The organism is Pseudomonas sp. DR 5-09 (assembly GCF_001655595.1).
Taxonomy (GTDB): Bacteria; Pseudomonadota; Gammaproteobacteria; order Pseudomonadales; family Pseudomonadaceae; genus Aquipseudomonas; species Aquipseudomonas pharyngis.
Map to the genome: position 1 here is coordinate 6,172,955 of NZ_CP011566.1, position 56,070 is coordinate 6,229,024.

The 56,070-nt window shown below is 61.1% G+C and carries 57 protein-coding genes and 2 pseudogenes (1 of these 59 running past the window's edge); 30 read left to right on the plus strand and 29 right to left on the minus strand.

The genetic code is table 11. The annotated features are described in order from the left end of the window. Window positions 1-392 carry the 3' portion of a class I adenylate cyclase gene (locus PDR5_RS27865; protein ID WP_064600341.1) on the plus strand. It extends 2,452 nt beyond the left edge of the window, so only the last 392 of its 2,844 coding nucleotides appear in the window; its start codon lies off the left edge, out of view; it ends in the stop codon at window positions 390-392. 6 nt (window positions 393-398) lie between these two features. Here the strand turns inward: PDR5_RS27865 and rnk are convergent, their stop codons facing one another. The 3 genes from rnk to cyaY form a co-directional block, all read right to left on the minus strand. Then, the gene (gene rnk / locus PDR5_RS27870; protein WP_064379882.1) at window positions 399-809 is read right to left on the minus strand and encodes a nucleoside diphosphate kinase regulator; all 411 of its coding nucleotides are present in this window, start codon (window positions 807-809) and stop codon (window positions 399-401) included. A 128-nt stretch (window positions 810-937) separates the two neighbouring features. Beyond that, entirely contained in the window at window positions 938-1,162 is a 225-nt protein-coding gene (locus PDR5_RS27875) for a DUF1289 domain-containing protein (RefSeq protein WP_064600343.1), read from the minus strand. A gap of 4 nt (window positions 1,163-1,166) precedes the next feature. After that, window positions 1,167-1,499 (minus strand): iron donor protein CyaY, encoded by a 333-nt coding sequence (gene cyaY / locus PDR5_RS27880; protein WP_007951887.1) that lies wholly within the window; start codon window positions 1,497-1,499, stop codon window positions 1,167-1,169. A gap of 319 nt (window positions 1,500-1,818) precedes the next feature. On the opposite strand from cyaY, the gene lptM reads away from it, so the two are divergent. The 6 genes from lptM to PDR5_RS27905 are packed head-to-tail and all read left to right on the plus strand — an operon-like array spanning window position 1,819 to window position 6,426. Continuing rightward, entirely contained in the window at window positions 1,819-1,992 is a 174-nt protein-coding gene (gene lptM / locus PDR5_RS29555; protein ID WP_082934452.1) for an LPS translocon maturation chaperone LptM, read from the plus strand. Between the two features lie 9 nt (window positions 1,993-2,001). Beyond that, a complete protein-coding gene (gene lysA / locus PDR5_RS27885; RefSeq protein ID WP_064600345.1) occupies window positions 2,002-3,249 on the plus strand; it encodes a diaminopimelate decarboxylase in 1,248 nt (415 codons plus the stop codon). A 4-nt stretch (window positions 3,250-3,253) separates the two neighbouring features. Continuing rightward, entirely contained in the window at window positions 3,254-4,084 is an 831-nt protein-coding gene (gene dapF, locus PDR5_RS27890; RefSeq protein ID WP_064600347.1) for a diaminopimelate epimerase, read from the plus strand. 13 nt (window positions 4,085-4,097) lie between these two features. After that, window positions 4,098-4,823, plus strand: a complete 726-nt coding sequence (locus PDR5_RS27895; RefSeq protein ID WP_007951894.1) for a DUF484 family protein — start codon at window positions 4,098-4,100, stop codon at window positions 4,821-4,823. A 2-nt stretch (window positions 4,824-4,825) separates the two neighbouring features. Then, window positions 4,826-5,725 carry a tyrosine recombinase XerC gene (gene xerC, locus PDR5_RS27900; protein ID WP_007951897.1) on the plus strand — a complete coding sequence of 300 codons (900 nt, stop codon included), beginning with the start codon at window positions 4,826-4,828 and terminating at the stop codon, window positions 5,723-5,725. Next, window positions 5,722-6,426 (plus strand): HAD family hydrolase, encoded by a 705-nt coding sequence (locus tag PDR5_RS27905; RefSeq protein WP_064600349.1) that lies wholly within the window; start codon window positions 5,722-5,724, stop codon window positions 6,424-6,426. Before xerC ends, PDR5_RS27905 begins: the two co-directional genes overlap by 4 nt. Window positions 6,427-6,491: 65 nt before the next feature. Here PDR5_RS27905 and sutA read toward each other — a convergent pair whose 3' ends face one another. The 4 genes from sutA to glnK form a co-directional block, all read right to left on the minus strand. Continuing rightward, a complete protein-coding gene (gene sutA, locus PDR5_RS27910; RefSeq protein WP_007964546.1) occupies window positions 6,492-6,818 on the minus strand; it encodes a transcriptional regulator SutA in 327 nt (108 codons plus the stop codon). A gap of 102 nt (window positions 6,819-6,920) precedes the next feature. After that, window positions 6,921-7,346, minus strand: coding sequence for a secondary thiamine-phosphate synthase enzyme YjbQ (locus PDR5_RS27915; protein ID WP_064600351.1), 426 nt, complete (start codon window positions 7,344-7,346; stop codon window positions 6,921-6,923). 215 nt (window positions 7,347-7,561) lie between these two features. Next, window positions 7,562-8,899, minus strand: coding sequence for an ammonium transporter (locus PDR5_RS27920; protein ID WP_007951904.1), 1,338 nt, complete (start codon window positions 8,897-8,899; stop codon window positions 7,562-7,564). A 37-nt stretch (window positions 8,900-8,936) separates the two neighbouring features. Further along, on the minus strand, window positions 8,937-9,275 hold the full coding sequence (gene glnK, locus PDR5_RS27925) for a P-II family nitrogen regulator (protein WP_002555808.1): 339 nt from the start codon (window positions 9,273-9,275) through the stop codon (window positions 8,937-8,939). A 398-nt stretch (window positions 9,276-9,673) separates the two neighbouring features. Between glnK and PDR5_RS27930 the strand changes: the two genes are divergently transcribed. After that, window positions 9,674-9,934 carry an accessory factor UbiK family protein gene (locus tag PDR5_RS27930; protein ID WP_007920416.1) on the plus strand — a complete coding sequence of 87 codons (261 nt, stop codon included), beginning with the start codon at window positions 9,674-9,676 and terminating at the stop codon, window positions 9,932-9,934. Between the two features lie 303 nt (window positions 9,935-10,237). Here PDR5_RS27930 and PDR5_RS27935 read toward each other — a convergent pair whose 3' ends face one another. Beyond that, window positions 10,238-10,420, minus strand: coding sequence for a HigA family addiction module antitoxin (locus PDR5_RS27935; protein ID WP_064600353.1), 183 nt, complete (start codon window positions 10,418-10,420; stop codon window positions 10,238-10,240). A gap of 201 nt (window positions 10,421-10,621) precedes the next feature. On the opposite strand from PDR5_RS27935, the gene PDR5_RS27940 reads away from it, so the two are divergent. From PDR5_RS27940 to PDR5_RS27970, 7 genes are all read left to right on the plus strand, one after another. Further along, window positions 10,622-12,115, plus strand: a complete 1,494-nt coding sequence (locus PDR5_RS27940; RefSeq protein WP_064600355.1) for a YifB family Mg chelatase-like AAA ATPase — start codon at window positions 10,622-10,624, stop codon at window positions 12,113-12,115. 368 nt (window positions 12,116-12,483) lie between these two features. After that, window positions 12,484-13,650: a hypothetical protein gene (locus tag PDR5_RS27945; RefSeq protein ID WP_064600357.1), complete on the plus strand. Its 1,167-nt coding sequence runs from the start codon at window positions 12,484-12,486 to the stop codon at window positions 13,648-13,650. A gap of 73 nt (window positions 13,651-13,723) precedes the next feature. Beyond that, window positions 13,724-14,272, plus strand: a complete 549-nt coding sequence (locus PDR5_RS27950; protein WP_064600359.1) for an adenylyl-sulfate kinase — start codon at window positions 13,724-13,726, stop codon at window positions 14,270-14,272. After that, window positions 14,269-15,018 carry a class I SAM-dependent methyltransferase gene (locus tag PDR5_RS27955; protein ID WP_064600361.1) on the plus strand — a complete coding sequence of 250 codons (750 nt, stop codon included), beginning with the start codon at window positions 14,269-14,271 and terminating at the stop codon, window positions 15,016-15,018. Before PDR5_RS27950 ends, PDR5_RS27955 begins: the two co-directional genes overlap by 4 nt. 6 nt (window positions 15,019-15,024) lie before the next feature. Continuing rightward, entirely contained in the window at window positions 15,025-17,340 is a 2,316-nt protein-coding gene (locus PDR5_RS27960) for a PEP-utilizing enzyme (protein ID WP_064600363.1), read from the plus strand. Continuing rightward, window positions 17,337-17,933, plus strand: coding sequence for a gamma-glutamyl-gamma-aminobutyrate hydrolase family protein (locus tag PDR5_RS27965; RefSeq protein ID WP_064600365.1), 597 nt, complete (start codon window positions 17,337-17,339; stop codon window positions 17,931-17,933). Before PDR5_RS27960 ends, PDR5_RS27965 begins: the two co-directional genes overlap by 4 nt. Window positions 17,934-17,952: 19 nt before the next feature. Beyond that, complete coding sequence (locus PDR5_RS27970; protein ID WP_064600367.1) at window positions 17,953-18,666, plus strand: phosphocholine cytidylyltransferase family protein; 714 nt, start codon at window positions 17,953-17,955, stop codon at window positions 18,664-18,666. Between the two features lie 14 nt (window positions 18,667-18,680). Here PDR5_RS27970 and PDR5_RS30620 read toward each other — a convergent pair whose 3' ends face one another. The 3 genes and pseudogenes from PDR5_RS30620 to PDR5_RS27980 form a co-directional block, all read right to left on the minus strand. Next, window positions 18,681-19,541 carry a methyl-accepting chemotaxis protein gene (locus PDR5_RS30620; RefSeq protein ID WP_371855392.1) on the minus strand — a complete coding sequence of 287 codons (861 nt, stop codon included), beginning with the start codon at window positions 19,539-19,541 and terminating at the stop codon, window positions 18,681-18,683. After that, window positions 19,536-20,657: pseudogene (locus PDR5_RS30625) on the minus strand (Cache 3/Cache 2 fusion domain-containing protein); the annotation flags it as partial. The pseudogene PDR5_RS30625 and the gene PDR5_RS30620, both read right to left, overlap by 6 nt. A gap of 180 nt (window positions 20,658-20,837) precedes the next feature. Continuing rightward, on the minus strand, window positions 20,838-21,758 hold the full coding sequence (locus PDR5_RS27980) for a LysR substrate-binding domain-containing protein (protein ID WP_064600372.1): 921 nt from the start codon (window positions 21,756-21,758) through the stop codon (window positions 20,838-20,840). Between the two features lie 158 nt (window positions 21,759-21,916). On the opposite strand from PDR5_RS27980, the gene PDR5_RS27985 reads away from it, so the two are divergent. Continuing rightward, complete coding sequence (locus PDR5_RS27985) at window positions 21,917-23,311, plus strand: NorM family multidrug efflux MATE transporter (protein ID WP_064600374.1); 1,395 nt, start codon at window positions 21,917-21,919, stop codon at window positions 23,309-23,311. A gap of 42 nt (window positions 23,312-23,353) precedes the next feature. Here PDR5_RS27985 and PDR5_RS27990 read toward each other — a convergent pair whose 3' ends face one another. After that, window positions 23,354-25,024 (minus strand): putative bifunctional diguanylate cyclase/phosphodiesterase, encoded by a 1,671-nt coding sequence (locus PDR5_RS27990; protein WP_064600376.1) that lies wholly within the window; start codon window positions 25,022-25,024, stop codon window positions 23,354-23,356. A 264-nt stretch (window positions 25,025-25,288) separates the two neighbouring features. Between PDR5_RS27990 and rep the strand changes: the two genes are divergently transcribed. Together rep and PDR5_RS28000 are read left to right on the plus strand one after the other, a co-directional pair. Further along, complete coding sequence (gene rep / locus PDR5_RS27995) at window positions 25,289-27,298, plus strand: DNA helicase Rep (protein WP_039765244.1); 2,010 nt, start codon at window positions 25,289-25,291, stop codon at window positions 27,296-27,298. A gap of 57 nt (window positions 27,299-27,355) precedes the next feature. Further along, complete coding sequence (locus tag PDR5_RS28000; RefSeq protein WP_007954497.1) at window positions 27,356-27,928, plus strand: xanthine phosphoribosyltransferase; 573 nt, start codon at window positions 27,356-27,358, stop codon at window positions 27,926-27,928. A gap of 131 nt (window positions 27,929-28,059) precedes the next feature. On the opposite strand, the gene PDR5_RS28005 is transcribed toward PDR5_RS28000, so the two are convergent. The 6 genes from PDR5_RS28005 to dadA all read right to left on the minus strand — a co-directional run bounded on the left by PDR5_RS28005 (window position 28,060) and on the right by dadA (window position 34,149). Then, the gene (locus tag PDR5_RS28005) at window positions 28,060-29,982 is read right to left on the minus strand and encodes an acetyl-CoA hydrolase/transferase C-terminal domain-containing protein (protein ID WP_064600378.1); all 1,923 of its coding nucleotides are present in this window, start codon (window positions 29,980-29,982) and stop codon (window positions 28,060-28,062) included. A gap of 136 nt (window positions 29,983-30,118) precedes the next feature. Next, window positions 30,119-30,535, minus strand: a complete 417-nt coding sequence (locus PDR5_RS28010; protein ID WP_064600380.1) for a c-type cytochrome — start codon at window positions 30,533-30,535, stop codon at window positions 30,119-30,121. A gap of 181 nt (window positions 30,536-30,716) precedes the next feature. Further along, complete coding sequence (locus tag PDR5_RS28015; protein WP_003229444.1) at window positions 30,717-31,265, minus strand: cupin domain-containing protein; 549 nt, start codon at window positions 31,263-31,265, stop codon at window positions 30,717-30,719. Between the two features lie 88 nt (window positions 31,266-31,353). Continuing rightward, entirely contained in the window at window positions 31,354-32,424 is a 1,071-nt protein-coding gene (gene alr, locus PDR5_RS28020; RefSeq protein ID WP_064600385.1) for an alanine racemase, read from the minus strand. Between the two features lie 95 nt (window positions 32,425-32,519). Beyond that, the gene (locus tag PDR5_RS28025) at window positions 32,520-32,873 is read right to left on the minus strand and encodes a RidA family protein (RefSeq protein ID WP_039765240.1); all 354 of its coding nucleotides are present in this window, start codon (window positions 32,871-32,873) and stop codon (window positions 32,520-32,522) included. Further along, window positions 32,845-34,149, minus strand: a complete 1,305-nt coding sequence (gene dadA / locus PDR5_RS28030) for a D-amino acid dehydrogenase (protein WP_064600388.1) — start codon at window positions 34,147-34,149, stop codon at window positions 32,845-32,847. The genes PDR5_RS28025 and dadA overlap by 29 nt, the downstream gene beginning before the upstream one ends. Window positions 34,150-34,303: 154 nt before the next feature. Between dadA and PDR5_RS28035 the strand changes: the two genes are divergently transcribed. Beyond that, the gene (locus PDR5_RS28035) at window positions 34,304-34,792 is read left to right on the plus strand and encodes an Lrp/AsnC ligand binding domain-containing protein (protein WP_003177284.1); all 489 of its coding nucleotides are present in this window, start codon (window positions 34,304-34,306) and stop codon (window positions 34,790-34,792) included. Between the two features lie 4 nt (window positions 34,793-34,796). On the opposite strand, the gene PDR5_RS28040 is transcribed toward PDR5_RS28035, so the two are convergent. Then, window positions 34,797-35,150: a YkgJ family cysteine cluster protein gene (locus tag PDR5_RS28040; protein ID WP_064600390.1), complete on the minus strand. Its 354-nt coding sequence runs from the start codon at window positions 35,148-35,150 to the stop codon at window positions 34,797-34,799. Window positions 35,151-35,295: 145 nt separating this feature from the next. Here PDR5_RS28040 and PDR5_RS28045 point away from each other — a divergent pair, with 145 nt between their 5' ends. After that, a complete protein-coding gene (locus PDR5_RS28045; protein WP_064600392.1) occupies window positions 35,296-36,606 on the plus strand; it encodes an NAD(P)/FAD-dependent oxidoreductase in 1,311 nt (436 codons plus the stop codon). 114 nt (window positions 36,607-36,720) lie between these two features. Here the strand turns inward: PDR5_RS28045 and PDR5_RS28050 are convergent, their stop codons facing one another. Continuing rightward, entirely contained in the window at window positions 36,721-36,966 is a 246-nt protein-coding gene (locus tag PDR5_RS28050) for a DUF1127 domain-containing protein (RefSeq protein WP_064600393.1), read from the minus strand. 179 nt (window positions 36,967-37,145) lie between these two features. Here PDR5_RS28050 and PDR5_RS28055 point away from each other — a divergent pair, with 179 nt between their 5' ends. Then, complete coding sequence (locus PDR5_RS28055) at window positions 37,146-38,567, plus strand: aminotransferase-like domain-containing protein (protein ID WP_064600394.1); 1,422 nt, start codon at window positions 37,146-37,148, stop codon at window positions 38,565-38,567. A gap of 60 nt (window positions 38,568-38,627) precedes the next feature. Then, on the plus strand, window positions 38,628-40,196 hold the full coding sequence (locus tag PDR5_RS28060) for a phospholipase D family protein (RefSeq protein WP_064600395.1): 1,569 nt from the start codon (window positions 38,628-38,630) through the stop codon (window positions 40,194-40,196). A 21-nt stretch (window positions 40,197-40,217) separates the two neighbouring features. Here PDR5_RS28060 and PDR5_RS28065 read toward each other — a convergent pair whose 3' ends face one another. After that, window positions 40,218-41,363: an MFS transporter gene (locus tag PDR5_RS28065; protein WP_064600400.1), complete on the minus strand. Its 1,146-nt coding sequence runs from the start codon at window positions 41,361-41,363 to the stop codon at window positions 40,218-40,220. Between the two features lie 184 nt (window positions 41,364-41,547). Next, a complete protein-coding gene (locus tag PDR5_RS28070; protein WP_064600402.1) occupies window positions 41,548-43,041 on the minus strand; it encodes an aldehyde dehydrogenase in 1,494 nt (497 codons plus the stop codon). A 234-nt stretch (window positions 43,042-43,275) separates the two neighbouring features. Between PDR5_RS28070 and PDR5_RS28075 the strand changes: the two genes are divergently transcribed. Together PDR5_RS28075 and PDR5_RS28080 are read left to right on the plus strand one after the other, a co-directional pair. Continuing rightward, a complete protein-coding gene (locus tag PDR5_RS28075) occupies window positions 43,276-43,638 on the plus strand; it encodes a cupin domain-containing protein (protein ID WP_007954453.1) in 363 nt (120 codons plus the stop codon). Window positions 43,639-43,798: 160 nt separating this feature from the next. After that, a complete protein-coding gene (locus PDR5_RS28080) occupies window positions 43,799-44,008 on the plus strand; it encodes a peptidase inhibitor (protein WP_064600404.1) in 210 nt (69 codons plus the stop codon). 74 nt (window positions 44,009-44,082) lie between these two features. Here the strand turns inward: PDR5_RS28080 and rpmG are convergent, their stop codons facing one another. Then, window positions 44,083-44,238, minus strand: coding sequence for a 50S ribosomal protein L33 (gene rpmG / locus PDR5_RS28085; protein WP_003177274.1), 156 nt, complete (start codon window positions 44,236-44,238; stop codon window positions 44,083-44,085). An 11-nt stretch (window positions 44,239-44,249) separates the two neighbouring features. After that, complete coding sequence (rpmB, locus tag PDR5_RS28090) at window positions 44,250-44,483, minus strand: 50S ribosomal protein L28 (RefSeq protein ID WP_003177273.1); 234 nt, start codon at window positions 44,481-44,483, stop codon at window positions 44,250-44,252. Between the two features lie 446 nt (window positions 44,484-44,929). Here rpmB and PDR5_RS28095 point away from each other — a divergent pair, with 446 nt between their 5' ends. Next, complete coding sequence (locus PDR5_RS28095) at window positions 44,930-46,516, plus strand: ABC transporter substrate-binding protein (RefSeq protein ID WP_064600406.1); 1,587 nt, start codon at window positions 44,930-44,932, stop codon at window positions 46,514-46,516. 132 nt (window positions 46,517-46,648) lie between these two features. Here PDR5_RS28095 and radC read toward each other — a convergent pair whose 3' ends face one another. Then, window positions 46,649-47,323 (minus strand): RadC family protein, encoded by a 675-nt coding sequence (radC, locus tag PDR5_RS28100; protein ID WP_064600411.1) that lies wholly within the window; start codon window positions 47,321-47,323, stop codon window positions 46,649-46,651. A 135-nt stretch (window positions 47,324-47,458) separates the two neighbouring features. Between radC and coaBC the strand changes: the two genes are divergently transcribed. The 4 genes and pseudogenes from coaBC to argB all read left to right on the plus strand — a co-directional run bounded on the left by coaBC (window position 47,459) and on the right by argB (window position 51,691). Beyond that, a complete protein-coding gene (coaBC, locus tag PDR5_RS28105; RefSeq protein ID WP_064600412.1) occupies window positions 47,459-48,667 on the plus strand; it encodes a bifunctional phosphopantothenoylcysteine decarboxylase/phosphopantothenate--cysteine ligase CoaBC in 1,209 nt (402 codons plus the stop codon). Between the two features lie 5 nt (window positions 48,668-48,672). Next, entirely contained in the window at window positions 48,673-49,128 is a 456-nt protein-coding gene (gene dut, locus PDR5_RS28110; protein WP_007954445.1) for a dUTP diphosphatase, read from the plus strand. A 256-nt stretch (window positions 49,129-49,384) separates the two neighbouring features. Continuing rightward, window positions 49,385-50,761 (plus strand): annotated as a pseudogene (locus PDR5_RS28115) (phosphomannomutase/phosphoglucomutase); the annotation flags it as partial. A gap of 24 nt (window positions 50,762-50,785) precedes the next feature. Continuing rightward, complete coding sequence (argB, locus tag PDR5_RS28120; RefSeq protein ID WP_007954443.1) at window positions 50,786-51,691, plus strand: acetylglutamate kinase; 906 nt, start codon at window positions 50,786-50,788, stop codon at window positions 51,689-51,691. A gap of 69 nt (window positions 51,692-51,760) precedes the next feature. On the opposite strand, the gene pyrE is transcribed toward argB, so the two are convergent. Beyond that, on the minus strand, window positions 51,761-52,405 hold the full coding sequence (gene pyrE / locus PDR5_RS28125) for an orotate phosphoribosyltransferase (RefSeq protein ID WP_007954442.1): 645 nt from the start codon (window positions 52,403-52,405) through the stop codon (window positions 51,761-51,763). Window positions 52,406-52,487: 82 nt separating this feature from the next. On the opposite strand from pyrE, the gene PDR5_RS28130 reads away from it, so the two are divergent. Next, a complete protein-coding gene (locus PDR5_RS28130; protein ID WP_007920349.1) occupies window positions 52,488-53,267 on the plus strand; it encodes an exodeoxyribonuclease III in 780 nt (259 codons plus the stop codon). Between the two features lie 79 nt (window positions 53,268-53,346). On the opposite strand, the gene gltS is transcribed toward PDR5_RS28130, so the two are convergent. The 3 genes from gltS to rph form a co-directional block, all read right to left on the minus strand. Beyond that, entirely contained in the window at window positions 53,347-54,555 is a 1,209-nt protein-coding gene (gene gltS / locus PDR5_RS28135; RefSeq protein WP_064600414.1) for a sodium/glutamate symporter, read from the minus strand. 384 nt (window positions 54,556-54,939) lie between these two features. Further along, window positions 54,940-55,308, minus strand: coding sequence for a DUF4870 domain-containing protein (locus PDR5_RS28140; RefSeq protein WP_064600417.1), 369 nt, complete (start codon window positions 55,306-55,308; stop codon window positions 54,940-54,942). Between the two features lie 29 nt (window positions 55,309-55,337). After that, window positions 55,338-56,060 carry a ribonuclease PH gene (gene rph, locus PDR5_RS28145; protein ID WP_003229494.1) on the minus strand — a complete coding sequence of 241 codons (723 nt, stop codon included), beginning with the start codon at window positions 56,058-56,060 and terminating at the stop codon, window positions 55,338-55,340. Window positions 56,061-56,070: the final 10 nt, after the last annotated feature.

A 56,070-nucleotide genomic window follows, 5' to 3' on the forward strand; every position in this document is an offset into this window, starting at 1 on the left:
CCGCCAGTCTTGAAATCTTGTATTACCAGTTATTGCCATCAGGACCGGGACGCGCGCGACGGGTCGAAATGCGCCCGGCGCCGCAGACGCCGGTCAACAAACCGTTCTACGACGTGCAGGCGATCGTCGGCAAAGCCGCACCCGGCGAAGTGCAGGTCACGCTGTATTGCAATCAACGGGAATTCAGCGAGCTGGAACATGGCGACCAGCTTTTCAGCGTGGTCGCCCGGGAGATCGTCGGACAGCGTCGGGAAACCGAGCGCTACCGCTGCTACATCACCGACCTGGACCTGTCGGGTGTGATCGGTGACGGGCAGAGTTCAAGCAATCTGTATCTGCGTTACAAGGCCGACCTTGAACGCTCTCTGAACGAGGCGCTCGAGCAGGTCTGACGCGGGTTACTCCGGGAAATCACCGCCGTTGGCCGGCTGCGATTCGACTTCGAGCAAGGTCAGTTTCAGGGTCTTGCCACCCGGAGCCGGCCAGTCGATGTGCTGACCAACCTTCAGGCCCAGCAGCGCACTGCCGACCGGGGCCAGGATCGAGATTTTGCCTTCGTCGGCGTTGGCGTGCTTCGGATAGACCAGGGTGAGGTGGTAGTCCTTGCCACTGCTTTCTTCGCGGCAGTGCACACGGGAATTCATCGTCACGACATCGGCAGGCACTTCATCGTGACCGACCAGGGTATCGGCGCGGTCCAGTTCGGTTTGCAGCGCGATCACGCCCGGCAGCGTGTCATCCAGGCTGTCGATCAGGCGCTCCAGACGTTGCACGTCCAGACGGGTAAGGGTGATGGAAGGTGCGGTCATGATCCGGGCAGACTCCTTTCTTCTGCACACAAAAAAAGCAAAACCCCGCCAAAAAAGACGGGGTTTTCACCAGGCCTCGATGGGTTGAGGCGTTTCCGGACACTACCACAGCTCAAAAAATATACAAGCTACGCTCCGGTGAGCTGCCGGCGCTGAGCCGCTTGCGCACAAATCACCCGACGGCGCTCGTCATCGGCCGAACGCCACTCGCGAATATCTTCGACATGGCGCATGCAACCGAGGCAGACCTTCTGCTCATCCAGCCGGCACACGCCGGTGCACGGCGAAGGCACGGCCGGGCTGACGTTGCTGTAGAGCGGCTTCGGCGGACGGACGGGCGCAGTATCAGTCACGAAATCACAGGCCTTCGAAATCGAATTCGGTGCCAGCCTGCTGCTTGACGATGCGCTCGAGCATTTCGCCCAGCTGTTCTTCGCTCTTGTCGCACATCCAGCGTTCGCTTTCTTCGTCGTAGTCGAAGTGGAAACCGCCAGACACGGCGGCCAGCCACAGCTGACGCAACGGTTCCTGACGACTGAAGATCAGCTGGGTGCCGTTCTCGAACTTGACGGTCAGCACACCGGCCGAGTTCTCCATGTCGATGTCCAGGTCGCTGTCGTCGAAGATGTCTTCCAGTTTTTCCTGGGTTTCATCGACCAGATCGTGGAAACGGGCTTCGGACAAACTCATTGCGGCAACCTCAAAAAATGTCTGATCAGGCTCAAGCGCCGCAAGATACGGACGCCGCCGGCCGATTGCAAAGGATAACGACCAACAACCCTGCCTGCATTGTCTCCTGTGGGAGCGAGCCTGCTCGCGATTGCGGTGGATCAGACACCCGGATGTTGAAGGTGCCGACGCTATCGCGAGCAGGCTCGCTCCCACAAGGATTGCACTTGATCGACCCGCCTGCGGGCAAGCCCCGCCGGACGGGAGTTCCGTCGCATAGGCAAGCTGCCGGGTGGCCGGTATACTCCGGCGCAATTAACGCATTTTCAAGGATTTCGCCATGAAGCGCCTGATCTCTTCCCTTGCTGCGCTCGTCGCGGTTGCCTGCCTTGTTTCGGCTTGTGGTCAAAAAGGCCCGCTGTACCTGCCCGATGAAGATCAGGACCCGGCCGAGCAAGCCCAGTCTTCGCAAAAGCAGCCTGCCTCCAAGGCACACAAGCACGACGTTTACTAAGGGATCGCCATGGACGCTTTTAACTACCGTGGCGGGGAGCTGTTCGCGGAAGGTGTGGCGCTGTCCGCCATCGCCGATCGCTTCGGCACACCGACCTACGTCTACTCCCGCGCCCACATCGAGGCCCAGTACCTGGCCTATGCCGATGCGCTGGCCGGCATGCCGCACCTGGTGTGCTTCGCGGTCAAGGCCAACTCCAACCTCGGCGTCCTGAATGTCCTGGCCCGTATCGGCGCCGGTTTCGACATTGTCTCCCGTGGCGAGCTGGAACGTGTTCTGGCCGCCGGCGGCAGCCCGGACAAGATCGTGTTCTCCGGCGTCGGCAAGACCCGTGACGACATGCGCCGTGCGCTGGAAGTCGGCGTGCACTGCTTCAACGTCGAATCCACCGACGAGCTCGAGCGCCTGCAAGTGGTCGCCGCCGAGCTGGGCGTTCGCGCGCCGATCTCGCTGCGCGTGAACCCGGACGTCGATGCCGGCACCCACCCGTACATTTCCACCGGTCTCAAAGAGAACAAGTTCGGCATCGCCATCGCCGACGCCGAAGACGTGTACGTGCGTGCCGCGCACCTGCCGAACCTGGAAGTGGTCGGCGTCGACTGCCACATCGGTTCGCAACTGACCACTCTGCCGCCGTTCCTCGATGCCCTTGATCGCCTGCTGGATCTGGTCGATCGCCTTGGCGATTGCGGCATCCACCTGCGCCACATCGATCTCGGTGGCGGCCTGGGTGTGCGTTATCGCGACGAAGAGCCGCCATTGGCTGCCGATTACATCAAGGCTGTGCGCGAGCGCCTGGTCGGCCGTGATCTGGCGCTGGTGTTCGAACCGGGCCGCTTCATCGTCGCCAACGCCGGCGTGCTGCTGACCCAGGTCGAATACCTCAAGCACACCGAGCACAAAGACTTCGCCATCGTCGACGCGGCCATGAACGACCTGATCCGCCCGGCGCTGTACCAGGCCTGGATGGACGTGACCGCGGTCAAACCGCGCGACACCGCTGCACGCAAGTACGACGTGGTCGGCCCGATCTGCGAAACCGGCGACTTCCTCGCCAAGGAACGCGAACTGGCGCTGGAAGAAGGCGATCTGCTGGCCGTGCATTCGGCCGGTGCCTACGGTTTCGTGATGAGCTCCAACTACAACACTCGCGGCCGTGCCGCCGAAGTGCTGGTGGATGGTGATCAGGCCTTTGAAGTGCGTCGCCGCGAAACCGTGGCCGAGCTGTTTGCCGGCGAAAGCCTGCTGCCGGAGTAACCCCATGCTGCTGCGTTTTACCAAGATGCACGGCCTGGGCAACGACTTCATGGTCCTCGACCTGGTCAGCCAGCACGCGCATATTCAGCCCAAGCACGCAAAAATGTGGGGCGACCGGCACACCGGCATCGGTTTCGACCAGTTGCTGATCGTCGAAGCGCCGAGCAATCCGGATGTGGACTTCCGTTACCGGATCTTCAACTCCGACGGTTCCGAAGTGGAGCAGTGCGGCAATGGTGCGCGCTGCTTCGCCCGCTTCGTGCTCGACAAACGTCTGACCGCCAAACGGCAGATCCGCGTCGAGACCAAGGGCGGCATCATCGAACTGGACGTGCGTAACGACGGCCAGATCGGCGTGAACATGGGCGCCCCGCGCCTGGTGCCAGCGGACATTCCGTTCCAGGCGCCGGAGCAGGCCCTGAGTTATCAGGTCGATGTCGACGGTACGCCGGTCGATCTGGCGGCGGTGTCCATGGGCAACCCCCATGCGGTGCTGCGAGTCAGCGATATCAACACTGCACCGGTGCATGTACTGGGGCCGAAAATCGAACACCATCCGCGCTTTCCGGCGCGAGTCAACGTCGGTTTTCTCCAGGTCATCGACCGCCACCGCGCACAACTGCGCGTCTGGGAACGCGGCGCCGGGGAAACCCAGGCCTGCGGCACCGGTGCCTGCGCTGCTGCTGTAGCTGCGATCAGTCAGGGGTGGATGGATTCGCCACTGTTGATCGACCTGCCGGGCGGGCGCCTGTCCATTGAGTGGGCAGGCCCCGGCCAACCGGTGTTGATGACCGGCCCGGCAGTGCGCGTATACGAAGGACAAGTGCGTCTTTGAGTGAGCAGAAGCCATGACCGATAAGCCTCAGGTACCCGCCCGACAGTCCGGTGAATCAGCGTCCGAGAGCCTGGAGGCGGCAGCGGTTGCCGCGTACCTGGAGGCTCATCCGGACTTTTTCGTCGAGCATGAAGAACTGCTGCCGTCCCTGCGCATCCCCCATCAGCGCGGCGATACCGTTTCGCTGGTCGAGCGCCAGATGGCCATCCTGCGCGACCGCAACATCGAGATGCGTCACCGCCTCTCGCACTTGATGGACGTCGCCCGGGACAACGATCGCCTGTTCGACAAGACCCGTCGCCTGATCCTCGCCCTGATGGACGCTGCCACCCTGGAAGATGTGGTGATCAGCGTCGAAGACAGCCTGCGCCAGGATTTCCAGGTGCCCTTTGTCAGCCTGATTCTACTCGGCGACAACCCGGCCCCGGTCGGCCGCTGGGTGACCCACGCCGACGCGCAGACCGCCATCGGCGGCCTGCTCACCGAAGGCAAGAGCGTCAGCGGCAGCCTGCGTGAACACGAACTCGACTTCCTGTTCGGCGAAGAGCAACGCAAGCAGATCGGCTCCACCGCCGTGGTCGCCGTCAGCCACCAGGGCATCCACGGAATCCTGGCCATCGCCAGCCGTGATCCGCAGCACTACAAGAGCTCGGTCGGCACGCTGTTCCTCAGCTACATCGCCGAAGTCATGGGTCGCGTGCTGCCACGGGTCAACAGCTCCCTGCGCTCGGTACGCTGAGCATGGAACGACAACTGGACGCTTACTGCGAACACCTGCGCAGTGAGCGGCAGGTGTCGCCACACACGCTGTCGGCCTACCGCCGCGACCTCGACAAAGTCCTCGGCTGGTGCAACAAACAGAACATCGGCAGCTGGCAGGCGCTGGACATCCAGCGCCTGCGCAGCCTGATCGCCCGCCTGCATGCCCAGGGGCAGTCCTCGCGCAGTCTGGCTCGCCTGCTCTCGGCGGTGCGCGGGCTCTATCACTATCTGAATCGCGAAGGCCTCTGCGACCACGATCCGGCCACCGGCCTGGCACCGCCCAAAGGCGAGCGCCGGCTGCCGAAAACCCTCGACACCGACCGCGCCCTGCAACTGCTTGAAGGTGCGGTCGAGGACGATTTTCTCGCGCGGCGCGATCAGGCAATTCTGGAGTTGTTCTACTCTTCCGGCCTGCGCCTGTCGGAGCTGACCGGGCTCAATCTTGATCAGCTCGATCTGGCCGACGGCATGGTTCAGGTACTCGGCAAGGGCAGCAAGACGCGCCTGTTGCCGGTCGGCAAGAAGGCCCGGGAAGCGCTGGAACAATGGCTGCCACTGCGGGCTCTGACCAATCCGGCAGACGACGCCGTATTCGTCAGCCAGCAAGGCCGACGCCTTGGCCCGCGAGCGATTCAGGTGCGGGTCAAACTGGCCGGCGAGCGCGAACTGGGGCAGAACCTGCACCCGCACATGCTGCGGCACTCCTTCGCCAGCCATTTGCTCGAGTCCTCTCAGGATCTGCGCGCGGTGCAGGAATTGCTCGGCCACTCGGACATCAAGACCACCCAGATCTATACCCACCTGGACTTCCAGCACCTGGCGGCGGTCTACGACAGCGCCCATCCACGGGCCAAACGCATGAAAGGCGACGATTCATGAGCATCCAGTTGATCACCTTCGATCTCGACGACACCCTGTGGGACACCGCTCCGGTGATCGTCAGCGCCGAAGCGGTTTTGCGCGAATGGCTGGGCGAGCATGCGCCGAATCTGGGCGCGGTACCGGTGGAGCATCTGTGGTCGATCCGCGAACGGGTGCTGGCCAACGAGCCGGGACTCAAGCACCGCATCAGCGCGTTGCGCCGGCGGGTGCTGTTCCATGCGCTGGAGGAAGCCGGATACGCCCACAGCGAAGCGTCGGATCTGGCAGACAAGAGTTTTGAAGTGTTTCTGCATGCGCGGCATCAGATCGAGGTGTTCCCGGAGGTCGAGCCGATCCTGGAAACCCTCGCCAAACACTACGCTCTCGGGGTGGTCACCAACGGCAACGCCGATGTCCGTCGTCTCGGACTGGCGGACTACTTCAAGTTTGCGCTGTGCGCCGAAGACATCGGCATCGCCAAGCCGGATGCGCGCCTGTTCCATGAAGCGTTGCAGCGCGGTGGCGTGAGCGCCGAAGCGGCGGTGCATATCGGCGATCACCCGGGGGACGACATCGCCGGGGCGCAGCAGGCCGGTCTGCGAGCGATCTGGTTCAACCCCGCCGGCAAGGTCTGGGAAGCGGAGCGCCTGCCGGATGCCGAGATTCGCAGCCTGAACGATCTGCCCGCGGTGCTCGCCCGCTGGAACAGCCGCGGCTGATTTTCTTTCGCCCATGAAAAAGCCCGCAGCGACGGCGGGCTTTTTCAGCAAGCAAGCGCCACGCCTCAGATAGGGCGGCTGCCGTACTTGTTGTCCGGCTTCTTGGGCGGATCGGCGACCACGTTGGCCTCCACTTCCTGAACCTTGCCACCGCGCGCAAGGAACTCTTCCATGGCCTTGGCCAGGGCATCGCGCTCCTTGTTCTTGGCTTCGATGCTCGGCAACTCGTCGACCGACACCGCAGCCTTGGCCTTGCCTTTGGCAGCCGGGGCCGGCGTATCGTCACCGCCATCGTCGTCAGCAACGTCTTCCGCTGCTGCTTCCAGACCTTCCTCGGCCTCGTCTTCGTCGCCTACTTCGAGGTCGTCGTTTTCCAGATCATCGTCGCTCATGTTCTACCTCATGACTTGCGAAAAGCAGATTAGTTATAGACCAGCTTTGGCGACTGTCGAAAGTCGCCGGAAAAAAATCGGTAACCATTGGTGACCAACGGTTTATGCCCCTTCACCGTGCAAGGTGGCGAGGACTTTACGGGCACCGCCATGATCACGGTGCTCGCCCAGGTAAACGCCTTGCCAGGTGCCCAGTGCCAGTCGGCCCACCGTTACCGGCAAACTGATCTGACAGCCCAGCACGCTGGCCTTGAAGTGCGCCGGGAGGTCGTCCAGGCCTTCGTCGTTATGCTCATAGCCGTCTGTTCCTTGTGGGATCAGACGATTGAAAAATCGTTCGAAGTCGCGACGTACCGCCGGATCGGCGTTCTCGTTGATGGTCAACGACGCCGAGGTATGCTGCAGCCACAAATGCAACAGACCGACCCGGCATGCCTTGAGTTCAGGCAGACCGGCGAGCAACTCGTCCGTCACCAGATGAAAGCCCCGGGGCCGTGCCCGCAGGGTTATCAGAGTCTGTTGCCACATACAGTTCTCCGCACGTTCGGGGCGCATTCTAGCGCGCTCTGGAAAAAAACAAAGGCCCTAATATTCCTTCAATGATGTAAGCCTTTGGCCGCAGAAAAACACTCGTCGTAAACACGACCAAAGCAGTACGAAAAATCCTTTCAGCTGTATCAGGGAAGACAAATTCCAGATAAAAAAATGCCCGGCAAGCCGGGCAAGTTTTTTGCGGCGCGTGCTTACAGGTTGTAGCCGCGCTCGTTGTGTTGTGCCAGATCCAGGCCGACCGATTCTTCTTCCTCGGTCACACGCAGACCCATCACGGCATCCAGCACCTTGAGGATGATGAAAGTGACGATGGCGGTGTAGATCACGGTGAAGCCGACGCCTTTGCACTGAATCCAGACTTGTGCGGCGATGTCGGTGACGGTGCCGAAGCCACCCAGCGACGGTGCAGCGAACACACCGGTCAGGATCGCGCCGAGGATACCGCCGATACCGTGCACGCCGAAGGCGTCCAGGGAGTCGTCATAACCGAGTTTGCGTTTCAGGGTGGTGGCGCAGAAGAAGCACACCACGCCTGCTGCCAGACCGATCACCAGGGCGCCCATCGGGCCCACAGTGCCAGCGGCCGGAGTGATCGCGACCAGACCTGCAACGACGCCGGATGCGATACCCAGTGCGCTTGGTTTGCCGTGGGTGATCCACTCGGCGAACATCCAGCCCAATGCAGCAGCAGCGGTAGCGATCTGAGTGACCAGCATCGCCATGCCGGCGGTGCCGTTGGCGGCCGCAGCGGAACCGGCGTTGAAGCCGAACCAGCCGACCCACAGCATCGCCGCGCCCATCAGGGTGTAACCCAGATTGTGTGGCGCCATCGGAGTGGTCGGGAAGCCTTTGCGTTTACCCAGTACCAGGCAGGCGATCAGACCGGCCACACCGGCGTTGATGTGCACCACGGTGCCGCCGGCGAAGTCGAGCACGCCCCAGTCCCACATCAGGCCGCCGTTGCCGGACCAGACCATGTGCGCGATCGGTGCATAAACCAGGGTGAACCAGATGCCCATGAAGATCAGCATCGCGGAGAACTTCATCCGCTCGGCGAACGCACCGACGATCAGCGCCGGAGTGATGATCGCGAAGGTCATCTGGAAGGTGATGAAGACCGCCTCGGGGAACAGCGCCGCCGGGCCGGTCAGGCTCGCTGGCGTGACACCGGCCAGGAACGCCTTGCCGAAACCACCCACGAACGAGTTGAAGTTGACGACGCCCTGCTCCATGCCGGTGGTGTCGAACGCGATGCTGTAGCCATAAATGACCCACAGGACGCTGATCAGACCGGTAATGGCGAAGCACTGCATCATCACGGAAAGAATGTTTTTCGACCGAACCATGCCGCCGTAGAACAGCGCGAGGCCGGGAATGGTCATGAACAGCACGAGGGCTGTGGAGGTGAGCATCCAGGCAGTGTCGCCGGAATTCAGGACTGGGGCTGCCACTTCGTCTGCCGCCATGGCCAGGCCGGGCATTACGATAGACAACAGGGCTCCTAGCCCTGCGAATTTACGCAGAGTCATATTGTTTTCTCCTGGGGCGTTGGGTTTGTGGCGGCGTTTAGATCGCGTCGGTATCGGTTTCGCCGGTACGGATGCGGATCGCCTGTTCCAGATTGACCACGAAGATCTTGCCGTCACCGATCTTGCCGGTGTTGGCAGCCTTGGTTATCGCCTCGATAACCCGATCCAGATCCTTGTCGTCGATGGCAACGTCGATTTTCACCTTGGGCAGAAAATCGACCACATACTCCGCGCCGCGATACAGCTCGGTGTGACCCTTCTGCCGACCGAAGCCTTTGACTTCAGTAACGGTAATGCCCTGCACGCCGATTTCGGACAGCGACTCGCGCACGTCGTCCAACTTGAACGGCTTGATGATGGCAGTGACTAGCTTCATGAAACTCTCTCCCGAATTGGTGGACTTGCCCCAGGAAAACAAACCCGACTCAAGTCTAAGCGCAGTGCCTGGCTTTGTAACGCTTCGTTGTCGACGCCAGCTAACCGCTCCAGACGAAACTCCCCGCTCCGTCTGCCGCACTGCATTCGTCACAGCGACTGCATCAGTGCATGGGTCGAAGGTGACTAAGCAGAAAGCTTGCCATCTCGCCAAAAACCACTGATTTCAATCCCTTGGCCGCTGCCACAGATGCCATCACCCAAATGGCACTCCGGATACGCACAACAACGGTGCGTGGCCGTGCATCCCGTTGCGCGAAAAGCGTGCATCCGTGCCTGCGCCAATGACTATAGACACTGCGTGATACACTGCCGGCCATTGTTTCCAGGACATATCCCATGCTCGCGCCCAAAGACTTCCTCGACGCCCTGAGCGGCACCGCCTCCCGCCTGTTCAGCGGCGACACGCCCTTGCCAAAAGCCGAAATCGAAAGCCAGTTCAAGATGCTGCTGCAAAGTGCCTTCAGCAAACTCGACCTGGTGAGCCGTGAAGAGTTTGACAGTCAGATGGTGGTGCTGGCGCGCACTCGCGCCCGGCTCGAGAGCCTTGAGGCGAAGGTGGCTGAGATGGAAGCGAAGCTGACGCCGCCGGCTGAGTGAGTCTTCATCCCAGCCTGCCACTGGCTGGCGGAATTTCGTTGATGCTTGCGCCAGCGATCAAACATGCACAACCTCGGGATACGCGAGTGTGTCCACTAAGGATGCGCAGGCCTTGGCCTCACCGAAGCCTGCAACTGAAAACCGTCTCCTCAAGGCGGTTTTTTTTCGCCTCGAGATAGCTGCAACAATCGGTTTTCTGAGGAGTAGTCACAGCAACTGTTCAGCTCCCCGCCGTACGACCTTGAATTCAGATCAAGCGCAATGCGCCAGCCACTCCACTTGATCACGGACGGAAGCTCCTCTCTAAACTCCAGCTTTTCGCAAATCGTAAGTCGACTGAAGATTCATCCAGAACTCAGGCGTGGTGTTGAGGTGAATGGCCAGCCTGATTGCCAGATCGGCGCAGATCCTGAGCTGGCATTTCACAAGCTTCTCGATCTCGGTTTCAGGCCAGTTTGTGGGCATGGCCAAGTCCATGACAGTCATGCCCAACGGCTCCCAGTTGCCGTTACGTGCGGACCTGAGCTTGAGCCAAGTGGTCTGTTAGCAGGCAGAAGATGAATGCATAGACCCGCACAACCGCTTTCTGATACGTCTTGTAAACCTCTACTCAAACGCTAGAGCCCCGCTCAACTACCCTTCAAAAACCCGCAGGAAGCGGCCCCCGATTCAACTCAAGGAACGACCATGTCCCTCGCCATCGTCCATAGCCGCGCCCAGATTGGCGTGGATGCTCCCGCCGTCACCGTCGAAGTTCACCTGGCCAACGGTTTGCCCTCTCTGACCATGGTCGGCTTGCCCGAAGCGGCGGTGAAGGAGAGCAAGGACCGGGTACGCAGTGCGATCATCAATTCCGGGCTGCAGTTTCCGGCGCGGCGGATCACGTTGAATCTGGCACCGGCGGATCTGCCCAAGGATGGCGGGCGGTTCGATCTGGCGATTGCGCTGGGGATTCTGTCGGCGAGTGTGCAGGTGCCGACGTTGACGCTGGATGACGTGGAGTGCCTTGGCGAACTGGCGTTGTCCGGCGCCGTGCGGGCGGTGCGCGGGGTGTTGCCGGCGGCGCTGGCAGCACGCAAAGCCGGGCGGACGCTGGTGGTGCCACGGGCGAATGCCGAGGAGGCTTGTCTGGCGTCGGGACTGAGGGTGATTGCGGTGGATCATCTGCTGGAGGCTGTGGCGCATTTCAATGGACATACACCGGTCGAACCTTATGTCTCGGACGGGCTGATCCATGCCGCCAAACCCTATCCCGACCTGAATGAAGTCCAGGGCCAACTGGCGGCCAAACGGGCGCTGCTGATTGCCGCTGCCGGCGCCCACAACCTGCTGTTCAGCGGGCCACCGGGGACGGGCAAGACATTGCTTGCCAGTCGTTTGCCAGGGCTGCTGCCACCGCTGACCGAGAGTGAAGCGCTGGAAGTGGCGGCGATTCAATCCGTCGCCAGTGGCGCGCCGCTGACTCACTGGCCGCAACGCCCGTTCCGCCAACCGCATCACTCGGCTTCCGGGCCGGCATTGGTCGGTGGCAGTTCAAAACCTCAGCCCGGCGAAATCACCCTGGCCCACCATGGCGTGCTGTTTCTCGATGAGCTGCCCGAGTTTGATCGCAAGGTGCTGGAGGTGCTGCGCGAACCGCTGGAATCCGGCTGCATCGTGATCGCAAGGGCCAAGGAACGGGTGCGGTTTCCCGCGAGATTCCAGCTGGTCGCGGCGATGAATCCCTGCCCCTGTGGATATCTCGGCGAACCGAGCGGCAAATGCTCATGCACACCGGACATGGTGCAGCGCTATCGCAACAAACTGTCGGGGCCGTTGCTGGACCGAATCGATTTGCACCTCACAGTAGCGCGGGAGGCGACAGCGTTGAACCCTGCCGTGAAACCGGGAGAAGACAGCGCCAGCGCGGCCACATTGGTCGCCGAGGCCCGCGAGCGTCAGCAAAAACGCCAGGGCTGCGCCAATGCGTTTCTCGATTTGCCGGGGCTGAAGAAGCACTGCAAGTTATCCACAGTCGATGAAACCTGGCTGGAGTCAGCCTGTGAGCGACTGACCCTGTCGCTGCGTTCAGCACATCGGCTGCTCAAGGTTGCACGGACACTGGCCGATATAGAGAAGGTTGATGCCATATCACGTGAGCATCTGGCCGAAGCGCTGCAGTATCGCCCAGCGACGCAATGACGGGATGGACAGGCAGCTTAGAGGCGACCTGTGCCAGCTGAAAATAAAGTCCGCACGCGCTGATAGCCATTAGCCAAGATGTGATATAACGACGGCGCTGTTCATCAGGCGCCAGAGCTTTTAGTTAAAAACTTCAAACTTTAAAGCAATATAAAATGGAGGCGGCACATCATGGAAAAGAACTCTTCAGCCCAGCGGGCGCAATACACTTAATCAATAAAATCATCATGAGACGGCAGACTTAAAACAACTGTCGATGACAGATTTTCAATGGCGAACGCGTCAAGACAATATCAATCAGTTGTCTACGCGCAATCCAGCTGATCCAACTTTTTTGCCACGGCAAATTTTAAAAGTACAAGTCATTAATGAAAAACGTCTATTTGATCAGCAATGTCACCCGTGGCGGAAAAACCTACCTCGAATACCTGATCCCGGCGCTCAATGCCCTGCGCCACGCCTACAACTGCATCGTGCTGCAGACCGACAAGACCGGCCTGAGCAGGCAGGAGGCAGAAGAGATCCTTGACTATCCGGTTGAGCAGGTTGAAGTCGAAGTCATCGCGAACCTGGCCTCGCAAGTCGTCATTTCAAACGATGCCTGGATTGGCCGACTGCTCGACGATTCGAACTTCGGTATTTTCCTGACCCACGGCAATGTGGGAATGCCGACCAAAGACAAGTATTACTACGCCGAACTGACGTCCTATTGGGATGTGGTCATTTCTTCGTCCCGATCGGGTTTTGATCTGATCAGATCGGGCCTGCAACGCTACAGACCCGACAGAAAGGCCCTGAAATCGCTGATTGCCGATGGCATAGCCTTGCGCTCCGACCTGCGCAAGACCAGTCCGGTCGCGACTCTGCCCATCAAGGTTCCGAAATTCTTTGAATCCGCTCCCGGGTCAAACAAGGCGTCGGATGATTTCGTTGTCGGACTGCTGCCGACCCAACTGGGAATCTGCCCAAGCGGCGCCTCCCTGTACGAGAACCTGCAAACCGTGATCAACGCGGTCAAATCACAGATCCCTCACGCCCGGTTCATCCTGCGTCCGTACATGGCCGACCTTCAGCATCCAACCCTGAAGGACCTGTGCAACCAGCTCTCGGCGTATGAATGGATCACCATCGACACGACAGGCACCAGCAGCACGGTTTTCTATCAACAGTGCGACACCATCATCACCGATGCCTCGACCGGCGGTGTCTCGTTCATGCTCAACACGTGCAAGCTGCCGATCTATTACGTTCCGACGACCGACGAGTCCAACCCGACCGTCGACGTCTGGCTGCAGCAAATGAACAACTTGCTGCCCATCGCCAAAAACGGCGAAGAACTCAAAGAGCTGGCACTCGGTTTCAGCCTGATGTCCCCTGAAGACTGCTACTTCATTTACAAAAAGTTCTATGAGCGTCAATACAGCAACTTGCCATTACCGCAGGATGTGTTTCACGACTTGATTGAACACAGGCACGACTCGATGTTCTGCCAACTAACCATCGACTCTTTTGGCAACATTAAAGAGCGTGATTGAACTTGCATTGCGTGTTGAACCGGCCACGGCTTCATCACGCCAGGTATCCAAACCGGACACTGGTCAGAACGCTATGAAATGTAACCCTCACGCACAGGTAATCTGGATTACGGGCCTTTCAGGCGCCGGAAAGTCAACGCTGGCCGGTGATCTCGTTACCCGTCTGCGCAACCGCGGGGAATCGGTCGTGATGCTCGACGGCGACGAGCTGCGCGAGGTGTTCGGCGCCACCGCAGCCAGCTCGCAGAACCATGGCCGCGAAGGGCGACTCGCGTTGGCCATGCAATACGCCCACCTCTGCAGAATGATCGCCGCACAAGGCCACACCGTGGTGATCGCAACGATTTCGCTGTTTCGTGAAGTTCATGCGTGGAACCGTGCCCACCTGCCTGGCTATTTCGAGGTTTACCTCAAAGTACCAGTAGAGGAACTCGGTCGCCGGGATCCCAAGGGCATCTACCGCCGGTTTCATGCCGGTGAACTGCACAACGTTGCCGGTCTCGACTTGCCTGTGGATGAACCGCAGGCAGCGGACTGGCTGGTCGAATTCGACCCGCTGCGCTCCAGGCAAGACCTGGCAGACGATCTACTCAATAAAATTCACACAAGGAATCCGGCATGAAAACCGAATGGGATTACACCACCCTGGCCGACGCTTACCTGAAGCGCCCTGACTACGCCGATGCTGCCATCGATGCCATGCTCTCGATCGCAGGGGCCGAACAGGGCGACAAATTCTGTGACGTCGGCGCCGGTGTTGCACACCTGACGCTGATGCTCGCCGCTCGCGGTCTGGACGTCACCGCCGTGGAGCCGAACGACGCGATGCGCGCCAACGGCATCAAGCGCACTGCCGAGCTGTCCAATGTCAAATGGCACGAAGGCACTGGCGAAGCGACCGGGCAAACGACCCAGGCGTTCGACATGGTCACCTTCGGCAGCTCGTTCAACGTCTGCGACCGCCAGCAGGCCCTCAAGGAAACCGCGCGCATTCTCAAGCCTCGGGGCTGGTTCGCCTGCATGTGGAACCACCGCAACCTCGAAGACCCGATCCAGGCCCGGATCGAAGCCATCATCAAGGATCGCGTACCCGGTTATGGCTACGGCACCCGCCGCGAAGACCAGACGGCCGTGATCGACGCCAGCGAACTGTTCGGCCCGGTCGTGCACCTGGATGCCCGCGTCATTCACGAGCAGAGCATCGAAGAATGCCTGGAAGCCTGGCGCTCCCACGCGACGCTGGAGCGTCAGGCCGGTGCGAATTTCCATGAAGTGATCAGCGCCATCGACGACTACCTCAAAAGCCTGAAGACGCCTTCGATCCAGATTCCGTACTCGACGAACATTTGGGTTGCCCAGCTGAGATAACGCCTGATGGCCCTGCATTTCTCTACCAAGGCCGGGACGCTGTCCAGCCTGCAAGAACGGCTGACCTCGGCCCGTATTGCTCCGCTGCTGGCATTCACCGTGGCGGACTGGCGGCGGAACCGGCAAGCCTGTGTCCAGGCGGTCGGTGAGCGGCTGCCGGCCGCCCCATGGATCGTGCGTTCCAGTTGCGGGCGTGAAGACAGTGCCCAGGCGTCCTTCGCGGGCGCCTTCCTGTCGATCCCGAATGTCGACGATGCAGGGCTGAGCCCGGCGGTGGAACAGGTCATCGCCAGTTATGGCGAGGCGTTTCCGGCGGACGAAATACTGATTCAGCCCATGCTGGGGAACGTACTGCGCTCCGGCGTGGCCTTTTCCCACGACCCCAACACCTGCGCGCCCTATCGCGTGGTGAACTGGTCGGAAGGCAGCGACACGGCCTCGGTGACCGGTGGCATGGGCGGGCGGCTCTGGCAACAGGCTGCCCAGAGCAAGATTGCAGCGCCCGCCGCCCTCGCGCCCGTGGTTGGCCTGCTCGAAGAGCTGCTGGCACTGTTCGGTGGCGAGCCCGTCGACTGCGAGTTTGCAGTCACCCGTGAAACCGAAGGCGAAGTGCTCTGGCTGTTACAGGCCCGGCCACTGATCCTGCCTTCCCGTCCGGAGACCGATGCCGAGCAATCGGCCCGCCTGGACAGCATTCAGCGCAAAGTCGCACGCGGCATGCGACCGCATCCGTTCCTGATCGGCCAGCGCACGGTCTATGGCGTGATGCCTGACTGGAACCCGGCGGAGATCATCGGAATCCGGCCCAAACCTTTGGCGCTCTCGCTGTACCGCGATCTGGTGACCGATTCCATCTGGGCTTACCAGCGGCACAACTACGGCTACCGCAACCTGCGCAGCTTTCCGCTGATGCCGCACTTTTTCGGCTTGCCCTATATCGATGTGCGCCTGTCGTTCAACTCGTTCATTCCGGCGGACCTCGATGAGGATCTGGCGGGAAGACTGGTCGACTATTACATCGACAGATTGCTGGCCGAACCGACACTCCACGACAAGGTGGAGTTCGAAATCGTGTTCTCGTGCTACACCCTCGATCTCTCGCAACAACTGGAGCGCCTCGCCGATGCAGGCTTTCAGCCCCACGAGCTGGAGGCAATCAGCACCAGCCTGCGCAAGCTGACCAATCGCATCGTCCATCCCAAGGACGGTCTGTGGCGCAGCGATGCCAACAAGCTGGATGTGCTCAATGCCCGTCGTGAAGAGCTGATGGCCTCCGACGCCGACCCGCTGGAGCGCATTTACTGGCTGCTGGAAGACGCGAAACGCTATGGCACCCTGCCGTTCGCCGGTTTGGCGCGCGCCGGTTTCGTCGCCGTGCAGATGCTCAGGTCGCTGGTGTCCGTGGGCGTGTTCTCGCAAGCCGACTACGATGCGTTCATGGCCGGTGTTTCAACCGTCAGCGGGCAGCTGGCGCGCGACCGGGCAACGCTCGACAAGACGACCTTCCTCGCGCGTTACGGCCATTTGCGACCTGGCACCTACGACATCCTGTCTCCCCGTTACGATGAAGCCCCGGAACTCTATTTCGACTGGACCCAGCGCCCCGCCGCTCCGGAACCGCTTCAACCGTTTTCGCTGACGCTGCCACAGATGCGCGAGATCGTGAAACTGCTCGAAGCCCATGGCTTGCAGCCGGATCCGGTGGGTTTGCTGGACTTCCTGCAGAACGGTATCGAACTTCGCGAACTCGCCAAGTTTCACTTCACCCGCAACCTGTCCGACGCACTGGCGTTGATTGCCCAAGTCGGTGCCGAGCACGGTATCGGGCGCGAAGATCTTGCTTATTGCGACATCCGTGCCTTCACCGAACTGCACGTGGCGGCAGCGGAGCCCAAGGAAGTGCTGCTGCGCAGCATTGAACAGGGCAAGGCGCGTTACGCCGAGACGCTCAAGGTATCCCTGCCGCCGGTGATTACCCGGCCGGAAGATGTCTGGGGCTTCGAGTGGCCGGAAACGGCGCCCAACTTCATCACCCAGAAACGCGTGACCGCACCGGTTGTGCTGTGCGACGACCGGGACAAACTCGCCGGGGCGATCGTCTGCATTCCCAACGCGGATCCGGGGTTTGACTGGCTGTTCGCCTACCCGATCGCCGGATTGATCACGGCGTGGGGCGGCGCCAATTCGCACATGGCAATCCGTGCCGGCGAGCTTGGCCTGCCGGCTGTCATTGGGGCGGGTGAAGTGCTTTACCGTCGCTGGTCGACCGCGGACTTCCTGCACCTGGATTGCCCGGGCCGGCGGGTGGAGATGATGACATGAAGGTGGTCGCAGTCAGTCAACGGGTGGACAGCTATCCAGAGCGAGGAGAAACCCGGGATGCGCTGGATCAGCGACTGATCGGGTTCCTTCTGGCAGCCGGTTTCATTCCGGTACCCGTGCCCAACGGCTTGCCGCTCGATCACTGGCTGGCGGCCGTCGCGCCACACGCCATTGTGCTGTCGGGTGGCAATGACATCGGTCAGTGCCCGACCCGCGACCGTACCGAGAGCGAGTTGCTGGATCACGCTCGCGAACGTCAGTTGCCAGTACTGGGCATTTGTCGCGGCATGCAGATGCTGGCGCACGAGGCTGGCGGCGAGTTGAAACCGGTGACCGGTCATGTGCGAACCCGGCATCAGCTGTCCGGCCGGATCGTCGCCGAGGTGAACAGCTATCACGGCCTCGCTCTTGCCGGTTGCCCGCAGGGTTTCGACGTCATGGCGCGCAGCGAAGACGGTGAAATCGAAGCCATCCGCCACCTTCAACTGCCTTGGGAAGGCTGGATGTGGCACCCGGAGCGCGAAGCGGATTTTGCCACCCACGACCTTGAACGTATCCGGCAGCTGTTCGGCGAACCTGACTCCATTCAATAACCCACGGGATAGACGTGTTGTGAAAGCCATTATTCTGGCTGCCGGACGTGGCAGTCGCATGAAAAGCCTCACGGATGAGCGCCCCAAGTGCCTGGTCGAACTGCGAGGCAAAGCCCTGCTCGAATGGCAGCTGGAATCCTTGCGCGCGGCGGGCATCAGCGAAATCGCCATAGTGACCGGCTATAAAAGAGAGTGGCTGGCCGAGCGTGGCCTGATCGAATTCCATAACCCACGCTGGGCGGACACCAACATGGTGTCGTCGCTGGCGTACGCCGAATCCTGGCTGCAGGGCCAGCCATGCATCGTGAGTTATTCCGATATTTTCTACAGCCCGGACGCCGTTCAGTCGTTGATGACCAACGAAGCATCGCTGGCCGTCACCTACGACCCCCATTGGCTGAAATTGTGGACGCAGCGTTTCGGCGATCCGTTGCTGGATGCCGAAACGTTCCGCCTGACCGACGCCGGTACGCTGGCCGAAATCGGCAACAAGCCGCAATCGGTGGACGAAGTTCAGGGTCAGTACATGGGGCTGCTGCGCTTCACCCCTGAGGGTTGGGCAGAAGTCGTTCGGCTACGAGCCGAACTGACCCCGGAACAACGCGACAAGATGCACATGACCAACACCCTGCAACGTGTCATCGATGCGGGTCGGGTTCCGGTCTCGGCCGTGGCCTACAGCGGAGAATGGGGAGAGGTCGACTCCAGCGAAGACCTCTCCGCTTACCAGTAAGCGGGCACGGCGCCTCAACGGAAGCGGTCGACCTCTTGGCGCAGGTCGGCTGCCAGGCCTTCCAGTTCCTTGGCGGTGATGGCCAGGTTCGACACCACTTCGCGCTGCTCGCTGTTGGCCATCGCGATGCTCTGCAAGTTGCTGCTGAGCAAAGTCGCGGTGCTGCTCTGCTCCTGAGTCGCGGTGGTGATCGCGGCAAACTGCTCACCCGCCGAGCGACTTTGCTCGTCAATGCGCGCCAGCGCCGACGCCACGTTGGCATTTCGCGACAGGCCTTCCTGCATCAGCAGATTGCCCTGCTCCATGTTGCTGATGGCGTTGCCGGTTTCCTGCTGAATGCTGTGAATCATGCTGGAAATTTCATCCGTCGCCTGACGGGTACGCGAGGCCAGGCTGCGCACCTCGTCGGCCACCACGGCAAAGCCGCGACCCTGCTCGCCGGCACGGGCCGCTTCGATGGCGGCGTTGAGTGCCAGCAGGTTGGTCTGTTCGGCAATCGAGGTGATCACGCTGACGATGCCGCCGATTTCCTGGGAACGCTGACCGAGCGTGTTGATCACGGTCGCGGTGGTGTTCAGTGCGCCGGCAATCTGCTCCAGCGAGGAAGACGCTTCCTCCATCGACGTGCGACCGATCTGGGTCTGCTGCGCGTTTTCCTGAGCCAGACGTTGAGTGTTGCCCATGTTGTCGGCAATGTTCAGCGACGTGGCGGAAAACTCCTCTACCGCGCCGGCCATGCTGGTGATCTCGCCGGACTGTTGCTCCATGCCTTCATAAGCGCCGCCGGACAGACCGGACAGCGCCTGAGCCCGACGGTTGACCTCTTCGGAGGCGCGGCGGATATGCTCGACCATGGTCGACAGGGCCTGGCTCATCTGGTTGAAGGCGCGGGCCAACTGACCAATCTCGTCGTTGCTCGACACACTCAGGCGCACGCTCAGATCACCCGCGCCCAAGGCTTCGGCCTGACGGACCAGATCGCCCAGTGGCGCCAGCTTGCTGCGCAGCAACCAGACCACCGAGCCCACCGCCAGCAACATCGCCAACAGACTGCCGATGGCCAGTTGGGTGCCGACGCTCCAGGTTACCGCGCGAATCTCCGCCTTCGGCATGCTCGCCACTACCGACCACGGCCCACCCTCGAACGGCACGGCGATGCTGTAGAAATCTTCGGACTTGTCGCTCCAGAACCGGCCTTTACCCGGCGCTTTCGCCAGATCGTTGATTACCGGAATCGCTTGATCCAGCGCCTGCACGCCCGCCGGGGCCACCAGCCATTGGTTTTTCTCGTCCAGCAATGCCAGCGAACCGGTCTGGCCGATGCGGAAGCGCTTGAGATTGGCGAACTGGGCGTTCTGCGCGTCGGTGTAATCGAAACCGACGAACAACACCGCAATCACCTTGCCGCTGCTGTCACGCACCGGGGTGTATTGGGTCATGTAGGAACGGTCGAACAGCAAGGCGCGGCCGACGTACCCTTGCCCCGCCATCAACTTCGCATAGGCTGGATGGGCGTGGTCGAGCAAGGTGCCAATGGCGCGGGTGCCATCCTGTTTGGTCAGGGAGGTGCTGACCCGCACAAAATCTTCGCCGCTGCGCACGAACAGCGTGGCGACACCGGCCGTCATCTGTTTGAACTCGTCGACTTCCTTGAAGTTGTTGTTCAACACTTCGCTGCCCAGGTGCAGGCCCGGCGTCTGGGTGCCGGCCACGGTCACCGGCTCGCTCGGATGAATGCTCAGGCCGGCGCTGAAGCGCTTCTCGAACAACCCGCTCAGGCGCTGGGTGCTTTCGCGCAGCGTGCCGTGGAAGGTGCTCAATTGGTCGGCGAGCAGACGCGCTTCACTGGCGAGGTGCTCCTCACGAGTGGCGAGGTTGGCGGTATCCAGCGAACGCAAAGCAAAGACTGTACTGCCGCTGATGACTATCGCCAGTATCACGGCGAGCGCGAGGCCCAGCTGCGAGGCGATCCGAGCGCGAGGTTGAGACATGGACAGCTCCTGGCCGAACTTCCGATCCTCCTTGATCGCAGCTCGGATAATTTTCTAATGGGGGTGAATCGTGGAGACCGGCACGACGGTTCCACATGCACGTATTCGGCGGTAAAACCGAATACTTGAGCGAACAGCAGGGTTATGGCGAAAGGCCGGCATTGTGCAGGCTCGAACGATTCAGCTCAAGCGCGTGACCGCCGGCAGCGCCATGGCGCGGACTTCGCCTTGCAGGAAGTCGCTGAGGCGGCGCAAACGTTCACCTCCGGGGCGGGTCTTTGGCCACACCAGGTAATAATTCAGTCCGCTGGCGACCGCCGTCGGCCAGGGCAGGCTCAAGCGCCCTTGCGCGACATCCTCGGCCACCATCAGCAGATCGCCCATGGACACCCCATAGCCCCTGGCTGCCGCGATCATGCCCAGCTCCAGGGTGTCGAACACCTGCCCGCCCTTGAGCGACACCTGATCCGACAACCCCATGTGTTCCAGCCAACTGCGCCAGTCCCGGCGATCCGGCGTCGGGTGCAGCAGCTCGGCGCTGGCCAGCCGCGCCACGTCCCACGGCTTATCGTTGAGCAGATTCGGCGCGCCGACTGGAATCAGCTCCTCCGGAAACAGCAGGCTGGCTTCCCAGTCCGGCGGGAAATGCCCGTCACTGAGCAACACCGCGCAATCGAAGGGCTCGTTGTTGAAGTCCACCGAATCCACGTCCATCCACGCGCTGGTCAGTTGCACCTCGTTGCCCGGCTGCAAATGCCGGAAGCGACTGAGCCGCGCCAGCAACCAGCGCATGGTCAGGGTCGACGGGGCTTTCATGCGCAGGATGTCATCTTCGGCGCGCAAGGTATTGCAGGCCCGTTCCAACGCAGCAAAGCCATCACGGATGCCCGGCAGCAGCAGGCGTGCCGACTCGGTCAGTTGCAGGTTGCGCCCGCTGCGGTGGAACAAGCGGCAGGCGAAATGCTCTTCGAGCGTGCGGATGTGCCGGCTCACTGCACTCTGAGTGATCGACAGCTCTTCGGCGGCCCGGGTGAACGAGCTGTGGCGAGCCGCCGCTTCGAATGCGCGCAGGGCATACAAGGGTGGAAGACGACGGGACATGCACAACGCTCCAATGGCGGGATTGCGCCAACTTAGCAGAATCGCGGCAGGATGAGTTTTAATCATGCCACCCATCCTTTTTATCCCTTTGTGCAACCTGCGCCAAACCCTGAGAATCGACGGTCTCTTGCTCCCTCTTTAATAAGGATGTGAACGCCATGCAGCGTCCTGTGCGTACCGAACTCTGGGCCATTCTGCGGCTGGCGGGGCCGTTGATCGCCTCGCAGTTGGCGCACATGCTGATGGTGCTGACCGACACCCTGATGATGGCGCGCCTCAGTCCCGAAGCGCTGGCCGGTGGCGGTCTGGGCGCGGCGAGCTATTCGTTCGTGTCGATTTTCTGCATCGGCGTGATTGCGGCGGTCGGCACCCTGGTGGCGATTCGTCAGGGCGCCGGCGACATCATCGGCGCCGCCCGCCTGACCCAGGCCGGGCTGTGGCTGGCGTGGCTGATGGCGCTCGGTGCCGGGCTGCTGCTGTGGAATCTGAAACCGGTGCTCTTGCTATTCGGCCAGACCGAGACCAACGTCAATGCCGCCGGGCAATTCCTGATCGCCCTGCCGTTCGCCCTGCCCGGCTACCTGAGTTTCATGGCCCTGCGCGGTTTCACCAGCGCCATCGGCCGGGCGACACCGGTGATGGTCATCAGTCTCGCCGGCACGGTGGCCAACTTCCTGCTCAATTACGCGCTGATCACCGGCCTGTTCGGCCTGCCGAAACTCGGGCTGACCGGTATCGGCCTGGTCACGGCAATTGTCGCCAACTGCATGGCGCTGGCACTGGCCTGGCACATTCGTCGGCATCCGGCCTATGACGCCTACCCTCTTCGCGAAGGTCTGTCGCGGCCGAACCGGCAGTACCTGAAAGAACTCTGGCGCCTGGGTCTGCCGATCGGCGGCACCTACGCGGTGGAAGTCGGGCTGTTCGCCTTCGCGGCGCTGTGCATGGGCACCATGGGCAGCACGCAACTGGCGGCGCATCAGATCGCCCTGCAAATCGTCTCGGTGGCATTCATGGTTCCTGCGGGGATGTCGTATGCGATCACCATGCGCGTCGGCCAGCATTACGGCGCCGGGCAATTGAACGATGCGCGGATGTCGGGAAGGGTCGGCATCGTCTTTGGTGCGGTGGTAATGCTGGGGTTTGCGATGGTGTTCTGGTTGCTGCCGAATCAGTTGGTCGGTTTGTTCCTCGACCATAACGACCCGGCGTTTGCCGAAGTGATTCGTCTGGCCGTCAGCCTGCTGGCCGTGGCGGCGTGGTTCGAGCTGTTCGACGGCACGCAGACGATTGCCATGGGCTGCATCCGCGGGCTCAAGGATGCCAAGACCACATTCCTGGTCGGGCTTGTTTGCTACTGGCTGATCGGCGCGCCGGCGGCGTGGCTGATGGCGTTTCATCTGCACTGGGGGCCGACCGGCGTCTGGTGGGGTCTGGCGCTGGGGCTGGCCTGTGCGGCGGTGAGCTTGACGCTGGCGTTCGAATGGAAGATGAAGCGGATGATTCGGCTTGAGCCGCAATCTCAAGGCTTCAAAATCGCTCAGGCCGAATGAGTCTCCCTGTGGGAGCGAGCTCGCTCCCACAGGGAGTTGAGGCTAAACCACGATGCCCAGCGGCGGCTGGCTGGCGTCAACCACCAGATATTCAACCAGTTCCGCCAACGGCAGCGGCTTGCTGATCAGGTAACCCTGCACCTGATCACAGCCGAACCCGCGCAACAGATCCAGTTGCTCGCGGGTTTCCACCCCTTCGGCCACCACTTCCAGGTGCAGGTTGTGCGCGAGGTTGATCATGGCGTGCACCAGTTTGCGGTTCTCTTCGCGCTGCTCCATGCCGCCGACAAAGCTCTTGTCGATCTTCAGCAAGGTGATCGGCAGGCTGTTGAGGTGCACGAACGACGAGAACCCGGTGCCGAAATCATCCAGCGAAAATCGCACGCCGAGGCGACCGAGGGCGTCCATGGTCTGCTTGACCAGATCGCTGCGGCGCATCACGGCGGTTTCGGTGAGTTCGAATTCCAGCCACTGCGCCTCGACGCCGCGCTCGGCGATCAGACGACTGAGCGTCGGCAGCAACTGGCTGTCCTGAAACTGGCGAAACGACAGGTTGATCGCCATGTGCAGCGCCGGCAGTCCGCGTTCGCGCAACGCCTGCATGTCGCGCAGGGCCCGGGAAATCACCCAGTAACCCAGCGGCACGATCAGACCGCTCTGCTCGGCCAGCGGCACGAATTCGCTCGGCGGCAGCAGGCCGCGTTCACTGTGACGCCAGCGCACCAGCGCTTCGAGGCCGACGATCTGGCCGTCCTGCAGGTTCAGGCGCGGCTGGTAATGCAGCTCCAATTCATCGCGACGCAAGGCCCGGCGCAGCTCGCTTTCGAGGTCGGCCATGCTTCGCGCGTTGCGGTTGATCCGCTCGTTGAAGATGTGAAAGGTGCAGCCCTGAGTGCTCTTGGCCTGCTGCATGGCGATGTGCGCATGCCACATCAGCGGATCCGCACCACCCTGGGCGCGGGCATGGGCGATGCCCAGGCTGGAGCCGATCAACAGGCTTTCGCCGTCGACCCAGTAAGGTTCGGCCAGGGCTTCGGTAATGCGCTCGGCCATCCATTCGGCCCGTTGCGGGGCGCGGCGGGTATCGATCAGCAAGGCGAATTCATCGCTGCCGAGGCGCGCCAGTTGATCGCCGACTTCCAGCTGACTTTTCAGCCGTGCGACGACTTGCAGGATCAGGCGGTCGCCGGCCTGGTGGCCAAGGGCATCGTTGGCGTGACGGAAGTTGTCGAGATCGAGGTGCCCAAGGGCCAGGCCGCGGCCGTCGTTTTCGGCGAGGCGCGCCGTCAGCAGGGTCTGGAAGCCCTGGCGGTTGGCGATGCCGGTCAGCGGATCCTGTTCGGCCAGGCGTTGCAGGGTGTTTTCCAGCACGCCGCGTTCGCGCACATGCCGCAGGCAACGCCGGAGCATGCCGGGATCGAGGGCATCGAACACCAGCCAGTCGCTGACGCCGTCGGGCGCGGTCGCCGGCTCATGTTCCAACAGCAACACCGTCGGCAGGCTGCAACGACCGGGCGCCGGCTGCAACGCGGGAACGGTCAACAACACCGCGTGGCGGTTGTCTTCGAACAGGCTGCTGACCGACTCCCAGCTCGGCGCGCTGATCAGCACCGCCGCACTCCCCAACGGAGCCAGACACTCGCGCAATAACGCTGTCCACGCTGGCTCTTCGGCCAGTAGCAGCAAACGCAAGGGTTCGACAGGCGTAGTCAAGCTGACTCCCTAGACTCTGCAATGATGTGGGCGGCGGGCATTATGCCGTTGCGGCAACCAATGACCAAACGACAACGGTTATCAAAACGTTATTTTGTGTCACGAATGAGAACATTAGCCGCAAAATCACCGCGCATCCTGCGTGAAAGTAACAAAACCGGCAAATTTGAATCGCGTGCTGCGTCACAAGTCGGAGAGAGCAACACAAATCGCTGAGCCTGTTAAAATGCCGGCCCATTTCGTCAACGACTCCCGAATTTTCGTATGTCCCGACTCAATCCCCGGCAGCAAGAAGCCGTGAACTACGTCGGCGGCCCTCTATTGGTGCTCGCCGGTGCTGGCTCCGGCAAGACTAGCGTGATCACGCGCAAGATTGCGCACCTGATCCAGAACTGCGGCATCCGCGCCCAGTACATCGTCGCCATGACCTTCACCAACAAGGCCGCGCGCGAGATGAAAGAACGTGTCGGCACCCTGCTGCGTCCAGGTGAAGGACGCGGGCTGACGGTCTGCACCTTCCACAACCTGGGCCTGAACATCATCCGCAAGGAACATGAACGGCTGGGCTACAAACCCGGTTTCTCGATCTTCGACGAAACCGACGTCAAGTCGCTGATGACCGACATCATGCAGAAGGAATATGCAGGCGACGACGGCGTCGACGAGATCAAGAACATGATCGGCGCCTGGAAAAACGACCTGATCCTGCCGGCCCAGGCCCTGGAAAACGCCCGCAACCCCAAGGAACAGACCGCCGCCATCGTCTACACCCACTATCAGCGCACGCTCAAGGCGTTCAACGCGGTGGATTTCGACGACCTGATCCTGCTGCCAGTGAAACTCTTCGAAGAGCACGCCGACATCCTCGAAAAGTGGCAGAACAAGGTGCGTTACCTGCTGGTCGACGAATACCAGGACACCAACGCCAGCCAGTACCTGCTGGTGAAAATGCTCATCGGCAAACGCAACCAGTTCACCGTGGTGGGCGACGACGACCAGTCGATCTACGCCTGGCGCGGCGCGCGGCCGGAAAACCTGATGCTGCTCAAGGACGACTACCCGTCCCTGAAAGTGGTGATGCTCGAGCAGAACTACCGCTCCACCAGCCGCATCCTGCGCTGCGCCAACGTGCTGATCTCGAACAACCCGCACGAATTCGAGAAGCAGCTGTGGAGTGAGATGGGCCACGGCGACGAGATCCGCGTGATCCGCTGCCGCAACGAGGACGCCGAAGCCGAACGCGTGGCCATGGAAATCCTCAGCCTGCACTTGCGCACCGACCGCCCGTACAGCGATTTCGCGATCCTCTATCGCGGCAACTACCAGGCCAAGCTGATCGAGCTGAAACTGCAGCACCATCAGGTGCCGTACCGTCTGAGCGGCGGCAACAGTTTCTTCGGTCGTCAGGAAGTGAAAGACCTGATGGCCTACTTCCGCCTGATCGTGAACCCGGACGACGACAACGCCTTCCTGCGGGTGATCAACGTGCCGCGCCGAGAAATCGGCTCCACGACTTTGGAAAAACTCGGCAACTACGCCACCGAACGCAAGATCTCGATGTACGCCGCCACCGACGAACTCGGCCTGGGCGAGCATCTGGACAGCCGCTTCACCGATCGCCTGTCGCGCTTCAAGCGTTTCATGGACAAGGTGCGCGAGCAGTGCGCCGGCGAAGACCCGATCTCCGCCCTGCGCAGCATGGTCATGGACATCGACTACGAGAACTGGCTGCGCACCAACAGTTCCAGCGACAAGGCCGCGGACTACCGGATGAGCAACGTCTGGTTCCTGATCGAAGCCTTGAAGAACACCCTGGAAAAAGACGAAGACGGCGAAATGACCGTCGAGGACGCCATCGGCAAACTCGTCCTGCGTGACATGCTGGAACGTCAGCAGGAAGAGGAAGACGGCGCCGAAGGCGTACAGATGATGACCCTGCATGCGTCCAAGGGCCTGGAATTCCCCTACGTGTTCATCATGGGCATGGAAGAGGAAATCCTCCCGCACCGTTCCAGCATCGAAGCCGACACCATCGAAGAAGAACGCCGCCTGGCCTACGTGGGCATTACCCGCGCGCGCCAGACCCTCGCGTTTACCTTCGCCGCCAAGCGCAAACAGTACGGCGAGATCATCGACTGCGCGCCAAGCCGCTTCCTCGATGAACTGCCGCCGGACGACCTGGCCTGGGAAGGCAACGACGACACACCGACCGAAGTCAAAGCCGTGCGGGGCAATAGCGCACTGGCTGATATACGCGCGATGTTAAAGCGCTAGAATTGACCACTTTTTTAAAACCTTAGGGCGCACAAGGCGCCAACAGAGGACAGCTTCATGGAAGCCCTGCACCAGAAAATCCGCGAACTAGGCATCGTGCTTTCCGACCAGGTCCTGAAGGTCGACGCCTTCCTGAACCACCAGATCGACCCGGCCCTGATGAAGCTGATCGGCGACGAATTCGCCACGCTGTTCAAGGATTCGGGCATCACCAAGATTGTCACCATCGAAGCCTCGGGCATCGCGCCGGCGATCATGACCGGTCTGAACCTCGGCGTGCCGGTGATCTTCGCCCGCAAGCAACAGTCCCTGACCCTGACTGAAAACCTGCTGTCGGCGACCGTTTACTCGTTCACCAAGAAAACCGAAAGCACCGTGGCCATCTCCCCGCGCCACCTGACCAGCAGCGACCGTGTGCTGATCATCGACGACTTCCTGGCCAACGGTAAGGCGTCCCAGGCGCTGATCTCGATCATCAAGCAGGCCGGCGCCACCGTCGCTGGCCTGGGCATCGTGATCGAGAAGTCGTTCCAGGGCGGCCGTGCGGAGCTGGATTCGCAGGGTTACCGCGTCGAGTCGCTGGCTCGCGTGAAGTCGCTGAAGGATGGCGTGGTTACCTTCATCGAGTAACCCGGCTTCATCGCATTATCCCTGTGGGAGCGGGCTTGCTCGCGAAGGCGTTGTGTCAGTCAACGTATAGGTCGACTGACACGGCGTCTTCGCGAGCAAGCCCGCTCCCACAGTTGGTTTTACGGTGAACATTATTGCGCGGTAGCTTTGAGGCCGGTGAGGAGCAACCGCTGAAACAGGTCTTCCTTCAGTCCTTCCGGATCGGTGAGCTGCATGCGCGCCAGATGCTCCGGATACAGCGAAGCCTGCGGCGCATCCAGCGCGGCCTTGCCCAACTCCAGAATCTCCGTCAGCTTGAATTTGCTCTTGAGCCAGTTCAGCGCCCGCAACAGATCCTTTTCGACCTCCGTGAAATCGCAGCCCAGCGGATACTCCGGAAACAGGTTCGGATGTCGTGCGGCAATCGCCTGCAAGCGTTGCGGGGTGTTGTCGGTAAAGCGCGGGTCGAGACGGAAATCCTTCGGTAGCTTGCCGACCTTCTGTGCCTGTTCGATCAGGCCCTGCTGGAAGCGTGAATCGCTGATATTGAGCAGCGCTTCGATCACCACCGCATCCGACTTGCCGCGCAAATCGGCGATACCGTACTCGGTGATTACGATGTCACGCAGGTGTCGCGGAATCGTGCAGTGGCCGTACTCCCAGACAATGTTCGAACTGACATCGCCGCCGGATTCGCGCCAGCTGCGCAGCAGCAGGATCGAGCGCGCATCGTGCAGCGCATGGCCCTGAGCGACGAAGTTGTATTGCCCGCCGACGCCGCTGAGCACCCGCCCGTCTTCCAGCTGGTCCGCCACCCCGGCACCCAGCAAAGTCATGGTGAACACGGTGTTGATGAACCGCGCATCCAGACGCTGCAGGCGTTTGAGCTCTTCCTGCCCGTACAGCTCGTTGATGTAGCTGATGCGGGTCATGTTGAATTCGAGGCGTTTGCTCAGCGGCAACTCACGCAAACGTTCATAGAAACTGCGCGGCCCGAGGAAGAAACCGCCATGGATCGAGATGCCATCGGTTTGCGCCGCCTCGTCGAGGGTCCCGGCGTTGGCCTGCTCCTGAGTCTGTACATCCGGGTAAACCTTGCGCCGGATGATCCCGGCTTCGGCCAGCACCAGCAGGCCGTTGACGAACATTTCGCTGCAACCGTACAGGCCTTTGGCGAAGGGCTCGACGCCGCCCTCGCGTTCGATCAACTGCGCCCACTGGCTGAGGTTCACATCGGTCAGCAAGTCCTGATATCCGGCGTTGTCGGCCTGGCGCGCCAACAACGCAGCGGTCAGCGCATCGCCCATCGAGCCGATGCCGATCTGCAAGGTGCCGCCATCGCGTACCAAGGTACTGGCGTGCAACCCGATGAAGTGATCCTGAAACCCGACGGGCATGTTCGGCGTGGAAAACAGCGTGCTGCTGTCTTTCTCGTCGATCAGCAGGTCGAAGGTATCGATGTCGACTTCGGCGTCGCCCGGCATGTGCGGCAACTCGGTGTGCACCTGGCCGACCAGCAGAATGGTCTCCCCCGCCGCCCGGCGTTTGGCGATCATCGGGAACAGGTCGAGGGTGATGTCCGGGTTGCAACTGAGGCTCAGGCGATCCGGGTGTTCGCTGCTGCTGGCGAGCAACTGCGCCACCAGGTTCAGCCCGGCGGCGTTGATGTCGCGGGCGGCGTGGCTGTAGTTGCTGCTGACGTAATCCTGCTGGGCCGGCGCGCTGTTGAGCAGGCTGCCGGGCTGCATGAAGAATTGCTCGATGCGGATGTTGGACGGCAGGCTGTCGCGGTGCAGGTCGGCGAGGAATTCCAGCTCCGGGTAATCGCCGAACACCCGCTCGACGAAGGGTTCGATGAAGCGCTTCTGCAAACCATCGCCCAGGGTCGGACGGCCAAGGCACAAGGCGGTGTAGATCGTCAGCTGACGTTCGGGCAATCCGGCAATCCGCCGGTACAGCGCGTTGACGAAGGGATTGGGTTTGCCCAGCCCCAGCGGCAGGCCCATGTGGATGTGCGCCGGCAACCGCGCCAGCACGTCGTCCACCGCCTGTTCGATCGAACACAACTGCACCATCTGAAGCCTCCTGCCCGTTCCGTGAATAGAGGTACGACCGAGATTGCCGGTTGTTTGCTGCAAAGAACAGCCTCAGACCTGAATCGCGGGCACAAAAAAACCGTCCGGAGACGGTTTTTTTCGTCAGAAGCGCGGCTTATTTCAGGCCGGACATCTTCTGGATCGCGCCTTTGAGCTCTTCATCGGAGCAGTCGGCGCAGGTGCCTTTTGGCGGCATCGAGTTGATGCCGGTGATGGCCTTGGCCAGGATGCCGTCGAGGCCGCCCTGGTGATCGGCGCGCTCTTTCCAGGCTGCGGCGTCACCGATTTTCGGGGCGCCCAGCAGACCGGAGCCGTGGCAAGCGTTGCAATGTTTGGCAATCACTTCGTCCGGCGTCTTGGCGCCGCCACCGCCGCCTGCCGAAGCAGCGACTTCCATCCCCTTGCACTCTTGCCCCTGAACACACACCTGGCCCACCGGCTCGAGGCGTTTGGCAATGTCGTCATTCGTCGCAGCTTGAGCGCTGACAGCCCAGAGGGCCAGTACGGTTGCTGGTGCAGCCAGCATTTTCATAATTAGGTTCACGCGTTCACCCTCAATGGTGGCTATTCACGCCTGCGGCCACGGTTCGCAGGCGGGCGCAAGTATAGCGGTTAGCCCGCTTCACTGAAACAACCCCAAAGTCGAAGGGGTTATATCGCGCTGTGGAAAAACGTTTCGGGTGCCTTCGCCGTATGGCCTGGCGCCTCTCTGTTTAAAAATTCGCCGGCGTGGCTGCGCTGATTAGTCGCGCCGGTGCATCGAACGGATTACGGAAACGATGCGGCTTGGTACTTTCAAAGTAGTAGCTGTCGCCGGCTTCGAGGATAAAAGTTTCAAGGCCTACCACCAGTTCCAGGCGCCCTTCCACCAGAATCCCGGTTTCCTCGCCTTCGTGGGTCAGCATTTCTTCGCCGGTGTCGGCGCCCGGCGGGTAGATTTCATTGAGGAACGCGATGGCCCGACTCGGGTGCGCGCGGCCGACCAGTTTCATGGTCACGGCGCCGTCGGAAATGTCGATCAGCTCGTTGGCCTTGTAGACGATCTGGGTCGGTTTTTCCTGCAGGATCTCTTCGGAAAAGAACTCGACCATGGACATGGGAATCCCGCCCAGAACCTTCCTCAGCGAACTGATCGAAGGGCTGACGCTGTTCTTTTCGATCATCGAAATGGTGCTGTTGGTGACGCCCGCGCGCTTGGCGAGTTCACGCTGGGAAAGCCCTTTGAGCTTGCGGATCGATTGCAGTCGTTCACCGACGTCCAAGGCTGGAGCCTCCTGATGTTGTAGAAATATTGAGCGTTATCATGGCGACAGCGTTCAGTATTTACAACACTTGGGCCCCGCTAGCGCTTCAACCCTCGGAATAGAGCCTTGGCACCCGGCGCAGGTTGCAGAATATCTGGTACGGAATGGTGTCCGCCCACTTCGCCACATCGCTGGCGAGGATGTTTTTACCCCACAACTCGACGGTCGAACCGAGGCCGGCTTGCGGCACGTCAGTCAGGTCGATGCACAGCATGTCCATCGACACCCGGCCAAGAATGCGGCTGCGCTGGCCGGCCACCAGTACCGGAGTGCCGGTCGGTGCCTGACGCGGGTAACCGTCGGCGTAACCCATGGCGACCACGCCGATGCGCATCGGTTTGTCGGTGATGAACTTCGCGCCGTAACCCACCGGTTCGCCGGCCGGCAGTTCGCGCACGCTGATAACTTCCGATTCCAGGGTCATCACCGGCTGCAGGCGCTCGGCCACGGCGTTGGCTTCTTCGAACGGGGTGGCGCCGTAGAGCATGATGCCCGGACGCACCCAGTCGCTGTGAATCTGCGGCCAGCCCAGCACCGCCGGCGAGTTGCGCAGGCTGACTTCGGCCGCCAGGCCCTGACGCGCGGCTTCGAACACTACGACCTGATCGGCGCTGCTCTGCTCGTGCAGTTCATCGGCCCGGGCGAAATGGCTCATCAGCACGACTTTCGCTACTTTGCCGCTGGCCAGCAGACGCTGGTAAGCCGCCGGGTAATCCTTCGGATGCAGGCCCACGCGATGCATGCCCGAATCGAGCTTCAGCCACACGGTGATCGGCTTCAACGCCGCCTGCTCGATCGCTTCGAGCTGCCACAGCGAATGCACCACGCACCAGAAATCGTGCTCGGTGATCAGCGCCAGCTCGTCCGCCTCGAAAAAGCCTTCGAGCAACAGCACCGGCGCACGAATCCCGGCGGCGCGCAGCTCCAGGGCTTCTTCGATGCATGCCACCGCGAAGCCGTCCGCTTCAACCTCCAGCGCCTGGGCGCAACGTACCGCGCCATGGCCGTAGGCATCGGCCTTGATCACCGCCAGTGCCTTGGCACCGGTGACTTCACGGGCGATACGGTAATTGTGACGCAGGGCTTGAAGGTCGATCAGGGCACGGGCAGGACGCATGGCAGCAGACTTCTTGGCGGTCATGGGAATAAAAACCGGCGCTGGCTGACGGCGTGAACCGCCAACAGCACCGGGAGAGGGATCTTTACAACGGGTTACGGCAACGCGGCGACGATGGAGATCTCGACCAGGATGCTCGGCTTGGCCATCTTCGCTTCGACGGTGGCGCGGGCCGGGGCGGCGCCTTTGGGCAGCCACTGATCCCACACCGAATTCATGCCGGCAAAATGCGCCTCGATGTCGTTCAGGTAGATCGTCGCCGACAGCAAATGCTGTTTGTCGGTGCCGGCCAGATCGAGCAGACGCTCGATGTTGGCGAGGACGTCGCGGGTCTGCTGTTCGACACCGGCGTTGAAGTCATCGCCGACCTGCCCGGACAGATACACCGTACCGTTGTGGCTGACGATCTGACTCATGCGCTCATTGGTGAGCTGGCGCTGGATTGCCATGCTTTGCGGACTCCTGGGTGGTGTTGCCATAACGGGAAATATCGAGACCTTCGGCGCTGATCTGCGGCTTTTTCTTCGCCATCAGGTCGGCCAGCAAGCGACCGGAGCCGCACGCCATGGTCCAGCCGAGAGTGCCGTGACCGGTGTTCAGGAACAGGTTCTTGAACGGGGTGGCGCCAACGATCGGCGTGCCATCCGGGGTGGTTGGACGCAGGCCGGTCCAGAAACTCGCTTCGGCCAGATTGCCGCCCTGAGGATAAAGGTCGTTGACGATCATCTCCAGGGTTTCGCGCCGACGCGGGTTGAGCGACAGGTCAAAACCGGCGATCTCCGCCATGCCGCCGACGCGGATGCGGTTGTCGAAACGGGTAATCGCGACCTTGTAGGTCTCGTCGAGAATGGTCGAAGTCGGAGCCATGGCCGGGTTGGTGATCGGCACAGTCAGCGAGTAGCCCTTCAACGGATACACCGGGGCCTTGATGCCAAGCGGCTTGAGCAGTTGCGGCGAGTAGCTGCCGAGGGCCAGCACGTAGCGGTCGGCGGTTTCCAGCTTGCCGTCGATCCACACGCCGTTGATGCGGTCACCGGCGAAGTCGAGGCGCTGGATGTCCTGGCCGAAGCGGAATTCCACACCCAGTTTGGTGGCCATTTCGGCGAGGCGGGTGGTGAAGATCTGGCAGTCGCCGGTCTGGTCGTTCGGCAGGCGCAGGGCACCGGCGAGGATGTCGGTGACACCCGCCAACGCCGGTTCGACGCGGGCAATGCCGTCGCGGTCGAGCACTTCGAACGGCACGCCGGATTCTTTCAGTACGGCGATGTCTTTGGCGGCGTTATCCAGTTGTGCCTGGGTGCGGAACAACTGGGTGGTGCCGAGGCTGCGGCCTTCGTAGGCGATGCCGGTCTCGGCGCGCAGTTCGTCGAGGCAGTCGCGGCTGTACTCGGACAGACGCACCATGCGCTCCTTGTTCACCGCGTAACGGTTGGCGGTGCAATTGCGCAGCATCTGCGCCATCCACAGGTACTGGTCGATGTCGGCGGTGGCCTTGATCGCCAGCGGCGCGTGGCGTTGCAGCAGCCATTTGATGGCTTTGAGGGGTACGCCCGGCGCAGCCCACGGCGAGGCGTAGCCTGGCGAGACCTGGCCGGCGTTGGCGAAACTGGTCTCCATGGCCGCAGCGGGCTGCCGGTCGACCACCACCACTTCAAACCCGGCACGGGCCAGATAGTAAGCACTGGCGGTACCGATGACGCCGCTACCCAAGACCATAACGCGCATTTTGTATCCCTCATCGCGGCGTGCCGCGTACGTCTGTTGTTAGAGCAATGATGCGCGCAGTGTAAAAAAGATTTGCCAGTGCTTTTCACTGTATAAGCGCCTATATTTGGCGACAATTCTCGGCAAAAACCCTTTTCACGGAGGCGCATCCCCTATGCGTACCAACACTCAGACCAAACGTGAGCTGGACAAGATCGACCGCAACATCTTGCGGATCCTGCAGGCGGACGGGCGGATTTCATTCACCGAACTGGGCGAAAAGGTCGGGCTCTCCACCACGCCGTGCACCGAGCGGGTGCGGCGCCTGGAGCGCGAGGGGATCATCATGGGCTACAACGCCCGCCTGAATCCGCAGCACTTGAAGGGTAGTCTGCTGGTGTTCGTCGAGATCAGTCTCGACTACAAATCCGGCGATACTTTCGAAGAGTTCCGACGTGCGGTGCTGAAATTGCCCCACGTGCTCGAATGCCACTTGGTGTCAGGGGATTTCGACTATCTGGTGAAGGCGCGGATTTCCGAGATGGCTTCGTACCGCAAATTGCTGGGCGACATCCTGCTCAAGTTGCCGCACGTGCGCGAATCCAAGAGCTACATCGTCATGGAAGAAGTAAAGGAGAGCCTGAGCCTGCCGATTCCGGACTGATCGCTCAGACCAGCACCTGTCGGTTTTCGGCCATGTACTCGAACACCTGCTTCTCGACCCGCGGGTGAATCAGCTCCACCGGGCGCCGGCCGTTGGGGCACGGCAAGGTCTGCGTCGTACCGAACAACCGGCAAATCAGCGGCCGCTCGTCATACACCGTGCAGCCATTTGGCCCCAGATGCACACAGTTGAGCTCTTCCATGGCCGCGTCCTGCTCGGCGCGGGTCTTGCGCGGCAGGCGGGACATTTCCTCGGGCGAGGTGGTCACCGGCCCGCAGCAGTCATGACAGCCCGGCACGCACTCGAACGTGGGAATCTGCTGACGCAGGGCTCGGATTTTCTGACTGTTGCAGCTCATTGCAGCGGTAACCGGAGCGGAATAGGCGGCAATTGTGCCGCAAAAGCCGTGATCCAGACACCACGGGCCGACCAATGTTGCCCGGCCTCGGGCCTGCGGCTTATGCTCCGTCAAATTTTCTCGACACCCGCTCAGGATGACGCCCATGAATGCCCGCGCCCACGCCTCCGCGAGCCAACCCCACGTTGCCTCTTATTACGCCGCCAGCAGCCTTCCGCAACCCGACCATCCGGTGCTGCAAAGTGAACTGATCGCGGACGTGTGCGTGGTCGGTGGCGGTTTCTCCGGGCTGAACACCGCGCTGGAACTGGTGGAGCGCGGCTTAAGCGTCGTGTTGCTGGAGGCGCACCGGATCGGCTGGGGCGCCAGCGGTCGCAACGGCGGGCAACTGATTCGCGGGGTCGGTCACGGCCTCGATCAATTCGCCAACGTGGTCGGCACCGACGGCGTACGTCAGATGAAACTCATGGGCCTGGAAGCGGTGGAAATCGTCCGCCAGCGCGTCGAAAAATTTCAGATCCCCTGCGACCTGACCTGGGGTTACTGCGACCTCGCCAACAAACCTTCCGACCTTGAAGGTTTTGCCGAAGACGCCGAAGAGCTGCGCAGCCTCGGTTACCGCTACGAAACCCGCCTGCTGCAAGCGAACGAAATGCACACCGTGGTCGGCTCCAAACGCTACGTCGGCGGCCTGATCGACATGGGCTCCGGGCATCTGCACCCACTGAACCTGGCACTCGGCGAAGCCGCAGCAGCGCAGCAACTGGGGGTGAAGCTGTTCGAACAATCGGCGGTCTCCCGCATCGACTACGGCCCTGAAGTCCGGGTGTACACCGCACAAGGTTCGGTGCGGGCGAAAACCCTGGTGCTCGGCTGCAATGCCTATCTCAATGACCTCAATCCGCAACTCAGTGGCAAGGTGCTGCCGGCCGGCAGCTACATCATTGCCACCGAACCGCTGAGCGACGAACAGGCTCACGACCTGTTGCCACAGAACATGGCAGTCTGCGACCAGCGGGTGGCGCTCGATTACTATCGGCTCTCGGCGGACCGGCGCCTGCTATTCGGCGGCGCCTGCCATTATTCGGGGCGTGACCCAAAAGACATCGGCGCGTACATGCGGCCCAAAATGCTGGAAGTGTTTCCGCAACTGGCCTCGGTGAAGATTGATTATCAGTGGGGCGGGATGATCGGCATCGGCGCCAACCGTCTGCCGCAGATTGGCCGGCTCGCGGAGCAGCCGAACGTGTATTACGCCCAGGCCTATTCCGGCCACGGCGTGAATGCCACGCACCTGGCAGGCAAGCTGTTGGCTGAAGCCATCAGCGGCCAGCACAGCGGCGGCTTCGACCTGTTCGCCAAAGTGCCACACATCACCTTCCCCGGTGGCAAGCATCTGCGCTCGCCGCTGCTGGCGTTGGGGATGTTGTGGCATCGCCTTAAAGAGTTGGTCTGATACTTTTGCAGCGCCATTGATGACGCCTTCGCGAGCAGGCTCGCTCCCACTTTGCAATGCATATCCCTGTGGGAGCGAGCCTGCTCGCGAATGGGCTTCATGAGTTCCGAAGATTCAGATCCGCCAGAACGGCTTCAATCCCTCCTCCAGCGCCTGCTCGCGGGTCAGCCCGATATCCTTGAGCTGTTCCGGCGTCAGGCGCAACAACGCCTTGCGCGTGTGCAGACGGTGCCAGAACAGGTCCCAGCGACTCGGGCCGGACGGTGCGTTGCACATGCTCTCGTTGCGCGCATTGTCCTGTTGCCCTGCCTCCAGTTCCTGACTGTGTAACGTCAGCCGCACATCGCTCAAGCCGTTCATTTTCATTGCTCCTGTTTACTTGGGTAGCCAGAGATTCCATGATGCGCGGGCGGGCAAAAGCATTACAGATTCAACAGATCTGTATTAATTCCATACAGATTGATCGTCTCAAGCTCTGAATTGTCGATTTTTGCCGCATCTGTACCGGTTTACCGAATCACCTGCACCGAGGCAGTGTCATGACCCTGTATGTAAACCTCGCCGAACTGCTCGGCACGCGCATCGAACAAGGCTTCTACCGCCCCGGCGACCGACTGCCGTCGGTGCGCGCCCTGAGCGTCGAACACGGGGTCAGCCTGAGCACGGTGCAGCAGGCCTATCGCATGCTGGAAGACAGCGGCCTGGCCACGCCGAAACCCAAGTCCGGGTACTTCGTGCCGGTCGGTCGCGAGTTGCCGGAACTGCCGGCGGTGGGGCGTCCGGCGCAGCGGCCGGTGGAAATTTCCCAGTGGGATCAGGTGCTGGAACTGATTCGCGCCGTGCCGCGCAAGGACGTGGTGCAGCTGGGTCGCGGCATGCCGGACATTTCGTCGCCGACGATGAAACCGCTGCTGCGCGGACTGGCCCGTATCAGCCGCCGTCAGGACATGCCCGGTCTGTATTACGACAACATCCACGGCACTCTCGAATTGCGTGAACAGATTGCCCGGCTGATGCTCGATTCCGGCTGCCAGTTGAGCGCAAGCGACCTGGTGGTCACCACTGGTTGCCACGAAGCGCTATCCACCAGCATCCACGCGATCTGCGAGCCCGGCGACATCGTCGCGGTGGATTCGCCGAGCTTCCACGGCGCCATGCAGACCCTAAAAGGCCTGGGCATGAAAGCCCTGGAAATCCCCACCGACCCGCTCACCGGCATCAGCCTCGAAGCGCTGGAACTGGCGCTGGAACAATGGCCGATCAAGGTCATCCAGCTCACGCCCAACTGCAACAACCCGCTCGGCTACATCATGCCGGAGTCGCGCAAACGTGCCCTGCTCAACCTGGCCCAGCGCTTCGACGTGGCGATCATCGAGGACGATGTGTATGGCGAACTGGCCTACACCTATCCACGTCCGCGCACGATCAAATCCTTCGACGAAGACGGCCGCGTGCTGCTGTGCAGTTCGTTCTCCAAGACCCTGGCGCCGGGCCTGCGCATTGGCTGGGTCGCGCCCGGCCGCTATCTCGAGCGGGTGCTGCACATGAAATACATCAGCACTGGCTCCACGGCACCGCAACCGCAGATCGCCATCGCCGAATTTCTCAAGGCCGGGCACTTCGAACCGCATTTGCGGCGGATGCGCACGCAATACCAGCGCAATCGCGACGTGATGATCGATTGGGTGACGCGCTACTTCCCGGCCGGCACCCGCGCCAGCCGCCCGCAGGGCAGCTTCATGCTCTGGGTCGAACTGCCGGAAGGTTTCGATACGCTGAAACTGAACCGTGCGCTGCACGATCAAGGCGTACAGATTGCCGTCGGCAGCATCTTTTCCGCCTCGGGCAAGTACCGCAATTGCCTGCGCATGAACTACGCTGCCAAACCGACACCGCTGATCGAAGAAGCGGTGCGCAAGGTCGGTGCGGCAGCGATCAGACTGCTGGCCGAGGCCGACTGACTTTTACCGAGCAAAAAGCGTCCATATGCCCAACTCTGCCGCCAACCGGAACGATCCCACGTGAGTTTCAGACAGCCCCTACTCGCTCTGCTGCTACTCGCCTCGTTCCTGGGCGGTTGTGCGTCCCTCGACGTACCGCGCGAACCAAGCCAGGCCTTGCCGGCCTCCGACTCCGCTTTCGGCCGTTCGATCCTGGCCCAGGCGGCGCCCTACAAGGGCCAGTCCGGCTTTCGCCTGCTGTCCAACAGCACCGAAGCTTTCACCGCCCGCGCCGAGCTGATCCGCAACGCACAAAGCAGCCTCGATTTGCAGTACTACATCGTCCATGACGGCATCAGCACCCGAATGCTGGTGGAAGAATTGTTGAAGGCTGCCGACCGTGGCGTGCGGGTGCGGATCCTGCTGGACGACACCACCAGCGACGGTCTCGACCTCATCATCGCCACACTGGCGGCGCATCCACAGATCCAGATCCGTCTGTTCAATCCGCTGCACCTGGGGCGCAGCACCGGCGTGACCCGTGCGGCCGGGCGGCTGTTCAACCTGTCGCTGCAACATCGGCGCATGCACAACAAGTTGTGGCTGGCGGACAACAGTGTGGCCATCGTCGGCGGGCGCAATCTGGGCGATGAATACTTCGATGCCGAGCCCAACCTGAACTTCACCGACATCGACATGCTCAGTGTCGGGCCGGTCGCCGAACAGCTCGGGCACAGTTTCGACCAGTACTGGAACAGTGCCCTGAGCAAGCCGATCGACGAATTCCTCTCCAGCAAACCCACAGCCAAAGACCTGCAGAACACCCGCACGCGCCTGGAAGAATCCCTGGAAGATACCCGCAAACAGAATCACGCGCTGTATCAGCAGTTGATGACTTACCGCACCGCTCCGCGCATGGACGTCTGGCGCCGGGAGCTGATCTGGGCCTGGAATCAGGCGTTGTGGGATGCGCCGAGCAAGGTGCTGGCCAAGGGCGAGCCCGATTCGCAGCTGCTGCTGACCACACAACTGGCGCCGGAGCTCACCGGTGTCAGCAAAGAACTGGTGATGATTTCTGCCTATTTCGTGCCGGGACAACCGGGGCTGGTCTACCTGACCGGCCGCGCCGATGCGGGCGTGTCGGTAAGCCTGCTGACCAACTCGCTGGAAGCCACCGACGTGCCGGCGGTGCACGGCGGTTATGCGCCGTATCGCAAGGCGTTGCTGGAACATGGCGTGAAGCTGTTTGAGCTGCGGCGCCAGCCTGGGGATAACGACGGCAGAGGCCCGCACCTGTTTTACAGCAAGTCCTATCGCGGCTCGGATTCGAGCCTGCACAGCAAGGCGATGATCTTCGACGGCAAAAAATCGTTCATCGGCTCATTCAATTTCGACCCGCGCTCGGTGCTGTGGAACACCGAAGTCGGGGTGCTGGTGGACAGCCCCGAACTGGCGGCGCACGTGCGCGAACTGGCCTTGCAAGGCATGGCGCCGGCGCTCAGCTACGAAGCGAAACTGCAGGACGGAAAAGTGGTGTGGGTCACCGAGGACAATGGCCAGATACACACGCTGACCAAGGAGCCCGGCAACTGGTGGCGGCGCTTCAATGCGTGGTTCAGCACCACCGTGGGACTAGAGCGGATGCTGTAGCAACCCGCTCCAGCCGCCTCATCAAGCGGGCTCCGGCACCTTGCCGAACGCCCCTTGTCGCGACAGCAGAATCACTAGCCCGAACGCGCCGGCCGCCATCAGCCACGGCAACGCATGTCCGCTGATCCACTGGCTGCCCGCGCCCGCCATCAACGGCCCGATCAGACAACCGACACCCCACAGCTGCGCGACATGCGCATTGGCGCGCACCAGCGCATCGTCGCGGTAACGCTCGCCAATCAGAATCAGCGAAAGCGTGAACAGACCACCGGCACTGGCGCCGAACAGCACCCACAGCGGCCAGATCAGCAAGGTGTCGAGCAGCATCGGGATCGCCAGGCTCGACAGCATCAACACCACGGCGCAGCCGGTGAACAGGGTCCGTCGCGACAGGTAGTCGGCCAGCGCACCGATCGGCAATTGCAACAGCGCATCGCCCACCACCACAGTGCTGACCATCGCCAGCGCGATTTCAGCGGTGAAGCCCTGTTGCAGGCAATACACCGGCAACAGCGTCAGGATCATCGCTTCGAATGCGGCGAACAAAGACACCGCCCAGGCGATGGCCGGCAGTTCGCGAGCGAAGCCCCACAGATCGCCGAAGGTCACGCTGCTGGCTTCACTGCTCGGCGCACCGCTGCGGCCCAGCAGCAGAAGCGGCGATACGATCAACAGGCCAACACCGACCCAGAAACCATAATCGCGATCAGTGCCCAGCGCGCCCAACAGCAACGGACCGGACAGTTGGCTCAACGCGTAACTACTGCCGTACAGCGCCACCAGTCGCCCACGCCACTGTTCGACCACCAGCTGATTGATCCAGCTCTCGCCAAGGATGAAGACGATGGTCAGAGCTACGCCGATCATCAGCCGCAACACCAGCCAGATCGGGTAACTCGGCAGCAGCGCCAGCAGGCCGATGGACAGCGCCCCGGCCCACAGGCACAGGCGCATCAGGTTAGCCGTGCCGAAGTGCGCGGCCAGATGACTGGAAACCTTCGCCCCCAGCAACACGCCAATGGCCGGCATCGCCGCCATCACGCCAATGGCGAACGAGCCGTAGCCCCAGCCCTCCAGGCGCAACGACACCAGCGGCATGCTGACCCCCAGGGCCAGACCAACACTCAAGACAGACGCCAACACGGCGAAATACGTCGCCCAACGCATGGTCCACGCTCCTGTGGATATTTTTTGTATTCACACAAAACCAATGTGGGAGCGGGCTTGCTCGCGAATGCAGTCTGACAGTCGACATTGATGCTGACTGACACACCGCCTTCGCGAGCAAGCCCGCTCCCACAGGGATCCTTGTACCGTTCGGGTGCCCGCCTCGGCGGGCTCCCTTAGCGATTTACAGCTTGATCCAGGTCGCCTTCAGCTCGGTGTATTTGTCGAACGCGTGCAGCGACTTGTCGCGGCCGTTGCCCGACTGCTTGAAGCCGCCAAACGGTGCGGTCATGTCGCCGCCGTCGTACTGATTGACCCACACGCTGCCGGCCCGCAGGGCCTTGGCGGTCAGGTGCGCCTTGGAAATGTCCTGAGTCCAGACTGCCGCCGCCAAGCCGTAAGGCGTGTCGTTGGCGATGCTGATCGCTTCCTCGGCGGTATCGAAGGCGATAACCGACAGCACCGGGCCGAAGATCTCTTCCTGGGCAATCTTCATCGCGTTGCTCACGCCGTCGAAAATCGTCGGCTCAACGTAGGTGCCACCGGTTTCCTGAAGAATGCGCTTGCCGCCGGCCACCAGTTTGGCGCCATCGGTGTGGCCCGACTCGATGTAGGACAGCACGGTATTCATCTGCTGGGTGTCGACCAACGCGCCAACGTTGGTGGCCGGATCCAGCGGGTTGCCCGGTTTCCAGGTTTTCAGCGCCTCGATCACCATCGGCAGGAATTTGTCCTTGATCGAACGCTCGACCAGCAGACGGGAACCTGCGGTGCAGACTTCGCCCTGGTTGAAGGCGATGGCGCTGGCGGCGGATTCGGCAGCGGCTTGCAGATCCGGCGCATCGGCAAACACGATGTTCGGGCTCTTGCCGCCGGCTTCCAGCCAGACGCGCTTCATGTTCGATTCGCCGGAATAGATCATCAGTTGCTTGGCGATCTTGGTCGAACCGGTGAACACCAAGGTGTCGACGTCGTTATGCAGCGCGAGCGCCTTGCCGACGGTGTGGCCGTAGCCCGGCAGCACGTTCAGCACGCCTTTCGGGATGCCGGCCTCGACCGCCAGTTCGGCGATGCGGATGGCGGTCAGCGGGGATTTTTCCGACGGTTTGAGGATCACCGAGTTACCGGTCGACAGCGCCGGCCCGAGCTTCCAGCAGGCCATCATCAGCGGGAAGTTCCACGGCACGATGGCCCCGACCACGCCAACCGGCTCACGGGTTACCAGACCCAGTTGATCATGCGGGGTAGCGGCGACTTCGTCGTAGATCTTGTCGATCGCTTCACCGCTCCAGCTCAGCGCTTGCGCGGCACCCGGCACGTCGATATACAGCGAATCGCTGATCGGCTTGCCCATGTCGAGGGTTTCGAGCAGGGCCAGTTCTTCGGCATGCTGCTTGAGCAGGCCGGCGAAACGGATCATGGTGGCTTTGCGTTTGGTCGGCGCCAGGCGCGACCAGACGCCGGAGTTGAACGTGGCGCGGGCGTTTTCCACGGCGCGCTGAGCGTCGGCGGCGTCACAGCTGGCAATCTTGCCCAGCAGGCGGCCATCGACCGGGCTGATGCACTCGAAGGTCTCGCCGGAGACGGCATCGGTGTACTCGCCATTGAGGAAGGCGCGGCCTTCGATCTTCAGGTCGCGAGCGCGTTGTTCCCAGTCGGCACGAGTCAGGGTGGTCATTCGAGTGTCCTCCTCTTGTTCAATACGAGCGCCGCGATCGTCGCGGTCGTTCTCGGGAATACTGCCCGGCCAGCCTGCTTTCGGCCCGAGGCATCCGCCACCCTAAACCAGCGGCCGGGGTTGTTTCAATATATTTGACATAAGGCGGTTATAGCGCCTTGCGGCGTTCAATTTAATCAACATAGACTTTGCCCCTTTCAAGCCACCGCGCCGTCATCACGGGAGAAAACAACAATGAACATCCAGAACGTCGTCGACATCAGCCTGACCACAACCGAAGCCGAACGCTATCGCCCGGACCCGGCCAAAGTACTCAAGGGCGATCCCGAGCAGGCGGTGTTCAACCAGTACGACAGCCCATGTGGGCAAATGGGCGTTGGCGTTTGGGAAGGTGCGGTCGGGCAGTGGACGGTGAATTACACCGAACATGAATACTGCGAAATCCTGCAAGGTGTTTCAGTGCTGCGTGACGGTGAAGGCAATGCAAAGACCCTGCGTGTCGGCGACCGCTTCGTGATTCCGGCCGGTTTCCGTGGCACCTGGGAAGTGCTGGAAGCGTGCCGCAAGGTCTATGTGATCTTCGAACAGAAGGCCTGATCCGACACAAGTGGTGACTACACGAGTAAGACGCGTGCAGTGCTTCTGAGTGAAACTTCGCGGCAGCGCTCATACATCGGGCAATTTCCTACCGAGGCAGGATGTCTCGGCAGGACTGACCGGCGAGCGCTCCCAACCGAATGGAACGCAAGGAGGCACCATGCCTGATTTCTGCAATATCAACGCCGCGCAATTTGCTGTCGGCCAAGTCGCCACCCCAGAGACCCTGAGCGCTATCCGCACTGCGGCCGGAGTTCAGAAACATCGACTGGAACGGCCGGAGGACTTGTTCAATCTCCTGCCCAAACCTGACCGGATCAGGGTGCTGGTCAACGATCGCAATGAGATCGATGAACTGATCTGCGGCTGATTGCTAATCGCCAGGCAACAAAAAAGGCCCGTATCGTGAGATACGGGCCTTTTTCGTAAGTCGGGAAAAATCAATTACTTGATTTTGCCTTCCTTGTAGATCACGTGCTTGCGAACAACCGGATCATATTTCTTGATCTCGATTTTGTCCGGGGTAGTACGCTTGTTCTTGTCGGTAGTGTAGAAGTGACCAGTACCGGCGCTCGAGATCAAACGAATCAATTCACGCATGATTAGCTCCCTTAAACCTTGCCGTCGCGACGCAGCTCGGCCAGCACAACGCTGATGCCACGCTTGTCGATGATACGCATGCCTTTGGCGGAAACGCGCAGGCGTACGAAACGTTTCTCTTCTTCAACCCAGAAGCGGTGATGCTGCAGGTTCGGCAGGAAACGACGACGGGTTTTGTTGTTTGCGTGGGAAATGTTGTTCCCAGTCACCGGACCCTTACCGGTAACTTGACATACTCTAGACATGCCTCAGCCCTCTAAAACCACATGCCCAACCCGGCATGGGTTGGCCGCTTAATCTCTAGTCATTGTGGCGCCAGGCGCCGCGATTCTTTAGAGGTCTTACCGGCTACACCTACAAGCGAAGGAACCGGGCCCCTAGAAAAGAGCGCTGCTTTATACCAGAAAGACCACGGAGCAACAACTTTCCGTGCGCAAAGAATGGCTAAAAAGCCGCTTTTCCCGGCCGCAAGCGCCTTGGGCAAGGGCTGCCGGCAATTTTTACCATTCGTCGAAGAAAATCGGCCATGCCCGCAATCGAGACTTTTCCCGCCACCTCTTCCGACAAATCCTTAACCGCGCAGCCCCGAAAATGCAAAAAGGGGATAGTCATTTGCAATCGCGACCACTAGGGTAGGCCTTTTCCAGACTGCACTTGCAGATGGGCCTTCGATCTGTAAAGGAAGCCGACCATGCGCCTCGCTGCCCTCCCCCTGCTCTTCGCCCCGCTGTTACTGAGTCCACTGGCCCAGGCCGCCGCCCTGAGCGTCTGCACCGAGGCCAGCCCCGAGGGCTTCGACGTGGTGCAGTACAACTCGCTGACCACCACCAACGCCTCGGCCGATGTGCTGATGAACCGTCTGGTGGACTTCGACACCGCCAGCGGCAAGGTGGTCCCGAGCCTGGCCGATAGCTGGGAAGTCAGCACCGACGGCCTGACCTACGTGTTCAAGCTGCACCCGCAGGTGAAGTTTCACACGACTGATTACTTCAAGCCGACCCGCGAACTGACCGCCGAAGACGTCAAATTCAGCTTCGACCGCATGCTCGACCCGGCCAATCCGTGGCACAAGGTCGCCCAGAGCGGCTTTCCCCATGCTCAGTCGATGCAGTTGCCGAGCCTGATCAAGAAGATCGACGCACTGGATCCGCTGACCGTGCGCTTCACCCTCGATCACCCGGACTCGACGTTCCTCGCGACCCTGAGCATGGGTTTCGCCTCGATTTATTCTGCTGAATACGCCGACAAGCTGTTGAAGGCCGGCGCCACCGACAAGCTCAACAGCCAGCCGGTCGGCACCGGGCCGTTCGTCTTCACCCGGTTCCAGAAAGACGCCTCGATCCGCTACAAGGCCAACCCGGACTACTTCCGCGGCAAACCTGCGGTGGACCCGCTGATCTTCGCCATCACCCCGGACGCTAACGTGCGGCTGCAAAAGCTGCGGCGCAACGAGTGCCAGATTGCCCTGTCGCCAAAACCACTGGACGTACAGGCTGCCAAGCAGGAGCCGACGCTGAAAGTCGAAAAGACTGACGCGTTCATGACTGCTTTCGTAGGCATCAACAGCCAGCATCCGCCGCTGGACAAAGCGGAAGTGCGCCAGGCGATCAACCTCGCCTTCGACAAGGCCAACTACCTGAAAGCCGTGTTCGAGGACACCGCCGAAGCCGCCAACGGCCCGTACCCGCCGAACACCTGGAGCTACGCGAAGAACCTGCCGGGTTACGCCCACGACGTGAACAAGGCCAAGGCCCTGCTGGCCAAGGCCGGATTGAAGGACGGTTTCCAGACCACCATCTGGACGCGCCCGTCCGGCAGCCTGCTCAACCCGAACCCGAGCCTCGGCGCGCAGCTCCTGCAATCGGATCTGGCAGAAATCGGCATTCAGGCGGAAATCCGCGTGATCGAGTGGGGCGAACTGATCCGTCGCGCCAAGGCTGGCGAACATGACTTGCTGTTCATGGGCTGGGCCGGCGACAACGGTGACCCGGACAACTTCCTCACGCCGCAGTTTTCCTGCGCGGCGGTCAAATCCGGCACCAACTTCGCCCGCTACTGCAATGCCGACCTGGACAAGCTGATCAGCGCCGGCAAGACCACCAGCGAACAAGGCGTACGCACCAAGCTCTACGAACAGGCGCAGGCGCAGATCCAGCAGCAGGCGCTGTGGCTGCCGCTGGCGCATCCGACGGCCTATGCGCTGACGCGTAAGGACGTGCAGGGTTACTCGGTGAGCCCGTTCGGGCGGCAGGATTACTCCAAGGTCACCCTGAAGTAACCCGCCACAACACAAAACCTGTGGGAGCTGGCTTGCCAGCGATAGCGGACTGACAGACAACATTGTGCTGAATGTGCCGCCGTCATCGCTGGCAAGCCAGCTCCCACAGGGTTTTGCATTCTCCCTTCGGAGCTACATCCAGCCACATTCCGCCATCGACAGCGGTTCACCATCGCCAACGATGAAATGATCCAGCACCCGCACATCAATCAACTCCAAAGCCTTCTGCAAGCGCTTGGTCAATAATCGATCAGCCTGACTGGGATCGGAGTTTCCCGACGGATGGTTATGGCACAGGATCACCGCTGCCGCGTTGTTGGCCAGGGAACGCTTCACGACTTCCCGGGGATGCACGGCCGTGTTGTCGATCGAGCCGCGAAACAGCGTCTCGAAAGTCAGCACCTGATGTTTGGAGTCGAGAAACAGGCAACCGAACACCTCGTGCGGCTCGTGGCGCAGCATGGCCTTGAGGTAATCACGCACGACCTGCGGATTTTCCAGCGCCGTTTTCTGGCGCATGCGCTCGGCCAAGTGTCGCCGCCCCATTTCCAGCACGGCCTGCAACTGGGCGAACTTCGCCGGGCCCAGGCCCAGTTGTTCACTGAACGTTGCGAGATCGGCCTCAAGCAAAGCACGCAAGCTGCCGAACTGACTCAACAGATGCCTTGCTACATCCACCGCACTTTTGCCGGATACGCCGGTACGTAGAAAAATCGCCAGCAATTCGGCATCGGAAAGACTTCCCGAGCCCTGTTCCAACAGCTTCTCCCGCGGCCTTTCCGCCGCCGGCCAATCGCGAATACTCATACACCTTCCTTGTCTGTGGGCGCCGCTGTTCCGTAGCGGTCGCTGTGATATCGTAGCCCATCTTTTTTGCGGGCGAATTCACCCTGGGGAGGGGGTTTCGCCACGTATGTCACCAACGAAATGAAAGGCAGACCTATGCAGCGGCTGTATCGGAAACGCATCGTTCTGGGCGTCGGCGGCGGCATTGCTGCCTACAAGAGCGCCGACCTTGTGCGCCGCCTGATCGATCAGGGCGCCGAAGTGCGCGTGGTCATGACCCGTGGCGGCAGCGAATTCATCACCCCGTTGACCATGCAGGCGTTGTCCGGTCACCCGGTTCACCTGGACTTGCTCGACCCGGCCGCCGAAGCGGCGATGGGCCACATCGAACTGGCCAAATGGGCCGATCTGGTGCTGATCGCCCCGGCCACCGCCGACCTGCTCGCCCGTCTGGCCCAAGGCATTGCCAACGATTTGCTGACCACCCTGGTGCTGGCCACCGACGCGGTCGTAGCGGTCGCCCCGGCCATGAACCAGGCCATGTGGCGCGACCCGGCGACCCAGGCCAACCTGCAACTTCTTGAAAGCCGTGGCCTGAAGACCTTCGGCCCGGCCTCGGGCAGCCAGGCCTGCGGCGACGTCGGCATGGGCCGCATGATGGAAGCCACCGACCTGGCCCAGCTCGCGGCGGACTGCTTCCAGCGTCAGGCATTGACCGGCAAGCACGTGGTGATCACCGCCGGCCCGACCCAGGAAAACATCGACCCGGTGCGCTACATCACCAACCACAGCTCCGGAAAAATGGGCTTCGCCCTGGCCGAAGCGGCAGTGGAGGCCGGCGCCCGCGTGACCCTGATCAGCGGCCCGGTGCACCTGCCGACGCCGGATCGTGTGACCCGTATCGACGTGGTCAGCGCCCGGGACATGCTCGCCGCGTGCGAAGCCGCGATTCCTTGCGACATTTTCATCGCCTCTGCGGCGGTGGCGGACTACCGCCCGGAAGTCGTCGCCCCGCAAAAATTGAAGAAAGACCCTACGAGCGGCGACGGTTTCGTCCTGCAAATGGTGCGCAACCCGGACATCCTGGCCACCATCGCGACCCGTCCCGACCGTCCGTTCAGTGTCGGCTTCGCCGCCGAGACCGAACACCTGCTCGACTACGCTGCACGCAAGCTGAAGGACAAGAATCTCGATCTGATCGTCGCCAACGACGTCGCCAACCCGAGCATCGGTTTCAACAGCGAAGAAAACGCCTGCAGCGTCATCGACCGTGCGCTGCACGCCACGCTTTTCGCCCAGACCAGCAAGAGCAAGATCGCTCGCCAACTGGTCACTTTTATCGCCGAACGTCTGAACCAGGTTTAATTTACATGCACGCTTTGCAAGCCAAGATCCTCGACCCACGCATCGGTACCGAATTCCCGCTGCCGCAATACGCCACACCGGGCTCCGCCGGCCTCGACCTGCGCGCCATGCTGCAAGAGGACATCGTGATCAAACCGGGTGAAACGGTGCTGATCCCCACCGGTCTGTCGGTCTACATCGGCGACCCGAACCTCGCCGCGCTGATCCTGCCGCGCTCGGGCATGGGCCATAAGCACGGCATCGTGCTGGGCAACCTCGTCGGCCTGATCGACTCCGACTACCAGGGCCCGCTGATGGTCTCCTGCTGGAACCGTGGCCAGACCGAATTCACCATGCCGGTCGGCGAGCGCCTGGCGCAGCTGGTGCTGGTGCCGGTGGTTCAGGCGCACTTCGAAATGGTTGAAGAGTTCGTCGAAACCGAACGCGGCGCTGGCGGTTTCGGCCATTCCGGCACCAAGTGATTGGTTTTGTGACGAGGGAGCCTGCTCCTTCGCCATAAAAATACGCAGATTCATCTGCAAGCTTTACCGCTGAAAATCAAGGCATTGGCAGGCCAAAGCCACGCCGTACAAGGCGTCATGGCCCTTTCACACCACGAACTCTCTGTGAAAACCGCCGTCATACCCTTCAGTTTGAGCTTGCCGTCGAATAGTCGTCGGTGTGTCCAGCCACTTTCGAGATGGAGCATTTTCGCAGATGAGCACCCCCGCCCAAGTCGCCCCGAAGCTTCCCGACAGCATCTTCCGCGCCTATGACATTCGCGGCACCGTGCCGGAATTCCTCAATGGCGAAACCGCCTACTGGATCGGTCGCGCCATCGGTTCCCAGAGCCTGGCCCAGGGCGAACCGAACGTGTCCGTCGGCCGTGACGGCCGCCTGTCCGGTCCGGAACTGGTTGCCGAACTGATCCGCGGTATCGCCGAAAGCGGCTGCCATGTCAGCGACGTCGGCCTGGTGCCGACCCCGGCGCTGTACTACGCCGCCAACGTGCTGGCCGGCAAATCCGGCGTGATGCTCACCGGCAGTCACAACCCGTCCAACTACAACGGCTTCAAGATCGTGATCGCCGGCGATACCCTCGCCAATGAACAGATTCAGGTTTTGCATGAGCGTATCAAGACCGGCAATCTGAGCAGCGGCACGGGCAGCGTGACCCAGGTCGAAATCCTCGACCGCTACACCACCGAAATCGTCCAGGACATCAAACTGGCCCGGCGCCTGAAAGTCGTGGTCGACTGCGGCAACGGCGCGGCCGGCGTGATCGCCCCGCAACTGATCGAAGCGCTGAACTGCGAAGTCATTCCGCTGTTCTGCGAAGTCGACGGCAACTTCCCGAACCATCATCCGGACCCGGGCAAGCCTGAGAACCTCGTCGACCTGATCGCCAAGGTCAAGGAAACCAACGCCGACATCGGCCTGGCCTTCGACGGTGACGGTGACCGCGTCGGCGTGGTGACCAACACCGGCACCATTGTGTTCCCGGATCGCCTGCTTATGCTGTTCGCCCGTGACGTGGTGGCGCGCAACCCGGACGCGGAGATCATCTTCGACGTCAAATGCACCCGTCGCCTGATCCCGCTGATCAAGGAATATGGCGGTCGGCCGCTAATGTGGAAGACCGGTCACTCGTTGATCAAAAAGAAAATGAAACAGTCCGGCGCGCTGTTGGCCGGCGAAATGAGCGGGCACATTTTCTTCAAGGAGCGCTGGTTCGGTTTCGACGACGGCATTTACAGCGCCGCACGGCTGCTGGAAATCCTCAGCAAGGAAAAATCTTCGGCCGAGGAGCTGTTCGCGACCTTCCCGAACGATATTTCCACGCCGGAAATCAATATCCATGTGACCGAAGAGAGCAAATTCAGCATCATTGATGCACTGCACGATGCGCAGTGGGGCCCAGGCGCCGACCTGACCACCATTGACGGCGTGCGGGTCGACTACGCCAAAGGCTGGGGCCTGGTGCGCGCGTCCAACACCACACCGGTGCTGGTGCTGCGCTTCGAGGCCGATGACGAGGCTGAATTGCAGCGCATCAAGGCTGTGTTCCATGCCCAACTGAAACGCGTTGCACCTGATCTCCAACTACCGTTCTGATTGCTGATTCACCCGGAGCCCTGAATGACCCTCGAACGCGATGCCGCCGCCAACACTGCCAAGGTCCTGTCCGAAGCGCTGCCTTACATCCGCCGATACGTCGGCAAGACCCTGGTGATCAAATACGGCGGCAACGCGATGGAAAGCGAGGAGCTGAAAACCGGCTTCGCCCGCGACATCGTGCTGATGAAGGCCGTGGGCATCAACCCGGTGGTCGTGCACGGCGGTGGCCCGCAGATCGGTGATCTGCTCAAGCGTCTGTCGATCGAAAGCCACTTCGTCGACGGCATGCGCGTTACCGACGCCGCGACCATGGACGTGGTGGAAATGGTCCTCGGCGGTCAGGTCAACAAAAGCATCGTCAACCTGATCAACCGTCACGGCGGCAGCGCCATCGGCCTGACCGGTAAAGACGCCGGGCTGATTCGTGCGAAGAAGCTCACCGTCACCCGCCAGACCCCGGAGATGACCCAGCCGGAAATCATCGACATCGGCCATGTGGGCGAGGTTGTCGGGATCAACACCGAACTGCTGAACCTGCTGGTCAAAGGCAACTTCATCCCGGTGATCGCGCCGATCGGCGTGGGTGAGAACGGCGAGTCGTACAACATCAACGCTGACCTGGTGGCCGGCAAGGTCGCCGAAGCGCTGAAAGCCGAGAAGCTGATGCTGCTGACCAACATCGCCGGCCTGATGGACAAGTCGGGCACCGTACTGACCGGCCTGAGCACCCAGCAGGTCGACGACCTGATCGCCGACGGCACCATCTACGGCGGCATGCTGCCGAAGATCCGCTGTGCACTGGAAGCGGTTCAGGGCGGCGTGGGCAGCTCGCTGATCATCGACGGCCGTGTACCGAACGCGATCCTGCTGGAAATCTTCACCGATACCGGTGTGGGTACGCTGATCAGCAATCGCAAGCGTCCGTAAGCGCTCGCGCAAACAAAAAGACCCCGCTCAGCCTGGCTGAGCGGGGTCTTTTTTTGCCTGAAGCTGCGATCAGACGCCGAACTGGGCGCGATAGGCTTCAACGGCTGGCAGGTGCTGCTTGAGCTGCGGATCGTCAGCCAGGAATTCCAGCACCTGGTTCAGCGACACGATGCTGATGACCGGGATGCCGAAATCACGCTCGACTTCCTGGATTGCCGACAGCTCGCCGTTACCGCGCTCCTGACGGTTCAGGGCGATCAGCACGCCGGCGGCCTTGGCGCCGTCCTGGGAAGCGATGATCTGCATCACTTCACGGATGGCGGTGCCGGCGGTGATCACGTCGTCGATGATCAGCACTTCACCGGTCAGCGGTGCGCCGACCAGGCTGCCGCCCTCGCCGTGGGCCTTGGCTTCCTTGCGGTTGAAGCACCATGGCAGGTCACGGTTGTGGTGTTCGGCCAGTGCCACGGCTGTGGTTGCCGCCAACGGGATGCCTTTGTAGGCCGGGCCGAACAGCACGTCGAACGGAATGCCGCTCTCGGCGATGGCAGCGGCATAGAAACGACCGAGCTGCGCCAGGGCCGAACCCGAGTTGAACAGGCCGGCATTGAAGAAGTAAGGACTGGTGCGCCCGGACTTCAGGGTGAACTCACCGAAGCGCAAAACGCCGCGATCGATGGCAAAACGAATGAAATCGCGCTGATACGCTTGCATGAAAAAAACCCCAAATACCACGGATTTAGCTAATTAGCTTGACGCCGTGTATCATACACGCACGCGATTTTTGGGGCCATTTATGCGGATCATCAGTGTGAACGTCAATGGTATTCAGGCTGCAGTCGAGCGCGGTTTGCTCAGTTGGCTGCAGGCACAGAATGCCGACGTCATCTGCCTGCAGGACACCCGTGCCTCCGCCTTTGAACTGGACGACCCAGCCTTCCAACTGGATGGCTACTTCCTTTATGCCTGCGATGCTGAAGTCCCTGCCCAAGGTGGCGTGGCTTTGTATTCGCGGTTGCAACCGAAGGCTGTCATCAGCGGTCTCGGATTCGAGACGGCCGACCGCTACGGGCGCTACCTGCAAGCAGATTTCGACAAAGTCAGTATTGCCACCTTGCTGCTTCCTTCGGGGATGAACGGCGATGAGGACTTGAACCAGAAGTTCAAGCTCATGGACGATTTCGGCAAGTACCTGGACAAACAGCGGCGCAAACGTCGCGAGTACATTTATTGTGGCTCGCTGTACGTCGCGCAGCAGAAGCTCGACATCAAGAACTGGCGCGACAGCCAGCAATCCCCCGGCTTCCTGGCGCCGGAACGTGCCTGGATGGACGAGATTGTCGGCAACATGGGTTATGTCGACGCCTTGCGCGAAGTCAGCCGCGAAGGCGACCAGTACAGCTGGTGGCCGGACAACGAACAGGCCGAGATGCTGAATCTGGGCTGGCGCTTCGACTACCAGATCCTGACTCCAGGGCTGCGGCGCTTCGTGCGCAGCGCACGCCTGCCGCGTCAGCCACGGTTCTCGCAGCACGCGCCGCTGATCGTCGACTACGACTGGACGCTGACTATCTAAGCGCAGTTTCGTAGTTGAAAAAATGCCCGTATCACAAGATACGGGCATTTTTTTGCCTGCGTTCGAAGTGAAATCGAACTCAGATGACGGCGAAGAAAGGCAGCATCAGATACAGCTTGATCACGATGACATTAATAATGTCGATGAAGAACGCCCCCACCATCGGTACGACCAAAAACGCGATCTGCGAAGGCCCATAGCGTTGCGTAACCACTTGCATGTTAGCGATGGCAGTCGGCGTGGCACCGAGACCAAAACCGCAGTGCCCCGCCGCCAGTACGGCAGCATCGTAGTTACTGCCCATCATCCGGAACGTCACAAAGATCGCGAACAGCGCCATGACCAGCGCCTGTACAGCCAGAATGATGAAGATCGGCAACGCCAACGCCGCCAGATCCCACAATTTGAGCGACATCAGGGCGATCGCCAGAAACAGCGAGAGGCTGACATTCCCCAACACCGAGACTTCACGTTCAAACACCTGATACAACCCCAGCGCTGAAAGACCGTTGCGCAGCACCACGCCCACGAACAGCACGCAAACGAACGTCGGCAATTCGAATGCCGTGCCGTGAAGCAGGCCATTAAGAAGATTACCCGCCAGCAAGCTGACCGCGATCAGAGCCAGGGTTTCGATAAAGGAAAATGGCGTGATCGAGCGCTCTTTGTTCGGCTGCTCGAAGCCCCGTGGCAGGCTTTGCGGCGCCTGGGCGTTGCAGCCAGGCACTTCCACACGCTTGATGAGTAAACGAGCAACCGGACCGCCTATCAGACCACCCAGTACAAGACCGAACGTCGCAGAGGCGATCGCCAGTTCCGAGGCGGAGGCCAGGCCGTACTTCTCATTGAATACCGCGCCCCATGCAGCGCCGGTACCGTGACCGCCCGCCAGGGTAATCGACCCCGTCAGCAGCCCCATCAGCGGATCAAGGCCAAGCACTTTTGCGAGTCCGATACCCATGGCGTTTTGCAGAATCAGAAGGCCGATGACCGCTAACAAGAACATTCCGACTACGCGACCGCCCTTCTTGAGACTGGCGAAATCGGCACTCAGACCGATAGTGGCAAAAAACGCCAGCATGAGCGGTGTCTGCAATGAGGTATCGAAACGAACTTCTATATCGAGCGCTCGCAATACCAGAAGAACCAGCGCAACCAACAACCCACCCGCAACGGGTTCGGGAATATTGAAATTGCGCAGTACACCAACACGGGCAACAAGGCCACGCCCCAGCAGAAGTACGAGTGAAGCGGCCACGAGCGTGCCGTAGAAATCGAGCTGAATCATCTGGATTATTCTTGGCTATATATTCAGAGGCGAACTTTCCCTGGATACGCCTCATGAACCGGCGAACTGTTCAACACCGGAAACACTGGAATTCAAAAGCCTTCGATGGCTTGAACATATCGAAATATTTCTGAAGGAATATAACGTGCGGCAACCATAGCAAGCATAAAGTCATGCTGCCAATGTCCTTCGGCAACATAAAGGCAACGTACTTGTGACTAAAAATGTAAGGCTGATGAATATATTAAATATCCTCTACCACTCATCGCAGAAAGATTATTCCTACAAGCATTACAGGTTTATTGAGTTGCAAAAAAGCCCTGACAAGTCAGGGCTTTTAAATATGCGGATTGATTATTCCAACATGCACCTTTCGGCCGGATGCTATTTGATCAACCGCCAAGTGAACGGATAGCGATACGGGAAACCTTCGTTGGCTTTCACTCCACCGATAATTGTCAGCACCAGCGCCGCAATGGCCAGCAGGCCGAACAGCACGAATCCGATAATCAGCAGCATCAGCACGAAGCAGATCATCGAAGCGATCGCCACGGTGATCTGGAAATTCAGCGCTTCCTTGCCCTGGGCGTCGATGAACGGATCGGTCTCGCGCTTCATCTGCCACAGGACCAGCGGCCCGATCAGCGTGCCGAACGGAATCCAGATCCCCAGCAAGGCGGACAAGTGACAAAACATGGCCCATTGGCGAACCTCCTGGCTCGGCTTGGGCAGCAACTCTTGCTCACCACTCATTGCGTCCTCCTTGCGGGTTACGAACCTGCTCAGTCGGCCAGTGCAGCCTTTTGCAGTTCGAAGATCTCGTTCATGCCTTTCTTCGCCAGCTCCAGCATCGCGTTCAGCTCTTCAGGCTGGAACGGCGCGCCTTCGGCGGTGCCCTGCACCTCAATGAAGCCACCGGTGCTGGTCATCACCACGTTGAGGTCGGTCTCGGCGGCAGAGTCTTCAAGATAGTCCAGATCCAGCACCGGCTCGCCCTGGTACATGCCCACGGAAACAGCACCGATCATTTGCTTGAGCGGGTCGCCGCCTTTCAGGCCGCCGCGCTTCTTGATCACTTTCAGTGCATCGACCAGCGCAACCATGGCGCCGGTGATCGACGCAGTGCGGGTACCGCCGTCGGCCTGGATCACGTCGCAGTCGACGTACAGGGTGACGTCGCCCAGCTTGGACATGTCCAGCGCGGCGCGCAGGGAGCGGCCGATCAGGCGCTGGATTTCCAGGGTACGACCGCCCTGCTTGCCACGGCTGGCTTCACGCTGGTTACGCTCGCCGGTGGCGCGCGGCAGCATGCCGTATTCGGCGGTCAGCCAACCCTGGCCCTGGCCTTTGAGGAAACGCGGCACGCCGTTTTCGACGCTGACGGTGCAGATGACTTTGGTATCACCGAATTCGACCAGTACCGATCCCTCGGCGTGTTTGGTGTAGTTGCGGGTAATGCGGATCGAGCGGAGCTGATCGGCAGCGCGACCACTTGGACGTTTCATAGGAGATACC

Coding starts and splice junctions, on each gene's coding strand:
- rnk (WP_064379882.1), bottom strand. CDS start 809: ATGACCGCACCTTCCATCACCCTTACCCGTCTGGACGTGCAACGTCTG.
- cyaY (WP_007951887.1), bottom strand. CDS start 1,499: ATGAGTTTGTCCGAAGCCCGTTTCCACGATCTGGTCGATGAAACCCAG.
- lptM (WP_082934452.1), top strand. CDS start 1,819: ATGAAGCGCCTGATCTCTTCCCTTGCTGCGCTCGTCGCGGTTGCCTGC.
- lysA (WP_064600345.1), top strand. CDS start 2,002: ATGGACGCTTTTAACTACCGTGGCGGGGAGCTGTTCGCGGAAGGTGTG.
- dapF (WP_064600347.1), top strand. CDS start 3,254: ATGCTGCTGCGTTTTACCAAGATGCACGGCCTGGGCAACGACTTCATG.
- PDR5_RS27895 (WP_007951894.1), top strand. CDS start 4,098: ATGACCGATAAGCCTCAGGTACCCGCCCGACAGTCCGGTGAATCAGCG.
- xerC (WP_007951897.1), top strand. CDS start 4,826: ATGGAACGACAACTGGACGCTTACTGCGAACACCTGCGCAGTGAGCGG.
- PDR5_RS27905 (WP_064600349.1), top strand. CDS start 5,722: ATGAGCATCCAGTTGATCACCTTCGATCTCGACGACACCCTGTGGGAC.
- sutA (WP_007964546.1), bottom strand. CDS start 6,818: ATGAGCGACGATGATCTGGAAAACGACGACCTCGAAGTAGGCGACGAA.
- PDR5_RS27915 (WP_064600351.1), bottom strand. CDS start 7,346: ATGTGGCAACAGACTCTGATAACCCTGCGGGCACGGCCCCGGGGCTTT.
- PDR5_RS27920 (WP_007951904.1), bottom strand. CDS start 8,899: ATGACTCTGCGTAAATTCGCAGGGCTAGGAGCCCTGTTGTCTATCGTA.
- glnK (WP_002555808.1), bottom strand. CDS start 9,275: ATGAAGCTAGTCACTGCCATCATCAAGCCGTTCAAGTTGGACGACGTG.
- PDR5_RS27930 (WP_007920416.1), top strand. CDS start 9,674: ATGCTCGCGCCCAAAGACTTCCTCGACGCCCTGAGCGGCACCGCCTCC.
- PDR5_RS27935 (WP_064600353.1), bottom strand. CDS start 10,420: ATGACTGTCATGGACTTGGCCATGCCCACAAACTGGCCTGAAACCGAG.
- PDR5_RS27940 (WP_064600355.1), top strand. CDS start 10,622: ATGTCCCTCGCCATCGTCCATAGCCGCGCCCAGATTGGCGTGGATGCT.
- PDR5_RS27945 (WP_064600357.1), top strand. CDS start 12,484: ATGAAAAACGTCTATTTGATCAGCAATGTCACCCGTGGCGGAAAAACC.
- PDR5_RS27950 (WP_064600359.1), top strand. CDS start 13,724: ATGAAATGTAACCCTCACGCACAGGTAATCTGGATTACGGGCCTTTCA.
- PDR5_RS27955 (WP_064600361.1), top strand. CDS start 14,269: ATGAAAACCGAATGGGATTACACCACCCTGGCCGACGCTTACCTGAAG.
- PDR5_RS27960 (WP_064600363.1), top strand. CDS start 15,025: ATGGCCCTGCATTTCTCTACCAAGGCCGGGACGCTGTCCAGCCTGCAA.
- PDR5_RS27965 (WP_064600365.1), top strand. CDS start 17,337: ATGAAGGTGGTCGCAGTCAGTCAACGGGTGGACAGCTATCCAGAGCGA.
- PDR5_RS30620 (WP_371855392.1), bottom strand. CDS start 19,541: ATGAGCCAGGCCCTGTCGACCATGGTCGAGCATATCCGCCGCGCCTCC.
- PDR5_RS27980 (WP_064600372.1), bottom strand. CDS start 21,758: ATGTCCCGTCGTCTTCCACCCTTGTATGCCCTGCGCGCATTCGAAGCG.
- PDR5_RS27985 (WP_064600374.1), top strand. CDS start 21,917: ATGCAGCGTCCTGTGCGTACCGAACTCTGGGCCATTCTGCGGCTGGCG.
- rep (WP_039765244.1), top strand. CDS start 25,289: ATGTCCCGACTCAATCCCCGGCAGCAAGAAGCCGTGAACTACGTCGGC.
- PDR5_RS28000 (WP_007954497.1), top strand. CDS start 27,356: ATGGAAGCCCTGCACCAGAAAATCCGCGAACTAGGCATCGTGCTTTCC.
- PDR5_RS28005 (WP_064600378.1), bottom strand. CDS start 29,982: ATGGTGCAGTTGTGTTCGATCGAACAGGCGGTGGACGACGTGCTGGCG.
- PDR5_RS28010 (WP_064600380.1), bottom strand. CDS start 30,535: ATGAAAATGCTGGCTGCACCAGCAACCGTACTGGCCCTCTGGGCTGTC.
- alr (WP_064600385.1), bottom strand. CDS start 32,424: ATGCGTCCTGCCCGTGCCCTGATCGACCTTCAAGCCCTGCGTCACAAT.
- PDR5_RS28025 (WP_039765240.1), bottom strand. CDS start 32,873: ATGGCAATCCAGCGCCAGCTCACCAATGAGCGCATGAGTCAGATCGTC.
- dadA (WP_064600388.1), bottom strand. CDS start 34,149: ATGCGCGTTATGGTCTTGGGTAGCGGCGTCATCGGTACCGCCAGTGCT.
- PDR5_RS28035 (WP_003177284.1), top strand. CDS start 34,304: ATGCGTACCAACACTCAGACCAAACGTGAGCTGGACAAGATCGACCGC.
- PDR5_RS28040 (WP_064600390.1), bottom strand. CDS start 35,150: ATGAGCTGCAACAGTCAGAAAATCCGAGCCCTGCGTCAGCAGATTCCC.
- PDR5_RS28045 (WP_064600392.1), top strand. CDS start 35,296: ATGAATGCCCGCGCCCACGCCTCCGCGAGCCAACCCCACGTTGCCTCT.
- PDR5_RS28050 (WP_064600393.1), bottom strand. CDS start 36,966: ATGAACGGCTTGAGCGATGTGCGGCTGACGTTACACAGTCAGGAACTG.
- PDR5_RS28055 (WP_064600394.1), top strand. CDS start 37,146: ATGACCCTGTATGTAAACCTCGCCGAACTGCTCGGCACGCGCATCGAA.
- PDR5_RS28065 (WP_064600400.1), bottom strand. CDS start 41,363: ATGCGTTGGGCGACGTATTTCGCCGTGTTGGCGTCTGTCTTGAGTGTT.
- PDR5_RS28070 (WP_064600402.1), bottom strand. CDS start 43,041: ATGACCACCCTGACTCGTGCCGACTGGGAACAACGCGCTCGCGACCTG.
- PDR5_RS28075 (WP_007954453.1), top strand. CDS start 43,276: ATGAACATCCAGAACGTCGTCGACATCAGCCTGACCACAACCGAAGCC.
- PDR5_RS28080 (WP_064600404.1), top strand. CDS start 43,799: ATGCCTGATTTCTGCAATATCAACGCCGCGCAATTTGCTGTCGGCCAA.
- rpmG (WP_003177274.1), bottom strand. CDS start 44,238: ATGCGTGAATTGATTCGTTTGATCTCGAGCGCCGGTACTGGTCACTTC.
- rpmB (WP_003177273.1), bottom strand. CDS start 44,483: ATGTCTAGAGTATGTCAAGTTACCGGTAAGGGTCCGGTGACTGGGAAC.
- PDR5_RS28095 (WP_064600406.1), top strand. CDS start 44,930: ATGCGCCTCGCTGCCCTCCCCCTGCTCTTCGCCCCGCTGTTACTGAGT.
- radC (WP_064600411.1), bottom strand. CDS start 47,323: ATGAGTATTCGCGATTGGCCGGCGGCGGAAAGGCCGCGGGAGAAGCTG.
- coaBC (WP_064600412.1), top strand. CDS start 47,459: ATGCAGCGGCTGTATCGGAAACGCATCGTTCTGGGCGTCGGCGGCGGC.
- dut (WP_007954445.1), top strand. CDS start 48,673: ATGCACGCTTTGCAAGCCAAGATCCTCGACCCACGCATCGGTACCGAA.
- argB (WP_007954443.1), top strand. CDS start 50,786: ATGACCCTCGAACGCGATGCCGCCGCCAACACTGCCAAGGTCCTGTCC.
- pyrE (WP_007954442.1), bottom strand. CDS start 52,405: ATGCAAGCGTATCAGCGCGATTTCATTCGTTTTGCCATCGATCGCGGC.
- PDR5_RS28130 (WP_007920349.1), top strand. CDS start 52,488: ATGCGGATCATCAGTGTGAACGTCAATGGTATTCAGGCTGCAGTCGAG.
- gltS (WP_064600414.1), bottom strand. CDS start 54,555: ATGATTCAGCTCGATTTCTACGGCACGCTCGTGGCCGCTTCACTCGTA.
- PDR5_RS28140 (WP_064600417.1), bottom strand. CDS start 55,308: ATGAGTGGTGAGCAAGAGTTGCTGCCCAAGCCGAGCCAGGAGGTTCGC.
- rph (WP_003229494.1), bottom strand. CDS start 56,060: ATGAAACGTCCAAGTGGTCGCGCTGCCGATCAGCTCCGCTCGATCCGC.